The following is a 54231-nucleotide window of genomic DNA, read 5'->3' on the forward strand; positions in this document are numbered from 1 at the left end:
TGGTCACCTCGCTCGCCGGCGCGGACGGCCTGGCCGAGGTTCCGGAGGACGCCACGGAGGTCAGCGCCGGAGACCTGCTGACGATCAGGAGAGTGCGATGACCCACCCGCTGACCCACCTCGACCAGGCCGGGCACGCCCGGATGGTCGACGTGACCGAGAAGCAGCCCACCGTCCGCGCGGCGACCGCCGCGGGCCGCGTGCGCTGCTCCGCCGAGGTCGTCGCCCTGCTGCGTAACGAGGCCGTGCCGAAGGGGGACGTGCTCGCCGTCGCCCGGGTCGCCGGGATCCAGGCGGCGAAGAAGACCCCCGAGCTGCTGCCGCTGGCGCACACCATCGGCGTGCACGGCGCCGTGGTCGACCTCGAGGTCGTCGACAGCGGCGTCGAGATCACCGCGACCGTGCGCACCGCGGACCGGACGGGTGTCGAGATGGAGGCGCTGACGAGCGTGTCGGTCGCCGCGCTGGCGGTCATCGACATGGTCAAGGGCATCGACCGCGGCGCGCACATCGACGACATCCGGCTGCTGCGCAAGGAGGGCGGCCGGTCCGGCACCTGGACCAGGGACGAGAGGGAGGGCTAAGCGATGGTCACCGTGGAGTATGACCTCGTCGTCGTCGCCGGAGGGACCGGCCAGCGACTCGGCGGCACGATCAAGGCCGACCTGCAGATCGGCGGTGAGCGGCTGCTCGAGCGCACCCTCACCGCAGCCAGTGGGGCATCGACCCGGGTGGTCGTGGGCGGGGACCAGGTCGCCGTCCCCGACGGCGTCCTCCGCACGCTCGAGGACCCGCCTGCCGGTGGCCCGGCCGCCGGAACCGCGGCGGGCCTGGCAGCGATCGACGCTCCCGCGCCGTGGACCCTGCTGCTCGCGGGTGACCTCGCCGACCCTGCGGCCGGCGTCGCCGCTCTGCTCCGAGCGGCAGCAGAGGCGGACTCGCCGGGGGCACCCGGGGTGGACGAAGGCGTCGACGGCCTGTGCCTCGCCGGGGAGGCCGACCACCCGCAGTGGCTCTTCGGCATCCACCGCACGGCAGCGCTGCGCGAGGCAGTGCAGGCCCTCGGCACCGCCCGGGACCGGTCGATGAAGGCGATGCTCTCCCCCCTTCGCCTGCGGACCGTCGCCGTGGACCCCGACACCATCGCCGACATCGACACCCCGGCCGACGCCCAACGCTGGGGCGCCGCCCCGACGGGCGGCCGCGAGCCTCGGCTCACCGACGACGAGGCCACCCAGGCACGGTGGCGGGCCTGGGTCGAGCAGGCCGCGGCCGTCGTCGGGACCCGTCCCTCGGACGTCGACATCGAGTCGATCCACCGGTTGACCAAGCAGATCGCCCACGGCTACGACCGCCCGCTCGCCCCCGTCGGCGCCTACATCGTCGGTCAGGCCGTTGGCGCGGCGCGCGCTCGCGGCGAGGTACCCGACGTCGTCGAGCTGAGCCGGGCGGTGGCCGGGACGATCAGGTCCGCGCCACCGAAGGCCGCGGACGAGGCGCAACGATGAGCGGGGAGGTCACGGTGCGCTGGTTCGGCGGTGCGGCCGAGGCCGCCGGCGCCGAGGAGGAGGCCTACCCGGCCGGGACGCTGGCCGCCGTGCTCGACGCGGCGGTGACCCGCCACGGTGACCCGGTCGCGCGGGTGCTGCCGCAGTGCTCGGTGCTCGTCGATGGGCGGAATGTCACCGGCGAGCCGGTCGAGGTCTCCGCCGGCTCAGTGGTCGACGTGCTTCCCCCCTTCGCCGGGGGGTGATCTCTGTGTGCCGGTGCGGCGCCGGTCAAAGCGGCCACATAGGCATGTGTCGGCGCAGGTTCAGCCACCGGGGCTGAGCTGCCGCGGGCCCAGCGCTCCGAGCTGCTGCAGACCAGCTGCGGTGTCGACGATCTCCCACATCTCGACAATGCGGCCCTCCTCCAGTCGGACGAAGAGCGCCTGATCCACCGTGACCCGCGCACCGGTCGGGGGCACGCCGAGGAATGTCCCGGTGTGCAGCCCCGATACCTCGACCCGCACCGCAACCGTGTCGCCGCGCGTCACCATCTCCATAACTCGGTGAGACAGCTGACTCAGCCCGCCCCTGGCCGCCCTCCAGGTCGCAATCGTCGCCTCTCGTCCGGCGATGGTCACCCGCCCTGGCGCGTGCGTGACGACGTCCTTCGCGACCAGCTCGGCGAGGGTGCACTCGGCGCCCGCGTCCCCAGCGGTTAGGTAGGACCGGACGACTGTTTCGGCATCCATCGCGGCTCCCGTTCTCGGCCTGTCCGAGTCTGCACCGTGTCCCTCTCCTGCGGCCAGTCCCGGTCCGTGAGCGGTCAGCCGCCGATCGCGCTCATCGGGCGGGGCGGCTGGAGGAAGCCCGGCTCGTCGATACCGTGCCCGGGCCGCTTGCCGGCGAGGCAGGAGTGGATGAGCGCGGTGATCTCCTCCTCCGACGACCCGTCGCGAAGGGGGGTGCGCAGGTCGGTCTCGTCGCGGGCGAAGAGGCACGAGCGCAGCTGGCCGTCGGCGGTCAGGCGCAGCCGGTCGCACGCCCCGCAGAACGGCATGGTCACCGAGGCGATCACCCCGACGGTGGCCGGACCGCCGTCGACGAGGAAGCGCTCGGCCGGGGCCGCGCCGCGACCGGGGACCTCGGTCAGCTCGAAGGCCTCGCCGAGCCAGGCGAGGATCTCGGCACCGGTGATCATCTCGCTGCGCTGCCAGACGTGCCCGCCGTCGAGCGGCATCTGCTCGATGAAGCGCAGCTCGTAGCCCCGCTCGATCGCCCACCGAGTCAGGTCGACCGCCTCGTCGTCGTTGACGCCGCGCAGCAGGACGGTGTTGAGCTTGATCGGCTCGAAGCCGGCCGCCTCGGCCGCCGCGATGCCGGTCATCGTGTCCTCGAAGCGGTCCCGACGGCTCATCGCGGCGAAGCGCTCGGATCGCAGGGTGTCCAGGCTGATGTTCACCCGGGTCAGGCCGGCGTCCTTCAGCGGCTGGGCGAGCCGCGGCAGGCGCAGCGCATTGGTCGTCATCGACACCTCGACCGGTCCGCTCTCGCCGGTCATCGAGGCGATACCGCGCACGACGTCGACGATGTCGGGTCGCAGCAGCGGCTCGCCGCCGGTGAGCCGCACCTCGGTGATGCCGGCGCTCACGGCCACGTCGACGATGCGCAGCAGCTCGTCGGTCGTGAGCAGCTCGGGAGTCGGCGTCCACGGCACGCCGTCGGCCGGCATGCAGTAGGTGCACCGCAGGTTGCAGCGGTCGGTGAGGGAGACCCGCAGGTCGCGGTGCAGCCGGCCGTGGCCGTCCACGAGGGGGCCGCCGGTGTCCTGCGCCACATGCTGTGCGGAGACGGTCCGCACGCGAGGTATGCCGAGATCGGTGCTCATCGCCCACCATCTCCGACGGCCTGCTGGTCCAGACCGCTCCAGACGTGCGCGCCGTCGGCGGTGTGCTGCTTCTTCCAGATCGGGACCTCGTGCTTGACCGCCTCGACCACCCCGCGGCAGACCTCGAAGGCGAGCGCCCGGTGGGCGCTGCCGACGACGACGACGAGGGCGAGATCACCCACCTCGAGATGCCCGACGCGGTGCAGCGCGACCCCGTCGGTCTGGCCCGTGGGGTCGAGCGACTCCAGGGTCTGCGCGACGACGCGCTCGATGGTGCGACCGGCGTCAGGATGGGCGGAGTAGTCCAGCGAGACCACCTCGCCGCTCGCCTCCGGGTCGTGGTCGCGGACCTGGCCGACGAAGCTCGCGACCGCACCGTGAGCAGGCGAGGTCACCTGCGCCATCGCGGCGCCGAGATCGATCGCCTCGGTCGCGATCTGCGCGCGCCAGCGGCTCATCTGTGGCTCCCTGCGGTCGGTCCCGTCGCTGCCCTCGGGCAGCACCTCACACGGTACGTCAGCGCAGGTCAGTGGTCGCCACCGACCAGCTGGTCGAGCACGTGACCCGCGAGCGGCAGGACGACGTCGAGGCCCTCGGCGACGGCGCTCGGGCTGCCGGGAAGGTTGACCACGAGGGCGCCGCCGTGGTGCTCGCTCGCCCGGACCACGCCGACCACCCCTCGAGAGAGCACGGCAAAGGGGGTGTGCTCGGCTCCGGTGGACCGGAGCAGCTCGGCGACGCCGGGCAGCTCCGCGTCGATCACCGCCGAGGTCCCCTCCGGGGTCTCGTCCCGCGGACCGACCCCGGTGCCGCCGCTGGTCACGACGAGCCGGGCACCCGCGTCCAGGGCGTCCCGGATCGCCCCGGCGACGCTCGCCCGCCCGTCGGGCACGACGACGAGGTGCGGCTCGTACCCCTTCGCCTCGAGCATCTCCACCGCCCGTGGACCGGACCGGTCGTCCCGCTCCCCGGCTGCGCTGCGGTCCGAGACGGTGATGACGGCGGCTCTCATGCCCCAACCCTAGGACCCCGCCCCCAACCAGACCCGCCCCCAACCAGACCCGCCCCCAACCAGCGCAGGTCCCTAGGTTCCTCCTCAGACGCTCAGGAATATTCCTGAGCGTCTGAGGAGGAACCTAGGGACCTGCGGGTCGCGGGAGCCTGTGGGAGCTCTCAGAGGCCGAGGTCGCGGCCGATGAGCTCCTTCATGATCTCGTTCGTGCCGGCCCAGATCTTGTGGACGCGGGCGTCCTTCCAGGCGCGGGCGACGCGGTACTCGTTCATGAATCCGTAGCCGCCGTGCAGCTGGACGCACTCGTCGAGGACGGCGCACTGGACCTCGGCGGCCCACCACTTCGCCTTGGCGGCGTCGACCGCGGTGAGCTTGCCCTCGCCGTGCGCCACGACGCAGTCATCGACGTAGGCCTGGGTGACCTCGACCTTGGTGACGAGCTCGGCCATCTTGAACTTGTTGTGCTGGAAGGTCCCGACCGGCTGACCGAAGGCCTTGCGCTCCTTGGTGTACTCGATCGTCTCGCTGAGGATCTGGGCGGCGCCCGCGACGTTGGCGACGGCGTTGCCGAGGCGCTCCTGGGGCAGCTTCTGCATCATCGCGATGAAGCCCATGCCCTCGGGGCCGAGCAGGCGGTCGGCGGGCAGACGCACATTGTCGAAGAACAGCTCGGAGGTGTCGGACTCGGGCTGACCGACCTTGTCCAGCGGCTTGCCCTTGGTGAAGCCCTCGTCCTCCTTCTCCAGGACGAAGAGGGAGATGCCCTTGGCGCCCTTGCTCGGGTCGGTCCGGGCGGCGACGACCGCGAGGTCGCACTGGTATCCGTTGGTGATGAAGGTCTTGGAGCCATTGAGGATCCAGTCCCCGGAGCCGTCGTCGGCCTTGACCGCGGTGGACTTCAGCGCGGCGAGGTCGGAGCCGCCGGAGGGCTCGGTCATGCCGATCGACATGATCTTCTCGCCCGCCGCGACGGCCGGCAGCCAGCGCTCCTTCTGCTCCTGGGTGCCCAGCGTCACGAGGTAGGGCGCGGTGATGTCGGAGTGGATGCCGAAGCAGGACGCGGTCGCGGCGTTGAAGGCGGCGAGCTCCTCGGCGAGAACGGCGTTGAAGCGGTAGTCCTCGATTCCGGCGCCGCCGAACTCCTCGGGGATCCCGAGACCGAAGAAGCCCTGCTTGCCGGCCTCGAGCCAGACCTCCCGCGGGATCGAGTGCTGCTCGATCATCTCCTCGGTCCGCGGGACGAGGGTGCGCTCGACGAACTCCTTGACGGAGGCGCGGAAGGCCTCGTGGTCCTCGTCGTAGATGTTGCGGGGCATGCGTGACGTCCTCTCAATCCCGTGACACAGATGGTTGCTAAGCGCTTGCTTACCTTACTCGCGGCGGGCATGCTGATCAACGTGACCCCGCGCACCCTGCCCACCCCCAGCTCGGACTCCCCCGCCGTGATGCGCCTCTTCGACGCGGCCGCGGACGCCTTCGCCGCCAAGGGATTCCACGCGACGACGACCCGCGACATCGCCTCGCGCGCAGGACTGTCACCGGCCGGGGTGTACGTGCACTTCGCGAGCAAGGAGGACCTGCTTTTCCAGCTCTCCCGGGACGGGCACGTCGGCGCGCGCGATGCGATGGCAGCGGCGGCAGGCGATGCGGACTCCCCGACCGAGGCGTTGCGTCAGATGATCGGCCGCTTCGCCCGGTGGCACGCCGAGGAGCTCACCCTCGCCCGAATCGTGCAGTACGAGTTCCGCCACCTCACCGACGAGCACCGCCACGAGGTCCTCGACCTGCGTCGCGAGATCGATGCGGTGGTCCGGTCCGTCGTCGAGGCCGGGATGACCTCCGGCGAGTTCGACGTACGCGACTCCCACGCGACCACCCTGGCCCTGCTCTCCCTCGTCGTCGATGTCGCCCGGTGGTACCACCCGGGGGTGCGGCGCACCCCGGACGAGATCGAGGAGACCTACGGCGCCCTGGCACTGCGCCTCGTCGCCGCCCGCTGATCCCCCTTCGCGCCACCCCCTTCGCACCTCCCCCACCCTCCTTGGACGCCCCGAAAATGCTGCTGGCAGCACTTCGATCAGCCAGCAGCAGCTCGAGATCCGGCTGGCTCCCCGACATGCTGCTGGCAGCATGTCGACAGAGCCGACCTTGACCAGTTGATCGAACGCGTGTTCGACTATCGCCATGGCCACGGTAGACCTCGCGACGTTGAAGGAGCGGGTGCGCGTCATGGAGCGGGGCACGCAGACGCGCACCCGGCTGACCCGCTCCGATGCCGTCGACCTGCTCGTCCCGGGCGGGCTGCGCGCCGGTGGCACCTATGCCGTGCACGGCTCGCAGACCCTCGTCGCGGCCCTGCTTGCCGGCGGGTCCGCCGCGGGGCGCTGGTGCGGGGTGGTCGGGATGCCCGACCTGGGCCTGGAGGGCGCGGCCGGCCTCGGGCTGGACCTCACCCGCACCCTGTCGGTCCCCGCCCCCGGACCGGACTGGGCCGAGGCGACCGCAATCCTCGTCGAGGCGTTGCCGCTGGTCGCCGTGCGCCCCCCGGGGGCGGTGAGCCGGCACGACGCGGCCCGCCTCTCGGCCCGGCTGCGGGCCCGCTCCAGCGCACTCGTGCTGCACTCCCCCGACCCCGCGTCGGACCTGCGCTGGCCCAGCCTCGAGGCGAGCCTGCAGGTCCACGCCCAGGCGTGGAGCGGTATCGGCGACGGGCGAGGGCGTCTGCTCGCCCGCGCCCTCGACGTCACCGTCGCCCCTCGCAGGGGGCGATCGCGCACGGTGCGCCTGGCCCAGGATGCGACGGGGAGGGTCACCCCCTTCGCCACCGTCGCCGACGCCCTCACCCCGCTGGCGGACCTGCTCGACGCCCGTGATCTGCCGGCTACCCTCGCCGCGAGCTGACGGTGAGCGCTGTCCGCGCCGGCACGACCGGGCTCGCCGCCGCCGGCCGGCGGCTCGTGCTGTGGTGCCCGGACTGGCCGGTCCGGGCCGCGGTGTGGGGCAGCGGCACCGGCTTTCCGCTCCGCCTGAGCGATCCGCTGGCACTGGTGGCGAAGGGGGAGGTGCACGCCTGCTCCTCCGCGGCCCGCGCTCTTGGCGTGCGCCGCGGCCTGCGGCTGCGCGAGGCGCAGGCTCGCTGTCCCGAGCTGCTCACCCTCGCCCACGACGCCGAGCTCGACGAGCGGCTCTTCGCCGGGCTGCTGCCCGAGCTCGAGGATGTCGTCGCCGGCATCGAGGTGATCCGTCCTGGCACGGCCACCCTTGTCGTCGACGGGCCGGCCCGCTTCCACGGCAGCGAGCTCGCCGTCGGCACCCTGCTCTGCGAGCGGATGGTGCTCCACGGTGTCGACGACGTGCGGGCCGGGGTCGCCGACACCGTCTTCGCCGCCGAGCAGGTCGCTCGCACCACCGACCCGCAGGACTGCGGCCTGCTCGCGAGCGAGGCGACCGTGGGCTACCTCGCCCCCCTGCCGGTCGACGCGCTCGGTGAGCCGGCCCTGGCCGACATCTGGCGCCGGCTGGGGCTGCGCACCCTCGGCGATCTCACCCTCCTCGACGAGGGCGACGTCCGCTCCCGCTTCGGCGAGGCCGGCGTGCGCTGCCACCGGCGGGCCCGCGGACTCGAGGACGCGACCTTCCTCCCTCGGCGGCCGCCCGCCCCCTTCGACGTCACGGTCCGCTTCGATACCGCGCTGACCCGGGCCGAGCAGGTCTGCCTCGGCGTCGGTCGGATCGCCACCCAGCTCATCGCCGCCCTCACCGCCGAGCACCTCGTCCTCGTCGGGTTCTGGGTCGAGATCGTCACCGACGACGAGCACGTGATGCAGCGCCGGTGGGCGCACCCGCGCTGCTTCGACGCCGCTGCCCTGGTCGACCGCGTGCGCTGGACCCTCGACGCCGAGCATCCCGGGGCGCCGGTGACCGAGGTGCGGCTCGTCCCCGACGAGACCGCCTCGGTCACCGCCGTCGCCGACGGGCTGTGGGGCGATCCCGCGACCGAGCAGGTGAGCCAGGCAGCCGCCCGGCTGCAGTCGATGCTCGGGCACGACGCGGTCGGGTTGCCCTCCCTTGGTGGCGGGCGCGGACCCGCGCAGCGGCAGCGGCTCACGCCCTGGGGGGTCGCCGCGGCGCGTGAGCTCCAGGGCCCGTGGCCCGGCCACCTGCCCCAGCCGGCACCGGCGACGGTCTACCCCGAGCCGACCCCGGCCCAGCTCGTGGATCGCACGGGGACCGCGGTCACCCCGACCGAGCGCGGCGGGTTGAGCGCGTCCCCGGCCATGGTGGGTGTGAGCGCGGACAGCCGTGGTGAGCGCGAACGCCGGGCGGTGCAGCACTGGGCCGGCCCATGGGCCGCCGACGAGCGGTGGTGGAGCCAGGAGGCCCGGGCCACCGCCCGCCTGCAGGTCGTCGAGGTCGGAGGCGACGCCTGGCTCCTGCTGCACGCCGACGGGCGATGGTGGACCGAGGCCCGCTATGACTGAGCCGGCCGTCGCCGAGACGCGCACCGCCCGGGCACGCACGACTCGGTCGCGGGTGGATCGAGCGCCTACGGATCAGGCGGGCTGATGGGCTGGCACAACCCCAAGCAGAGCTGGGCCGACCTCGAGCGGACCCTCTCGGACCGGATCGCCTCCCGGCCCGGGCTGGCCGCTCGCGCCGGGCTGCCCGACGGCGGCGACGCTCCCGGCTGGTCACGCAAGCGGCAGGCCTACGTCGCTTCGCCCGGAGTCACCCGCCCCGAGGACGCCCGCCCCTACGCCGAGCTGCACGCCCACTCGCACTTCTCCTTCCTCGACGGGGCGAGCAGTCCGGGCGAGCTGGTCGAGGAGGCGGTCCGGCTCGGGCTGAGCGGCCTCGCGCTGACCGACCACGACGGCTTCTACGGGGCGCCACGTCTCGCCGAGGCCGCGGAGAGCCACGACCTCACGACGGTCTTCGGCGCCGAGCTCTCCCTCGGCCTGCCCGAGCCGCAGGGAGGGCAGGCCGACCCGGTCGGGCAGCACCTGCTCGTCCTCGCCCGGGGGCCCGAGGGCTACCACCGCATCTCCTCGGCGATCACCACCGCCCAGCTGGCCGGGGAGAAGGGCCGACCCGTCCACGACCCGACCCGTCTCGTCGACGACCTGGCCGGGCACGTCGTCGTCCTCACCGGCTGCCGCAAGGGCGCGGTGCGTACGGCGCTGGAGCGCCGACACGACGGCACGCCGACCGGACGATCCCCTGCGCCGCCCCCGGGGAGCGAGCTCTCCCCCTTCGGGCTGCTCGACCTCGACGCCGCCGAGCGGGCGCTACGCGAGCAGGTCGACCTCTTCGGCGCCGAGCACGTCCTCGTCGAGGTGAGCCACGCCGGGCTACCCGGGGACGACCACGTCGCCGATGCCCTCGCCGAGGTGGCCCGCCGGGTCGGGCAGCCGGTCGTCGCGACGACCGGGGCGCACGCCGCGACGCCGGAGCGCACCCGCCTGGCTCAGGCGATGGCCGCGGTCCGTGCCCGGCGCAGCCTCGACGACCTCGACGGCTGGATCGCCGGGGTCGGCACCCATCTGCGCTCCGGCGAGGAGATGCACCGACTCCTCGGGCACATCCCCGGGGCGGTCGAGCGCACCGTCGACGTAGCCCAGGAGTGCGGCTTCTCGCTGCGCAAGGCGACGCCGCGCCTGCCCCAGCAGCACGTCCCCGACGGGTGGACGCCGATGGAGTGGCTGCGCGAGCTCGTCCGCCGCGGGATGCCCCGCCGCTACCCGCATGCCACCGAGGCGCACCACGCGCGGATCGAGCGCGAGCTCGACGTCATCGAGGCCAAGGACTTCCCTGGCTACTTCATCATCGTCCACGACATCTGCGCCTTCGCTCGAGATGAGGGGATCCTCTACCAGGGGCGCGGGTCGGCGGCGAGCTCGGCGGTCTGCTACGCGCTGGGGATCACCGCGATCGACTCGATCTACTACGACCTGCCCTTCGAGCGCTTCCTCGCGACGACCCGCGACGACGAGCCGGACATCGACGTCGACATCGACTCCGATCGCCGCGAGGAGGTCATCCAGTGGGTCTACCGCCGCTACGGCCGGCTCAACGCGGCGCAGGTCGCCAACGTCATCACCTACCGGCCGCGCTCGGCCGTCCGTGACGTCGCGAAGGCCCTCGGGCACTCGACCGGTCAGCAGGACGCGTGGAGCAAGACGATCGACCGGTGGTCCGAGGTCGTCAACGGTCACCACGAGATCCCGGCGCCGGTGGTCGACCTCGCCGAGGAGCTCATGGGTGCACCGCGTCATCTCGGCATCCACTCCGGCGGGATGGTGCTCACCGAGCGACCCGTGAGCGAGGTCTGCCCCGTCGAGCCAGCCCGGATGGAGGGGCGCACCGTCCTGCAGTGGGATAAGGACGACTGCGCGTGGATGGGCTTGGTGAAGTTCGACCTGCTCGGCCTGGGGATGCTCGGCTGCATCCAGCACACCTTCGACCACCTGCGGGTCCATCTCGGCGAGGAGTGGAGCCTGGATGCGATCCCGAAGGAGGAGGCCGGCGTCTACGACATGCTCTGCCGGGCCGACTCGATCGGGGTCTTCCAGGTCGAGAGCCGGGCCCAGATCGGCACCCTGACCCGTCTGCTCCCCCGGTGCTTCTACGACCTCGTCGTCGAGATCGCCCTCATCCGCCCCGGCCCGATCCAGGGCGGGGCGATCCATCCCTACATCCGTCGGCGCACCGGCGAGGAGCCGATCACCTACTTGCACCCCTCCCTCGTCCCGGTGCTGGAGCGCACTCTGGGGGTCCCGCTCTTCCAGGAGCAGCTCATGCAGATGGCGGTCGCCGTCGGCGACTGCGACGCCGATCAGGCCGACCTGCTGCGCCGGGCGATGGGTTCCAAGCGCGGTCTGGAGAAGATCGGGGCGCTGCGCGAGCAGCTCTTCGCCGGGATGGCACGCAACGGGATCACCGGCGAGCTCGCCGAGGGCATCTACGCCAAGATCGAGGCATTCGCCAACTTCGGCTTCGCCGAGAGCCACGCCCTGTCCTTCGGCCTGCTCGTCTACGCGAGCAGCTGGCTCAAGCTGCACTACCCCGCGGCCTTCCTCGCCGGGCTGCTGCGCAGCCAGCCGATGGGCTTCTACTCCCCACAGACCCTCGTCGCCGACGCCCGCCGGCACGGCGTCGAGGTCGCCCACCCATGCATCACCCGTTCCGGCGTCCACGCCGACCTTGAGCCCCTCACGGGCCCTGAGGTGCGAGGGACGAGCCTCGAAGGGCACGCCCACATCCGGCCCACCGGACGACCCGAGTGCCTCAACCGCGACCAGCCGGCTGTCCCTCCCTTCGACCCCGACTCCCCCGAGCCGGGAGCGGAGCACCGCCGCGACGGCAACCTGCGCGTGCGCCTCGGCCTGGCCGGGGTCACCGGGATCGACGTGCCGACCGCGGAGCGAGTCGTCGCGTCCCGGGACGAAGGGGGACCGTTTGCCAGCCTCGTCGACCTCACCAGACGGGTCGAGCTGACGAGCGCGCAGGTCGAGGCGCTGGCGACGGCGGGGGCCTTCGACGAGCTCGGGCTGACCCGCCGCCAAGCCCTGTGGGGTGCGGGTGAGGCGGCCCGAGAGCGCCCTGGCCAGCTCGACGTCGTCACCCCGAGCGTGAGCCGCCCTGACCTGCCGGCGATGAGTCCGCGCGAGGAGACTCTTGCCGACCTGTGGTCGACCGGGGTGGCGACGGGCGATCACCCGATCGCGCACGAGCGCGACTTCCTCGCGAGCATGGGGGTGCTGCGGGCGGTCGACCTGCGCACCGCCGAGGACGGATCGCGGGTCACCGTCGCCGGGCTGGTCACCCACCGGCAGCGACCGGCGACGGCGCAGGGCGTGACCTTCATCAGCCTCGAGGACGAGACCGGGATGACCAACGTCATCTGCTCTGTCGGGGTCTTCCTGCGCTACCGCCCGCACTCGCGCAGCGCGTCGGCCTTGCTCATCCGCGGGAAGCTCGAGAAGCGTGGCGGTGCGATCAACATCCTCGCCGACCGGCTCGACCGGCTACCGGTGAGCTCGACGCTGCGCTCCCGCGACTTCCGCTAGCCACGACCGGGGGCGATGACGTCAAGTCCGAGTGTTGCCGCAGCCTCACCGAGGCGGCGGTCGTAGGTGAGGACAGCGTCAGCCCCGAGACGTAGCGCGGCCTCGAGGTGGAGGGCATCAAGCGTCCGCAGGTAAGGCATCGGCAGCAGCCCCGCGCTGCGGTAGACCGCCCGGTCGAGCGCGGCGTGGGTGAGTCCGTCGAGGAGCCGAGTCACATCGCCATGGTCCAGGTCCTCCCGGACAGCCAGGCGCCGCAGCTCGGTCTCGAGGAGGTCGCTCGACACGAGCTCTGCCTCGGTCTCGTCGAGCCAGGTGAGCAGGGTCTCGCTCTCAGGCTGGTCCACGAGCAGCGCACCCATGGCCGAGGTGTCGACGTAGACGACGCTCACACGCGGTCCGCTCGTAGCTCATCGATCGAGTCCTGCAACGACGGCCTCGTTGCGCGGGTCACGCCGAGCGAACTCCACCCACCCCGACGCCGAGCCGGGCGCGTGATGGCGAGCGCCGGCGGCGGGGCGTCGACCGGGACGATCCGTCCGACGACGACCCCGCCGTTGGTCAGGGTGAAGGACGCACCGGCACTCACCGCGCGAAGCACGCGACCGGACTCGTTGCGCAGCTCGCGCTGCGACAGAGATATCGCCTCGCCAGGCACCTCGCCGGAGCGATCGCTGTGCTCTTCAATCCCCATGGACAGGGAGTGTAGCGCGCGTGCTACGCACGACGTCCTAACTGACCTCGACCCCGAAGCCGTGCAGCAACCCGGCCGCACCCACAAGGTCCACCCGTAGCCCTCGCACGTCGTTGGTCGTCGGGTCGATGACATAGCCGTGGCTGGTCGTGAGGTCGACCTCGCGCAGGTCGGCACGGACGAACCGCGCGCCGGCCAGGTCGCACTGGTCGAAGGTCGCTCCGCGCAGCACCGTCTCGTCGAGGTCGGCGCCGTCGAAGGTGCACCGCTCGAACCGAGCACCGCTGAGATCACACCCGCCGAAGGCGCCAAGATCGAGCCGGCACCCAGTCCACGTGCTTGGATCGGGCGGGATGGTCGGCCTGGCCATGGTCGACCAGGCGGTGCCGAGTGCCCGGATGTCGACGAGCCGGCAGTCGTCGAGGACAGTGTCGATGAGGCGGGCGCCGGAGAGGTCGACGCCGTCCAGCGTGCACCCTTCGAGACGGCACCCGGCCAGGACAGCCGCCGTCCAGCGACCGGTGAGGGTGCACCCGACGAAGGTCACCCCTTCGAGCCGCTCCCCTTCGGCCAGGTCTCCCGTCAGCTCTTCGTCGACGACAAGATCGCGCCCGGCGACGAGATCAAGGAAGCTGCCCACAGACGTGACGCTATGTCCTCCGGCCAGCTGGGCGCCACAGGTGGTGTGGACCACGGGGGCCGACCGTTCGTCTGAGGTTCCCCGGGGATCTGCGGGCGAAGGGAGTGACCGTTCGTCTGAGGTTCCCCGGGGATCTGCGAAGGGGGGAGTCAGTCGCGGGTGAGGCGGCGGTAGGTGACGCGGTGCGGGCGGGCCGCCTCCTCGCCGAGGCGCTCGATCTTGTTCTTCTCGTAGGCCTCGAAGTTGCCCTCGAACCAGTACCACTTGGCCGGGTTCTCCTCGGTGCCCTCGTAGGCGAGGATGTGCGTCGCGACGCGGTCGAGGAACCAGCGGTCGTGGCTGATGACCACCGCGCAACCGGGGAAGTCCAGCAGCGCGTTCTCCAAGGAGCCGAGGGTCTCGACGTCGAGGTCGTTGGTCGGCTCGTCGAGGAGCAGGAGGTTGCCGCCCTGCTTGAGGGTCAGGGCGAGGTTGAGCCGGTTGCGCTCTCCACCAGAGAGCACGCCGGCCTTCTTCTGCTGGTCCGGGCCCTTGAAGCCGAACTGGCTCACGTACGCCCGGCTCGGGATCTCGACCCGACCGACCTGGATGTGGTCGAGCCCGTCCGAGACGACCTCCCAGAGCGACTTCTCCGGGTCGATACCGCCACGGCCCTGGTCGACGTAGCTGATCTGGACGGTGTCACCGACGTCGACGGTCCCGGCGTCCGGCTCCTCCAGCCCAACGATCGTCTTGAAGAGCGTGGTCTTGCCGACACCGTTGGGGCCGATGACACCGACGATGCCGTTACGCGGCAGCGTGAAGGACAGCCCGTCGATGAGCACCCGGTCCCCGAAGCCCTTCTTCAGGTCCTTGACCTCGATCACCTTGTTGCCCAGCCGCGGGCCCGGCGGGATCTGGATCTCCTCGAAGTCGAGCTTGCGGGTGCGCTCGGCCTCGGCAGCCATCTCCTCGTAGCGGGCGAGGCGGGCCTTGCTCTTGGTCTGGCGCGCCTTGCTGTTGGACCGGACCCACTCCAGCTCGGAGGCGAGGCGCTTGGCCAGCTTGGCGTCCTTCTTGCCCTGGACCTGCAGCCGCTCCTGCTTCTTCTCCAGGTAGGTCGAGTAGTTGCCCTCGTAGGGGTAGAGCCGGCCCCGGTCGACCTCGGCGATCCACTGGGCGACGTTGTCCATGAAGTACCGGTCGTGAGTGACGGCGACGACGGCACCCTCGTAAGACGCGAGGTGCTGCTCGAGCCAGAGCACCGACTCGGCGTCGAGGTGGTTGGTCGGCTCGTCGAGCAGCAGCAGGTCCGGCTTGGCGAGGAGCAGCTTGCACAGGGCCACCCGGCGACGCTCACCACCGGAGAGGACCGTGACGTCGGCCTCCGGCGGGGGGCAGCGCAGCGCGTCCATGGCCTGCTCCAGCTGGGAGTCCAGGTCCCACGCGTCGGCGTGGTCGATGTCCTCCTGGAGCGAGCCCATCTCCGCCATGAGGGAGTCGAAGTCGGCGTCCGGCTCGGTCATCTCCTCGGAGATCGCGTTGTACCGGTCGAGCTTGGCCTTGATCTCCCCCATGCCCTCCTCGACGTTGCCGAGGACGGTCTTCTCCTCGTTCAGCGGAGGCTCCTGCAGCAGGATCCCGACGGTGGCGTCCTTGGCCAGCTGGGCTTCACCGTTGCTCGGCTGGTCCAGTCCCGCCATGAGCTTCAGGATCGTGGACTTGCCGGCACCGTTGGGGCCGACCATGCCGATCTTCGCGCCGGGGTAGAACGACATCGTCACGTCGTCGAGGATGACCTTCTCGTTGTGCGCCTTGCGGGCACGGGTCATGGTGTAGATGAACTCGGGCATGGCAGCAGGCTAGCGACAGCCCGGCCGCACCCTCGCATCCACCCCGGTCCCGTGCCCGCCTGCGTCGGGCTCTCCTCGGTGGTCCGCTCAGGCGGCGTGCGCGGCGAAGCCGCCCACTCCCCCGCTCTCGTCACCACGGGGTGCGGGAGCGCCCCCTTCGCCGTCGCTGTCGTAGCTCTCGTCGTAGGACTGACGCGAGGCCTCGTCGGCCATCCGGTCCTCGGACTCGTCCCGGCCCGGACGGGTCAGCTGGGTCTGACCCCACAGCAGGTCGTGGCCGACATGCATCGCCTCGACCTCGACGGAGGTCCCGTAGCTCTCGTCGGCCCGCTGGTACTGGCGCACCCGCTGCCGGCCGGTGACCACCACCGGCTCGCCCTTGTGCAGCGACTCGCAGACGTTGACCCCGAGGGCCCGGTAGCAGGCGACGTTGTAGAACGACGTCGGACCGTCCTCGAAGGTCCCCTCCCGGGTGCGCCTCCGCTCGCTCGTCGCCAGGCGGAAGGTGGTGAATACCTGACCGGCCTTCGTCGTGCGCTTCTCGGGGTCGGCCACCAGGCGGCCGCTGATCGTCACATATGTCTCGTACATGGGCTTCCTCCTCGTCGGTTGAGACGAGATCCACCCTCGCGCGCCGCCCCACCCACCGCGCGGGTGCCAGCGACGGCTGTGGACAGCCGCCTGGCCGCAGGCGCGGCTGTGGACAGGCTCAGCGCCGCTGCGCGGCCTCGACGCCCCGGCGCGCCCGGGCGTGCCGGGTCAGCACGTCGCGCACCGGTGCGATGACGACCCGCTCGGCCACCTCCGCGATCGCCCCCTTGAGGCGCTTGTCGATCTGCGCTGCCCGCCGTCTCGACCCTGGGCCGGCCAGCAGCCGGCCGAGGGCGGCCACGAGCAGGCCGCCGACGATGCCACCGGCGAGCAGGATGAACGGGGTGGCGAAGGGACCGACATCGACCGTCGGGATCGCCGGCAGCTGCAGCCAGGCCGCGAGCGCGATGGCGACGAGCCAGAGCAGGCCGAGCACCGCGGCCACGGCCAGGAGCACCTGCAGCACGCCGAGCACCGGCCACCACAGCGGGTTGCGGGCCCGCAGCGGGGTGCGCAGCACCGCCTGGTCGAGCTCGTCGGCGAGGTGGTCGTCGTAGGGCGCGGCGGTGTCGGCGATCTCGTCGGCCCACCGGGTCGGCAGGCCCTGACCGGCGTGCTCGCCGAGCCGTCGGGCGGCCAGGTCGACCGCCGCCCGGGCCGACGGGGTGGGCGGCGGGATCGAGGAGCGGCCGAGCACGGCACGCACGTCGGCCTCGGTGACGTCGGGAGCCTCCTTGTCCAGGCGCAGCCGCTTCAGCGGCGCCGGCCGCAGCGCCTTGGCCCACCGCGTGAACGGCCAGCCGGTGCGCGCAACGGTCTCCATGACGAAGTCGCGGCGCACTGCGTCGACGACCGTGGGCACACCGGCGGCTCGGGCGAGGGCGTCGACGAGCTCGCCGGAGCCGAGCTGGTCGACGTCCGGCTCGTCCTCGGCGACCGAGGGCGCCAGCCCCTTGGCCGCGGTCGCGACATCGGCACCGAGGCGGTGCCGGGCCGCGTCGGCAGAGGCGACGGCGGTGTGCAGGCGCTCGGTGAGCCGCTCCAGGCCCAGACCGGTCTTGCTGGAGGTGGCCACCACCTCCGAGTCGCTCAGCCCGTCGCGCTCGAGCAGCCGCGAGAGGTCCCCGGTCACCGTGTCGACCGCGGCCTCGTCGGGGAGCCGGTCGGCCTGGTTGAGCACCGCCACGGTCACCGCGCCGTACTCCTTGAGCACGGACACGTACTCGTCGTGCAGTACCGCGTCGGCGTACTTCTGCGGGTCGGTGACCCAGACGAAGACGTCGGCGAGCTCGAGCACCCGCCGCGCCTCCTCCCGGTTGGCCGCCTCCCGGCTGTCGAAGTCGGGCAGGTCGAGCAGCACGAGGGAGTCGAGCGAGTCCTCACCCTCGACGGTGTGACGTCGGCCGACGCCGAGCCAGTCGAGCAGGTCACCGACCGGCTCCTCGCCCCACACCGCGGCGGTCGGGGTCGAGGTCGTCGGCCGCCGCACGCCGACCTGGGCGACATCGGCTCCGACGAGGGCGTTGAAGAGCGAGGACTTGCCCGACCCGGTCGCCCCGGCCAGCGCCACAACGGTGTGGCCGCCGACGAGTGAGGTCCGCTCCCGCACCTTCTCGACGACCTCCGCGGCCCGCCGCGCGGGCTCCGGCTCGAGCTGGTCGCCCCCTTCGGTCAGGGCCTCGGCCAGGCTGTCGGAGCGCGAGAGCAGCTCCTCGACCGACAGGGCCGACACCTTCGCCTCACCCCGGAAGATCGGGCTCATCGGGTCGACCTCGCGGCCTGCACGGCCTCGGCCGCCTGGGTGAGGCGACGGACCTGCCCTTCGCTCACCTGGACGGTCCCGAGCACGGACTCGTAGCGACGCCGCTCTTCGTCGTAGAGGTCGGTGACCCGCTCGAGGAGGAGGGACCTCGCCTTCGCCGCCATCTCCCGGACCGCCTGGTCGCCGAAGATCGCCTCGAGGACCTTCTGCGCGAGCGCGGTGGTGCCGCCGGCGATGGCGACCTCGGGGGCGACGAGCACGCCACCGGTGTGGGCGAAGCTCACGAGCATGAGGAAGAGACCGATGCCGTTGACGCCGTACGCGGCGATCCGGGCGTTGGTGCGCCGGTTGCCGCCCTCGGCCCGGACGATGTCGAGGACGTCGCCCTGCCAGTCGCGCACGGTGCGCTCGACGGTCTCGCGCAGCGCCTCGGACGAGCGGGTCAGCTCGGGGTGCTCCTCGAGCAGCTCGGGGCCGGCCTCGGTGGAGCGCCACCGGCGGGCGGTCGTCGCCGCCGCGGCGTCGCCCTCGGCGATGACGAGGGCGGCCACCCCGTCGTGGAGGGCCTCGTCCAACGGCTTCGAAGGGGGCGGTGCCCCCTTGATCGCGTTGGTCACCCGGTCCCGCAGCCGGGAGACGCCCTCTTCGACGCGCTTGAAGAACTCGCCGGTGCCGACGAACTCCTGCCACCGGGCGAGGACCTCGCCGCGCAGCAGCTGGCCGTCGCTGATGCCGTCGCGGACCTGGTCCTCGGCGGTGTCGTAGGCGTCGTAGGCGACCTTCTCGAGCTCCTTGACCATCGCCTGCTGGGTCGTGGCGGCGGCGACGAGCTCGTCGGTGCGCTCGTCGAGGGAGCGCAGCGCGCCGGAGAGCGTCTGCTGGATGACGATGCCGCGGGCGCGCTGGTCGCCGGCGAGCGCGGTGAGCCAGGAGCGCAGCCGCGAGATGTCACCCTCGGGGATGAGGCCGCGCTCGTCGAGCGTGGTCTCGGGCACGGTGAAGACCGGGGAGGTCTCGAGCCCTTGCTCCCGGAGCATCTCGACGAGGTCGGAGCGCACGTCGTCCATCGCGTCAGGGTCGACGCGGTCGAGGATGATCGCGACCGCGGTGCCCCGGTCGGAGGCCTGCTTGAGCAGCCGCCACGGGACGGCGTCGGCGTAGCGGGCGGCGGTGGTGACGAAGAGCCAGAGGTCGGCGGCGGCGAGCAGCTGGGTCGCCAGGCCGCGGTTGGCGGAGACGACCGAGTCGATGTCGGGGGCGTCGAGCATGGCCAGGCCGGGCTGCAGCGCCTCGGACGCGGCGAGGCGCACCGTCCCGGGCTGCGGCTCGGCGCTCTCGCCGGTGACCCGGGAGAGCGAAGGGAGCACCCGCCCGTCGCGGAACCACCGGACGTCGTCGGGGTGGTGGATGAGGACCGGGCTGGTCGTCGTCGGGCGCAGCACCCCGGCCTCACTGACCTTGCGGCCGAGGACGGAGTTGACCAGCGTCGACTTGCCCGCCCCGGTCGACCCGCCGACGACGGCCAGCAGGGGCGCGTCGATCGAGCTGAGCCGCGGGATGACGTAGTCGTCGAGCTGCCCGAGCAGGGCGGCGCGGTTCTCCTTGGCCTGACGGGTCGACGGAAGGTCGAGCGGCAGCTCGGAGCGCTCCACCTCGTCGCGTAGCGCGATCACCCTGGCGAGCAGCTCCTCGCTGTCGACCGGCGCTCCGGGTGGTGTGGCGGACATGGTGCACAGGCTAACCCGGGTGTCCCCGCCCACCACGTCCGGCGAAGGGGGTCCCGTCGCCGGTCTCGATAGGGGCGCCCCCGGTTGGATTCGAACCAACGACCTCGGGATTAGAAGGCCCTTGCTCTGTCCAGCTGAGCTACGGGGGCTCGCGGGCTCGGGCCCGCGGTCGCTCAGTCTACGGAGACCGACCTGACATGATGAACCGCATGGCACTTCGGGTGGGCCTCGCCGAGGCGGTCGTCGCCGACGAGCCCTCCCTGCGCGACCTGCTCGACGACACCGAGCTGGCCCGGGCGGACCGCAAGCGCGACCCTGCCCCCTTCGTCAGCGCCCACGCCCTGGCCCGGCGGACTCTGGCCCGGGTCCTGCACGTCGACCCGGCCGATCTCGCCTTCGAGCGGCGCTGCCCCACCTGCGGGAGCGAGCGGCACGGCAAGCCGAGCATCGTCGCCCGCCCGGACTGGTCCTTCTCCCTCTCCTACACCGACACCCTCGCCGTCATCGCGGTGGCGCAGGGGCCGAGCGTCGGGATCGACGTCGAGCACGTCGAGGAGGCCGACTTCGACAGCTTCGACCGCCTGACCCTCGCCGAGGAGGAGGGCGCCGCCTTCGCGCAGGTGCACGGCCGGGACCTGCTCGCCGCTCGGGCCCAGGTGTGGGCGCGCAAGGAGGCGATCCTCAAGGCGACCGGTCACGGCCTGGTCGTCGATCCGACCGAGGTCGTCGTCACCGGGCCGGAGTCACCGGCGGCGCTCGTCGACTGGCGCGCCGAGGAGTCCAGGCCGGAGGCGGTCTCGCTCGCCGACGCTGACCTGCGCACCCCCGACCACCGGTGCGCGGTCGCGGTCCTCGCCGAGGACGCCCTCGAGGTCCACCGGATCGACTGAGGGCTCGCTCAGCGGCCGGGGTACCCGACGAACTCGCGCCGCCGGGCGGTCATCGAGTCCAGGAGCACCCGCTCGCTCGCGATCGCCTGCTGGTCGACCCGGTGGTGGTACATCCGGGCGCGCAGGAGGGCCAGCTCGGAGGCGGTGTCCTGGAAGGCGCGCATCGCGTCCACACCACGCGCCCCGGTCCGCGCCCTGGCCCAGCTGCGGGCCTCTCGACGCTGGCTCATCGAGGACAGCATCGAGACCTCGCCGGGGGCGAGCCAGCCGGTCTGGACGTAGGGCACGAGGAACTGGCCGATGATCCGACCCTCGCGGGCGCGGGCCCAGATGATGAACCCGATGAAGGCGAAGAAGAGGAGCATGCCGACGCCGTAGGCGAGAAGGAAGCTGTACGGCCCGCTGACGGCCGAGAGGTTCCACAGCGCATGGAGGAGGACCGCGGCGCACCATCCGACGAAGGGGGCGACCACCTTGACCCCGGTGCTCCGGCTGGACGCGGCCATCCCCACCCCGATGCCGGTCATCGCGGTAAACATCGGGTGGCAGAACGGGGAGATGATCCCGCGCAGGACGAAGGTCGCGACGAAGGCGTCGCTGCCGATCTCGGTGTACGCCCGGGCGAGGTAGAGGATGTTCTCGGTGAAGGCGAAGCCGGCCGCGCAGATGCCCGCATAGGTCACCCCGTCGGCCAGCCCGTTGAACTCGTGACGCCGGAACCAGAGCATCACGAGGAGGAAGAGCCCCTTGAAGGTCTCCTCGACGACGGGTGCCACGACGACGGCGCTGAAGGCCTCCGCGCTCGTCGCGTCGACCGAGGAGGAGACGATGACCATCGCCGCGGTGTTGAAGACCAGCGAGGGCAGGGTGGCGGCGAGCGCTCCCCAGAGGAAGGCGGTGAGCAGGTAGCGCCACGGCTCGGCCTCGAAGCGATCGAGCCAGACGAAGATCGGCACGACGATGCCGACGGGGATCAGCGCGAAGACCAGCCCGAGCAGGGTGGCGATGATCCCGAAGCTCAGCGAGAAGAAGAGCGCGAACGCGAGCGCGAAGAGGGCGAAGACCGTCGCGATGACGCCGGCCACCACCCAGCGGCGCATCCCGGGTCGGGGCGTGGGGTTCGGCCGGGCCAGCGCGGGGACGTACCGGGCGTCGTAGGGCTGCACCGTCTGCCAGCCGGGGCCCGGGTGGGGGTGCTGCCGAGGGGGCGGCGTCTGCGGGGGCCAGGTCATGACCGGGAGGGTATCCGGGGCCCCTGACCAGGCACGTGACGAGGACCGCGCAGCTTCGCCGGCGCGGGCGGGGACCGTCCTCGCACTGGTCGGCGTCGTACAGTCGAACGCGTGACACCGACAGCGAACGGACCGGACCGCGCCCACAACGACCGCATCGTGTGGATCGACTGCGAGATGACCGGGCTCTCGTTGGAGCAGGACGCGCTGGTCGAGATCGCCGCACTCGTCACCGACTACGAGCTGACCGTGCTCGGCGAGGGGGTCGACATCGTCATCCGCCCCCCCGAGGCCGCCCTCGCGCAGATGGGCGACTTCGTCCGCGACATGCACACCTCCTCGGGCCTCCTCGACGCCCTCGAGTCGGGCGTCTCGCTCGAGGAGGCCGAGGCCCAGGTCCTGGCTTACGTCACGCAGCATGCACCCGACCCGGGCAAGTCACCGCTGGCGGGCAACACCATCGCCACCGACCGCGCCTTCCTCACCCGGGACATGCCGGCGCTCGACGCCCACCTGCACTACCGGATGATCGACGTCTCCTCGATCAAGGAGCTCTCCCGCCGGTGGTACCCGCGGGCCTACTTCGCCGCCCCGGAGAAGAACGGCGGCCACCGCGCACTTGCTGACATCACCGAGTCGATCGCCGAGCTGCGCTACTACCGCGAGGCGGTCTTCCGCGACCCGCCGGGTCTGGGGTCCCCGCAGCTGAAGGAGATCTCGGCCCGTCACGTCGTGACTGCCGCGGGGGCGGGCGAAGGGGGATCCGCCAGCTGACTTGGCGCGGGCCCCGGCCGAGAACGACCGGGGCCCGTACCTGTTGGGGTGAGCGACGGGACTTGAACCCGCGACCCTCGCGACCACAACGCGATGCTCTACCAGCTGAGCTACGCCCACCATGGCTGGCGCTCTCGCACCAGACCGGCGTCAATCGTACCTGCTCCGTTGCGGTGCTCCGACCACCCCTTCGAGAACCCGCGGCCACCCCTTCGCCACGCCGCCGGCGGACCTCCCAGCCCCGCGTCAGGCGGGTGCGGCACCATGGCTCCCGTGAGCACTCACCGCCCGCCCTCCCCCGCCGTCGCCGCCCTGCGCGAGCCGGCGCTCTCCCTTCGCCTGCTGCTCGTCGCGGCCCTCGCCTGCGCCCTCACGCTGCTCGGCGGATCCCCGGCCCAGGCCCACGCCCAGCTCGTCCGGTCCAGCCCGGACGACGGGGCGACCCTCGCCGCGGTACCGCCGGAGGTGGCGCTGACCTTCAACGAGGAGGTCAACCCCGACTTCGTCACGGTGACCGTCTCGGGTGATACGGGCCAGGCCAGCACCGGTGAGCCCGAGGTCGACGGCGACACCGTCTACCAGGGGCTCGACCCGCGGATGGAGCAGGGCGACTACACGATCGCCTACAAGGTGACCAGCGCCGACGGGCACCCGGTCTCGGGGACCCTGTCCTTCACCTACGCCTCCAGCGGCGAGGAGCGCGACGCGGGTGCGCCCGCCGCGACAAGCAGCGACGCCTCGGGCGAGGATGGCGAGAGCGAGCCCTCGCAGGACGGTTCCGCGAGCGAGGGTGACGGCGAGACGTCCGGGTCCGCGGAGGCCACCGGCGAGGAGCCGTCGGACCCGTCCGAGACGTCGGCGACATCGGAGTCGCCTGAGTCGTCGGAGTCCTCGGAGTCCTCGACGTCGTCCGAGGACAGCTCGGACGAGCCGAGCACCAGCGCCACGAGCACCGACTCGGCGGAGGCGACAGAGACCGCCGACGACGCCGCGCCGTGGTGGCTGTGGCTGCTCGTCGCCCTCGGCGCGCTGGCCCTCATCGGTGGGCTCATCACCTACCTCGCCCGCCGCGGCGACCGTGACGCGGACTACGACCTGCGCTCCGATCGCTACGACGACGGCGAGCCCGACGTGCGCCGACTGCGCGACGACGACCCGCGCTGACCCCCTTCGGCACCGGTGGGCCGCAGCCGATTTCAGCGCCGCTGCCCACCGGTGCTAAGGTCTCTCCTCGCGCGCCAATAGCTCAATTGGCAGAGCAGCTGACTCTTAATCAGCGGGTTCGGGGTTCGAGTCCCTGTTGGCGCACCACACGACGAAGGGCCCCGGCCAGCTGGCCGGGGCCCTTCGTCATCGTCCCTCGCGGTGTCCTCGTCGGCCGAGGGTCACCACCGCTTCTTGCGGCGGCTCGCGACGACCTTGAGCAGCACGACGCCGGCGACGACGGCGGCCGCGATCGCGACCCGGTCCATGCGCAGGTCGCCGGACTCGGTGTAGGTCGCGTTGTGCAGTGACGCCCGCGCCTTTGCCTTCTCGCGCGCCACGACGTTCTTCGGTGCGGCGCGCTCGGTCAGCTCGTCGATGGTCTCGGCGAGGCGGTCGCGCAGCTCGGCGATGTCCTTCTCGAGCGAGCTCTCGCTGGGGGTGGCGTTGCTCATCGTGATGTGTCCGTCCTTCTCGTGTCTCTTGGTCGCGTCGTGCTGGTGTCTAGTCTGCGACAGATCAGGCCGTCTGCAGCCCTAGGTCACGCTGGATCTTCGCCACATGACCGGTGGCCTTGACGTTGTACATCGCATGGGTGACCTGGCCGTCCTCGTCCACGACGATGGTCGAGCGGATCACCCCTTGCACCACCTTGCCGTACAGCTTCTTCTCGCCGAACGCGCCATAGGCCGTCATGACCTCCTTGTCGGGGTCGGAGAGGAGGGTGATGGTCAGGCCGTCCTTCTCACGGAATGCCGCGAGCTTCTCCGGGCTGTCCGGGGAGATCCCGACCACCGTGTAGCCCTGCGCCTGGAGGACGTCGAGCCGCTCGGAGAAGTCGCAGGCCTGCTTCGTGCAGCCGGGCGTCATCGCCGCCGGGTAGAAGTAGACGATGACCTTCTGCCCGCGCAGGTCGGCCAGGGCCACCTGGTCCCCGGTGTCGGAGGTGAGGGTGAAGTCCGGAGCGGTGTCCCCCGGGGTGAGCGTGTCGGCCACCGGCCGACCTCCCTTCGCTTGATGCAAACTCTCTGCAATAGTTGGTCGGTCTGAGCACCAACGTACCCAAGGAGGTCGGCATGCACGTCCCCGACGGATTCCTCGACATCCCGACCTCGGTCGCCACCGCTGCTGTGGCGGGCGTCGGGGTCGCGGCCGCGCTGCGGCAGTCCCGTCGCGACTCGACGACCGGCTGGCGCCCCTCGCGGGGCTCGTGGCCGTCTTCGTCTTCGCCGCTCAGATGCTCAACTTCCCCGTCGGCGTCGGGGTGAGCGGACACCTGCTCGGCGGTGCGCTCGCGGCGGTTCTCGCCGGCCCGTGGGTGGCCACCCTCGCGGTGACGGTCGTCCTCATCGTCCAGGCGCTCGTCTTCGCCGACGGCGGCCTCACCGCGCTCGGCACCAACGTCCTGCTCATGGCGGTCGTCGGGGTCTGGGTCGGCTGGGCCGTCTTCGTCGCCGTGCGGGCGCTGCTCCCCCGCACGACGGCCATGGTCCCGGTCGCGGCGGCGGTTGCCGCGCTGGTGTCCGTCCCGGCGACCGCGGCGGTCTTCACCGGGCTATTCGCCATCGGGGGTGAGGCGCCGGTCGATCTCGGCACGATGCTCTCGCTCATGCTCGGCTGGCACGCCGTCATCGGGATCGGCGAGGCGATCATCACCTTCCTCGCCGTCTCCGCCGTCATCGCCACCCGTCCCGACCTCGTCCGCGGCGCCGCGCCCGCGCTCGACCGGGCCCGCGAGGAGCGCCTCGCCGCGGCCTGCACCACCGCCTCCGAGGGAGTCGCCTGATGCGCACCCGTGCCGTCGTGATCGCCGGCGTGGTCCTCTGCCTCCTGCTGGCCGGCGTCGTCTCCGGCTTCGCCTCGGCCAGCCCCGACGGCCTGGAGCACGTCGCCGAGCAGGTCGGGTTCATCGACGCCGCCGAGGACAGCGCAGCGGCGGACTCCCCGCTGGCCGACTACGGCGTCCGCGGGCTCGACGGCCCGCTCTCCGGTGGCCTCGCCGGGGTCATCGGCGTCGCACTCACCGCCGCCCTGATGTTCGGCCTGGTCCGCCTGCTCGGTCGGCGCCGCGACGCCGGCCACGATTCGCGCGACTAGGTGAGCGGACCGCACGGCCACTCCCTGCACTTCCACGGCCACTCCCCGATCCACCGCCTCCCCCCGGAGGTCAAGATCGCCGCCGCCCTCACCTTCGTCGCTGCGGTCGTGGCCACCCCCCGCGAGGCGGTCTGGGCCTTCGGGCTGCACCTGCTCGCCCTCGTCGTCGTGATCGCCGTCGCTCAGGTCCCGGCCGGCTTCCTCGCCCGGCGGATGGTGATCGAGGTCCCCTTCGTCGTCCTCGCGGTGACGATGCCGTTCATCTCAACGGGACCGACCCGGCCGCTCGGGCCGTTCGAGGTCTCCGTCGCCGGCCTGTGGGCCGGGTGGGCGCTCTTCGCCAAGGGCTCCCTCGGAGCGCTCACCGCCCTCGCCCTCGCCGCGACCACGGAGGCTCCCGACGTGGTCCGCGGGCTGGCCCGGCTGCGCCTGCCGGCCCAGATCGTGCTCATCATGTCCTTCATGATCCGCTACCTCGACGTCGTGAGCACCGAGCTGCGGCGCATGCGGATCGCCCGGGAGTCCAGAGGCCACGCAGTCCGTGGCATCCGGGCCTGGCCGGTCCTCGCGAGCACGGCCGGGGCGCTCTTCGTGCGCAGCTACGAGCGCGGCGAGCGGGTCCACCTCGCGATGCTCTCGCGCGGGTTCCAGGGCCGGGTCGACCTCGGCGAAGGGGGGTCCGCCGGCGGCCGCGACTGGCTGGCCGCCGCACTCCCGCTGACGGGAGCGGCGATCGCCGCTACGGCCTGGTTGAGCGGGGCGGGGAGATGAGCGCGCCGGTCCTCGAGCTCGCCGGGGTGCACCACGCCTACCCCGACGGCCACCCGACCCTGCGCGGTGTCGACCTGCACGTCCACCGGGGCGAGCGGGTCGCGCTGCTCGGGCCGAACGGCGCGGGCAAGACGACCCTCGTACTGCACCTCAACGGCATCCTGCGGCCCGAGGCCGGCCAGGTGAGCGTCGCCGGGCTGCCGGTCGACGAGGAGCACCTGCTCGAGGTGCGCCGGCGGGTCGGGGTGGTCTTCCAGGACCCCGACGACCAGCTCTTCATGCCGACCGTCGGCCAGGACGTGGCCTTCGGCCCCCGCAACCTCGGGCTGCGTGGTGACGAGCTGCGCGCGCGGGTCGAGCACGCCCTCGACGCGGTGGGCATGGGCGAGCACGCCGACCGGGCGCCGCACCACCTCTCCTTCGGGCAGCGGCGCCGGGTCGCCGTGGCGACGGTCCTCGCGATGCAGCCCGACGTGCTCGTGCTCGACGAGCCGAGCAGCAACCTCGACCCCGCGTCCCGCCGCGAGCTGGCCGACATCCTCGACCGGCTCGACGTTACGGTCCTCATGGTCACCCACGACCTGCCCTACGTCCTCCAGCTCTGCGAGCGCTCGGTCGTCCTCTCCGAGGGTCGGGTCGTCGGCGACGGCCCGACCGGCGAGGTGCTCGCCGACGAGGCGCTCATGGCGGCGCACCGGCTCGAGCTGCCCTACGGCTTCGATCCACGATCCGTTCCCCCCAGGACGCGCGCTACCACGCAGTAGTGGTCGTGATCGCAGCCAGTACTGCGTGGTAGCGGGCGCCGAGGGAGCCGTAGACTCGCGGCCGCGCCGAAGTGGTGGAACTGGCAGACACGCACGGTTTAGGTCCGTGTGCCCTCGGGTGTGCGGGTTCGAGTCCCGCCTTCGGCACGCAACTGCTGCATGCAGCACTTCGACGACGGTGCAGCAGATGCAGGTGCTGCACCGCCAAGAAACTGCTGCATGCAGCAGTTTCGGGTCAGGCCAGGTGCTCGCGCAGGCGGGGGGCCATCTTGCGGAAGGCCTCGCCGCGGTGGCTGATCGCGTTCTTCTCCTCGTCGGAGTACTGGGCGAGGGTGCGGGTGTCGCCGTCAGGCCGGAAGATCGGGTCATACCCGAAGCCGTTGTCCCCTAACGGCTCCCGGACGATGACGCCGGTCACCCTCCCTTCGGTCGCGACGGTCTCCCCACCAGGCAGGGCGAGCACGGCCGCGCACCGGAAGGCGGCAGCGCGGTGCTCGTCGGGCACGTCGGCGATCTGGTCGAGAAGCAGCCGGAGGTTGCGCCGGTCCTTCTCGGCGCGCGCGAGCTCCTCGCCCTCGTGCAGCCCGGACCACCGGGCCGAGAAGATCCCCGGCATCCCGCCGAGGACGTCCACGCTCAACCCGGAGTCGTCGGCGAGCGAAGGGAGACCCGTCGCCGCCGCGACAGCCCGCGCCTTAACGGTGGCGTTGCCGACGAAGCTCACCTCGGTCTCGGGGACCACACCGACCTCGGGGTAGGCGGCCATCGAGACGACCTCGAGGTCGAGGTCGGTCGCGGTCGCAGCGAGGATCTGGGCGAGCTCGTGCACCTTGTGCTCGTTGTGGGTGGCGAGCACCACCCGCCGCGACCCCTCGCTCACAGCTCGCGCTCCCGGGCGGGTCCCTCGAGGGCCTCCTGCTGCTTCACGGTCAGCGCGGCGCAGCCGGCGGTGGCGAGGTCGAGCAGCTGGTCGAGCAGCCCCCGGTCGAAGGCTTCGCCCTCGGCAGTGCCCTGCACCTCGACGAAGGCACCCTCGCCGGTCATCACGACGTTCATGTCGGTCTGTGCGGTCGAGTCCTCGGGGTAGTCCAGGTCGCACACTGCCCGTCCGTCGACGACGCCGACCGACACGGCGGCGATCGAGCCGGTGAGGGGCTTCGCACCCTGGGCGATCAGGCCCCGCGTCCGCGCGTCGGCGATGGCGTCGGCGAGCGCGACGTAGGCCCCGGTGATCGCGGCCGTGCGGGTGCCGCCGTCGGCCTGGAGGACGTCACAGTCCAGGACGATCGTGTTCTCGCCGAGCGCCTTGGTGTCGACGATCGCCCGCAGGCTTCGCCCGATGAGCCGGCTGATCTCGTGGGTGCGCCCACCGACCTTGCCCTTGCGCGACTCGCGATCGCCGCGGGTGTTCGTGGCGCGCGGGAGCATCTCGTACTCGCCCGTGACCCACCCGGTGCCCTTGCCCTTGAGCCACCGCGGCACGCCCTCGGTGAAGCTGGCGGCGCACAGCACCCGGGTGCGCCCGAACTCGACGAGCACCGAGCCCTCGGCGTGGTCGAGCCAGTTGCGGGTGATCCGGACCTCGCGGAGGTCTGCGGGCTGGCGCCCGTCATGGCGAAGGGGGGTGGCCTGCTCAGTCATGGTCGCCAGGCTAACGAGGTCTCGGCCACCGTCACGAACCCGCAGGTGACCCGGCGGTAACCTCGCCCTGCGGGGCTGGCAGGATGACGAGCGTGACGACCACGAGCACCGCGATCGACCTGAGCTACGGACGCACGGCGATCACCGTTCGTGACGCGGGGCCGGGGACCCCGGTGGCGGTGATCCTGCCGGCGATGGGCGTCGCCGCGGGGTACTACTCCCCCTTCGCCGAGGCTCTCCTCGCTCGGGGCGTCAGCGTCGTCAGCCCCGACTACCCCGGCCACGGCGAGAGCACCCCGGCGCTGAGCCGGTCGGTGAACTACGGCTACCACGCGCTCGCCGACGAGTGGCTCACCGGCGTGCTCGATGCCACCGGCGCGCAGCTGCCCGGGCGGCCGGTCGTCCTGCTCGGGCACTCCCTCGGCGGGCATGTGGCGCTGGCTCACCTCTCTGGGCACCGGCACGCGAGCGTGACGGCGCTGGTCACCGTCGGATCGGCCTCGCCGTACTGGCGCATCTACGACCGCCCAGGGTCACTCCTGCTCAAGACCCAGTTCGTCGCCCTGGTGAGCACCATCTGGCGGCTGTGGCCGGGGCACGCCCTCGGCTTCGGCGGACGGCAGCCACGTCGGCTCATGCGCGAGTGGGCCGGGTTCGCCCGCACCGGCAGGTTGCGTCCGCGAGGGCAGGAGGACTACGAGAGCGGGATGGCTGCGGTCGACCTTCCGGCGCTCGCCATCGACCTCGCCAACGACGAGCTCGCCCCGCCGCGGGCGGTGGACCACTTCGCCGGCAAGCTGGCCGGGGCACGAGTCGAGCGGCTCCACTTCGACAAGCCCGCGGGTGCGCCAGGTCGGGCCGTGGACCACTTCTCCTTCGCCCGCAGCCCGGAGCTGATCGACGAGGTCGTCTCGTCGTGGATCCTCGAGCACACCGGCGAGGCGCCTCAGCCCAGCGGAACCATCGACTGAGCGATCGACGCCTCGCCGCCGTCGACGATGACCTCCGCCCTTGCGCCGTTGACGAGCGGCAGCTGCGGCTGCTGGTGGCCGATGTCGGCGTCGAGCACGACGGGCACGTCGAGGTCGCGCAGGGCGTCAGCGACCGCGTCGTGCTGGGTCCAGCTCTCGGCATCCGGAGCCGGGGTGCGGCCGACGAGCACGCCGCTCGCCCGGTCGAACCAGCCCGCGAGCCTCAGGCCGTGCACCGCCCGCGCGACCTCGTAGGGCCCGGCCTCGGCCACCTCGAGGTAGACGACGAGTTCCTCCTCCGGCGCGAAGCCGGGGACGTCGGCGTACCGCGTCCCGGCGAGCGGCGAGAGCACCTCCACGCACCCGCCGACGAGCCGGCCGGAGAACCTGGCGGACCCCCCTTCGCCCCCCATCAGCCGCCACGCGGTGGGTTCGGCGAGGGTCATCGTCGCGACCTCCGGGTCGGCCGCGTAGTCGTCCCAGCCGGCGGCGCGATGGTGGCTCGCGGCCCGCTGGACGAAGGGGGTGCCCTGCCCGCCGCCGTGGCCGCTGTGCGTCGCCACGTCGAGCCAGTGGAGGTGCCCGTCGGCGGGTGCGTACGGCGTGTCCATGAGGTTGCCGCCGTGCAGGGTGGCCCAGCCCGCGACGAGGGTGAGCGGCAGCATCGTCGTCACCGTGTCGGAGAAGCCGACGTACCAGCACGGCTCGCTCGCTGCCAGCAGGTCGAGGTCGAGCAGCGGGAGCAGGTCGATCCCGGTCTCGCCGCCCCACGGCGGGACGACGGCGGCAACCTCCGGGTCGACGAGGAGGGCCATGAGCTCGTCGGCGCGCGCCTCCCGGCTCGCACTCACGTGCCCCGACCCGTCGCGCAGGCAGGTCCCCTCGACGACCTCGTACCCGCGCCGCCTCAGACCTCGTAGGTCGCGCCCGGCTCGGCGAGCTCGACCTCGCGACCCTCGCCGCGCCACACCGACGCCGCCTGCTCGCGGCACACCTGAGGGTCGTTCCACGGCGGGATGTGGGTGAGCATGAGCCGCCGGACGCCCCCGGCCTCGACCGCCACCTGCGCGGCACGTGAGCCGGACATGTGGATGTCGCGGATGTCGTCGCGTCCGTCGACGAAGGCTGAGTCGACGAGCGCGAGATCGGCGCCGGTGAGCAGAGGGCCCAGGGCCGGGCAGCTGTCGGTGTCACCGCTGTACGAGAGCACCCGCCCGTCGCACTCGACCCGGAAGCCGAACGCCTCGACCGGGTGGTTGACGCGGTGGGGCACGACGCGGAACGGACCGAGGTGGACCGGCACACCATCCAGGAGGCGGCGGAAGTCGAGCTCGCGCGACATACCCGCCTCGTCGATCCCCTCGTAGGCCGCCGCGAGCCGCTCGGCCGACCCGGCCGGTCCGTACACGGGCAGGCGCTGCGGCAGCGGACCTTCCGGACGGTACTTGCGGGTCACGTAGAGCCCGGTGAGGTCGATGCAGTGGTCGGGGTGCAGGTGGCTCACGAGCACCGCGTCGAGGTCCTCGAGCTCGGCGTGCCGCTGCAGCCCGCCGAGCGCGCCGTTGCCCAGGTCGAGCACGATCCGCCAGGTCCGCCCATCGGCCTCGGCGGTGACGAGGTAGCACGACGCCGGCGACTCCGGGCCGGCGAAGGACCCCGAGCACCCGACGATGGTCAAGCGCATCGTCACCCTCCTACGTTGCCGAAGACGTCGCCGACAGCCGGCCCGAGGAAGCGGCGCGCCAGCAGGCGGAACTCCTCGGCGTCGCCCGTCGTGGTGAAGCCGTGCTCCGGCGGCGGGCCGTCGTCGGGTCGGAGCAGGTCGCGGTCGGCGAGCACGCGGTAGACGTCCTTGGCCGTCTCCTCCGCCGAGGAGACCAGGGTCACCCCTTCGCCCATGACGTAGCTGATCACCCCGGTGAGCAGCGGATAGTGGGTGCAGCCGAGCACCACCGTGTCGACACCGGCCCGGCGCAGCGGCTCGAGGTACTCACGAGCGACGTCGAGCAGCTTCGGCCCGCTCGTCACGCCGGACTCGACGAACTCGACGAACCGAGGGCACGGCTGGGAGCGCACGTCCAGGTGCGGTGCGGCCGTGAAGGCGTCGAGGTAGGCACCGGACTGGTGGGTGCCGCTGGTCGAGATGACCCCCACCTTGTCGTTCCGGGTCGCGAGGACGGCCCGGCGCACCGCGGGCCGGATCACCTCGACGACCGGGACGTCGTAGCGCTCGCGGGCGTCGTGCAGGACCGCGGCCGAGGCGGTGTTGCACGCGATGACGAGGGCCTTGACGCCATGGTCGACGAGCCGGTCCAGGCACTCGATCGCGTACTCCCGGGTCTGGGCGATCGGCCGGGGGCCGTAGGGCGCCCTCGCCGTGTCACCGAAGTAGGCCGTCGCCTCGTGCGGCAGCTGGTCGAGCACCGACCGCATCACGGTCAGACCACCGAAGCCGGAGTCAAAGATCCCGATCGGCGCGTCCACGGCGACCACCCTACGTCGCTCAGAAGTCACCGGAGAGCGCCCGCCCGAGGGACTCCTGCAGCCAGGTGAGGAAGTCGTAGAGCATCACCGCGAAGGCGGCCGGGTCCTCGCCGTCGAGGTCAGCAGCGACCCGGTCGAGCCGCTCGGCGTCCTCGTCGGTACGCAGCCCGAGCCGCTCCCCCATGACGAGGCGGATGTCGGTGAGGCCGACAAGGACGGCAATCGCCTCCCCTTCGTCCAGGCTCAGCCGATCAGGGTCGGCCGGGTTGCCCGAGCCGCGCTCCATCACCTGCACCACCGTCCGCAGGTTGGCCGCCTTCCGGCTGCGCAGACCGGGCTCGGTGAGCCGGCGGAACTCCCGGGCCGCCTCCGGGTCCTCCCGATGGCCCGCCGGGAAGAGCCGGTCCAGCGCCGGGTCGCGGTCCTCCTCGAGCCCGGTGGAGCGCTCCGGCGCCGGCTCCCCGACGTCGGTGCTCAGCTGGCCGATCCCGGCGACGATGGCGTCGAAGCCGTCCTCGCTCCCTTCGGCGACCCCTTCGCGCGGGGTCGGCGCCCCTGCGGCGGGCTCGATCAGCTCGAGCACCTGCTCGGCGAGCTGGCCGACGACGGCCCGCTCGGATCGGTCCAGGTGGGCGACGAGCCGGCCCCGTCGGCGGCTGAAGGCGCGGGCCACTAATCGTCCTTCTGGAAGGTCGCCCAGAGCCCGTAGCCCTGCATCGCCTCGGTGTCGAGCTCCATCTGCTCCTTCGGGCCGGTGGAGACCACCGCCCGCCCCTTCTCGTGGACGTCCATCATGAGCCGGGTCGCCTTCTCCTTGTCGTAGCCGAAGTGGGTCCGGAAGACCCAGGTGACGTAGGACATGAGGTTGACCGGGTCGTTCCACACGAGGGTGATCCACGGCACGTCCGGGTCGACCTGGAGGTCTGACTCGGTCTGTTCCTGCTCCACGGGCGCGACGGACACGACGACAACCATAGGGTGGCAACCGTGAGCACTGCGAGTACAGGCACCGACCGACGGCGCAGCACCGCCCTGCTGACCGACCACTACGAGCTGACGATGCTCCAGGCCGCGCTGCGTGCCGGCACGGCCGGGCGACGGTGCGTCTTCGAGGTCTTCGCCCGGCGCGTGCCGGACGGCCGTCGCTACGGCGTCGTGGCCGGCACCGGCCGGGTGCTCGAGGCGATCGAGAGCTTCCGCTTCGGCGAGGACGAGATCGCCGACCTGCGCGAGCGCGGCGTCGTCGACGAGCGCACGCTGGAGTTCCTCGCCGACTACCGCTTCGACGGCGACGTGTGGGCCTACGCCGAGGGCGACGCCTACTTCCCGTACAGCCCGCTGCTCGTGGTCGAGTCCGACTTCGCGCACGGGGTGATCCTCGAGACGGTGATCCTCTCGATCCTCAACCATGACAGCGCGGTCGCCTCGGCGGCGTCCCGGATGACCGGTGCGGCGGGGACCCGGCCGTGCATCGAGATGGGGTCGCGGCGCACCCACGACGAGGCGGCGGTCGCGGCGGCTCGGGCGGCCTACATCGCCGGCTTCGCCTCGACGTCGAACCTCGAGGCCGGGCGCCGGCACGGCGTGCCGACGGTCGGCACCTCGGCGCACGCCTTCACCCTGCTGCACGACAGCGAGCGCGAGGCCTTCGCGGCCCAGGTCGACGCGCTCGGGACCGGCACGACCCTCCTCGTCGACACCTACGACGTGAGCGAAGGGGTGGCCACGGCCGTCGAGGTCGCCGGCACCGAGCTCGGCGGGGTCAGGTTGGACTCCGGTGACCTCGTGGAGCAGGCGCGTGAGGTCAGGGACCAGCTCGACGGGCTGGGCGCGACCGGCACCCGGATCACCGTGACCTCCGACCTGGACGAGTACGCGATCGCGGCGCTGGCTGCCGCGCCGGTGGACGGCTACGGGGTCGGGACGCGTGTGGTCACCGGGTCCGGCCACCCGACGGCGTCGATGGTCTACAAGCTCGTGGCCCGCGAGGACGCCGACGGGCAGATGATCGGCGTGGTGAAGAAGAGCAAGGACAAGAAGTCGGTCGGCGGGCGCAAGTACGCCCTGCGCCGGCTCGACGCCAACGGCGTCGCCCGCGCCGAGCTGATCGGCATCGGCGAGCTGCCCGAGGACGACGGCGAAGGGGTGAGCGACCGCGAGCTGCTCGTCCCCCTGATCCGTGGCGGCGAGGTGGTCGGCCGGGAGCACTGCACGGTCGAGGCGGCGCGGGAGCGCCACGAGGCCTCGATGGCCGAGCTGCCCCGCTCCGCGCACCAGCTGAGCCAGGGCCAGCCCGCCGTCGAGACGGTCTTCGTCACCGAGACCCCATAGCGTCACCGAGAGCCCGCAGCGTCACCGACCACCCCCCAAGCCCGTGGCACGGATGGCCGCGCAGAGGTATGCCCTCACGGGCGAATAGCACTCATCGGATATATCGACATGCACGTGGTGTATGCCCTATGCCCGATCAGTACTTTCCGCCCACAACGGGTGCTGTCACGGGCGCTCGCGGGGCTGCTCTCTCGCGCCCATCGGCTCGACGCGCGGGTCGGTACTGTGGGCCGCATGAGCCGCGCGCTGGTCCTCGTCGACATCCAGAACGACTTCTGCGAAGGGGGATCCCTGGCCGTCACCGGTGGTGCTGAGGTCGCCCGCCGCGCTGCGGAGAAGGTCGAGGCCGAGCGGGACGACTACGCCACCGTCGTCGCCACCCAGGACTGGCACATCGACCCCGGCTCGCACTGGGCGCCCGCTGGCACCGAGCCGGACTTCGTGGACACCTGGCCGGTGCACTGCGAGGTCGGCACCGCGGGCTCGGACTTCCACCCGAACCTGCGTCCCTCGCTGCACCACGTCGAGGAGATCTTCCGCAAGGGCGAGTACGAGGCCGCCTACAGCGGCTTCGAGGGGACGAACCAGGACGGCACCGGCCTGGCCGCGTGGCTCAGGGCGAAGGGGGTGACCCAGCTGGACGTGTGCGGCATCGCCACCGACTACTGCGTGCGCGCCACCGTGCTCGACGGGATCAAGCACGGCTTCGAGGTCACCCTGCTCACCGACCTCGTCGCCGGCGTCGCCCCGGAGAGCACCGAGAAGGCGCTCGAGGAGATGACCGGCGCCGGGGCCCGCACCGACGACCAGGCCGGCTGACTCCCCCTTCGCCGCTGTCGTCCGTCGTTCAACGTCCTCCGGTCCAGCTCCAGGCGTACTTGCCGTCGTCGCAGGCCAGACCGCCCTCGCCGATGTCCAGCGGGCGGAAGGTGTCGACCATGACGGCGGTCTCGTCGAAGTACTCGATGCCGATCGACTTCTCGTAGGCACCCGGCTGCGGCCCGTGCGCGTGCCCGCCCGGGTGCAGGCTGATCGAGCCGCGCGAGATGCCCGAGCCCTTGCGCGCCTCGTAGTCCCCGTCGACGTAGAACATCACCTCGTCGCTGTCGACGTTGGAGTGGTAGTAGGGCACGGGGATCGACAGCGGGTGGTAGTCGACCTTGCGCGGCACGAAGTTGCACACGACGAAGTTCCACCCCTCGAAGACCTGGTGCGCCGGCGGGGGCTGGTGCACCCGTCCGGTGATCGGCTCGAAGTCGCTGATGTGGAAGCGGTAGGGGTAGAGGCAGCCGTCCCAGCCGACCACGTCGAGCGGATGGAAGGGGTAGGCGAAGCGGGTGCCGACGATGCCGCCGGGCCCGTGGCCGCGGTGCTTGACCAGCACCTCGGTCTCGTCCTCGCGCGAGGCCCCGATGTCCTCGGCGAGGAGCGGGCCGGCCGGTCCGTGGATGTCACGCTCGCAGTACGGGGCATGCTCGAGCAGCTGGCCGTACTTGCTCAGGTAGCGCTTCGGCGGCGAGATGTGGCTGCTGGCCTCGGTGCAGTAGAGCCGCAGCACCGACCCATCCGCTGCCTCGCCCGACGGGGCGGGCAGCCACCGGTGGGTGGTGGCGCGCGGGATGAGCAGGTAGTCGCCGTGCGCGACGTCGAAGGAGCCGAAGACGGTCTCGACCCGGCCCGCGCCCCGCTCGACGTAGACCAGCTCGTCGCCGACGGCGTTGCGGTACCAGGGGCTGACCGTGCCGGTGGCCACGTAGCTCAGGCGCACGTCGCCGTTGCCGAGCAGCAGCCGGCGGCCGGTCACGGCATCGATGTCGGCGACCGATGCGTCGTCGTCGCCGAAGAGGGTGTGCGGCTGCAGGTGCAGCGGCTTGAGCGGGTGGTTGGCGGTCAGCGTCTGGTCCGGCAGCTCCCACACCTCGCTCGCGGTGATCTCGCTGGGGATCTCGCGGTGGTAGAGCAGGGAGCTGTCCGAGGAGAAGCCCTCCTCGCCCATGAGCTCCTCGTAGTACAGGCCACCATCGGGCGCCGGGTGCTGCGTGTGCCGCTTGGGCGGGATGTTCCCCATCGCGCGGTAATGGGCCATGATCTGTCCACCTCGTCGTGGGTTCGGCTGACGATCTGCACGATAGAGGATGTGATCGCGGCCACGCACCCAGTAGGCTCGAGGTCATGCCTGCTCCCCCTCCCCTGGTGACCGGGCTGATCCACGACGCGGCGGTCTTCCCTCCCGGCAACGCCCCGCTGGACCGCGCCCTGGCCGAGCACGGCGAGCATCGCCGCGCCTGGTACGCCGACCTGGTCGGGCCGCTCCTGGTCCCTGCGTCAGGGGTGGCCGAGCTGGTCGACCTCGTCGGCGAAGGGGGTGAGCTCGCCGTCGTCGTGGTGGCGCGCCCGGGCGTGCCGCCCGAGGAGATCACTGCGGCCCTGCGGGCCGCGGACGGCTCCACCGTCACGGTGCACGGGGTCGAGGCCGGCTGGAGCGAGGACTGGCGCGACCACCCCTTCGCCTCTGTGCCACTGGTCCTCGAGATCCCCCGAGGGCCGGACCGGGACCGGGCCATGACCGACGTGCGCGACGGGCGCGCCGAGGGCTACGACGTGCAGGCCAAGTTCCGCACCGGTGCGACGCCGACCTGGCCGTGGCCGAACGAGGACGAGCTGGCCCGGTTCATCACCGACGCGGTCCAGCTCGGCATCCCCTTCAAGCTGACCGGCGGCCTGCACCACCTCGTGCGCGCCGACCACGCAGGCTCCGATGGCACCCCCGACCCGCAGCACGGGCTGCTCGAGGTGCTCGTCGCCGTCGACACCGCGCTGAGCGACACCCTCGGGGTCTCACCGGAGGACCTCGCCGCGATCCTGGCCGACCGCGACGGCGAGCGCCTGGCCAAGGTGGTCGCCGGCTGGGACGACGGGCGCGCCGACCGGGTGCGCGCGACCTTCACGGCCTACGGCTGCTGCGGGGTCACCGACCCCATCGACGAGATGATCGACCACGACCTCCTGGAAGGACACGGACAGAGCGCATGAGCAAGCATCCCTGGCTGACCATCGGCACCGACCACCCCTTCGGGCCGCACCACCTGCCGTACGGCAGCTTCGCCCACGGCTCCGGTGAGCCCCGGCTCGGCGTGCGGATCGGTGACCACGTCCTCGACGTCGAGGCCGCCGCGGCCGCCTGCCACCGCGACACCCGCCCGTACCAGGGCGGCAACCTCGACCCGCTGCTCGCCGCCGGGCCCCAGGAGTGGGCGCAGACCCGCGAGTGGCTGGCCGACCTGCTCGGCGACGAGGACCGGGCCGACGTCCTTGCCCCGCACGTGCACCCGGTCGACGACGTCGTGATGCACCTGCCCTTCACCGTCGCCGACTACGTCGACTTCTACGCCAGCGAGCACCACGCGAGCAACGTCGGGCGGATCTTCCGACCCGACAGCGAGCCGCTCACCCCGAACTGGAAGCACCTGCCGATCGGCTACCACGGCCGCTCCTCGACGGTCGTCGTCTCCGGCACCGAGATCACCCGCCCGTCGGGGCAGCGCAAGGCCCCGACCGACGAGACGCCCACCTTCGGGCCGAGCGTCAAGCTCGACATCGAGGCCGAGCTCGGCTTCGTCGTCGGCGGGCGGACCCGGCTGGGCGAGCCGGTGCCGGTCGAGTCGGCCCGCGACCACCTCTTCGGGGTCGTCCTGCTCAACGACTGGTCCGCGCGCGACCTGCAGGCCTGGGAGTACGTGCCGCTCGGCCCCTTCCTCGGCAAGTCCTTCGCGACGACGATCGCCGCCTGGGTGACGCCGATGGCTGCGCTTGGCCCGGCACGGGTCGACCTGCCCACCCAGGACCCCCAGCCGATGGACTACCTGCGGGGCGAGGCCGCGCAGGGCCTGGACATCACCTACGAGGTCGACTGGAACGGCACCGTCGTCTCCCGCCCGCCCTACGCGACGATGTACTGGTCGCCGGAGCAGATGATCGCGCACATGACCGTCAACGGCGCGACCCTGAGCGACGGCGACCTCTTCGGGTCCGGGACGGTGTCCGGGCCGGAGCCGGCCACCCGCGGATCCTTCCTCGAGCTGTCGTGGAACGGCTCGGAGCCGGTCGAGCTGGAGGACGGGTCGAGCCGGACCTTCCTCGAGGACGGCGACACCGTGACCTTCCGGGCCACCGCGCCGGGCGAAGGGGGTCCGCTGCACCTCGGAGAGTGCACCGGCACCATCTGCCCCGCCCGCTGACCCTCCCTCCTCATCCCCCTTCGCCCCGCCCCTGCGCCCGTCCATCCAAAATGTAAGGCGAGGTGGTGGGCCAGCGCTCTCGGCGCGTGGTTGGGGAAGGGTGAAGGGGGGATGAGCGGCTCGGTCAGGCGCGGACGACCTCGGTCCCGCCGACCTTGTCGTGCCAGGTCTGCCGGAGCGGGTCCCGCACGGCCCACACATGGTCGACGAGGAGCAGCGGCATCGCGATCCAGCTGAGGATCGGCACGTACCCGAGCAGCCAGAGCGCGACGCCGAATCCGGCTCGGCGCAGCGCCATGCCCGCCGTCACGGGCCCGTCGGCTCCCTGGGGGCGCACCCTGATCCCCGCGGCGAGCTTGCCGAGCGTCGCGGACCACCGGGTGAGCATCAGCACCTGGTAGGCGAGCACGGTGAGGGCAACCAGCGCCACGGCGACGGCCAGCCAGGCCCAGTCCATGAAGGCCATGAGGTCGGTCGGGGTGAGCTCGGAGACGGCGGTGGGGTCGTCGGCGTTGTCGAAGACGAAGCGCACGTAGTCGCGCATCCCGAGCGCCCAGGCCCAGCCGGAGGTGATCGCGCAGAGCACGCCGATGACGAGGGCATCGAGGAGCCAGGCTGCGGCGCGAGCGCCGAGCCCGGCCAACGGTCGACCGTCGCGCGCGACCGCACCCGTGCCAGGCGCCGGGCGCTGAGGGTGCTGCGCGGCGGGCTGCTGCCACCCGCCCCCAGGGCGGGGCTGATCGGCCTGGCCAGGCTGGCCCAGCTGACCAGGCTGGCCGGGCGCTCCGACCGGCGCGGGCGGTGCGCCCTGGGGCGCCCCCGTCATCTCCTCGACGGCAGCCTGCGGCCTGGCCGGCGCCTGCTTGGGGACACGGTGCTGCGACCAGACGATCCCGTCGAAGTAGCGCAGCTGCTCGGGGTCCTCCGGGTCGTCGTACCAGCCGGCCCGCTCGGGTGTGTGCATGGCCGCAAGGATGCCAGCACCACCCGGCGCGACCGGCACGGGCCGCGCCGCGTGGCCCTGCTGCGCCCGGGCCGCCACGTCAGGCACGATGCGGGGATGCAGACGCGGCGCCCCTTCGCCCCCGACGAGTACGAGCGTCGGCTCGAGGCGGTCCAGCGGGAGATGTCCTCGCGCTCCATGGCCGCCCTCGTCGTCGTCGACCCGGCGAGCATCAACTACCTGTGCGGCTACGACGCCTGGTCCTTCTACATGCCGCAGTGCCTCGTCGTGCCCAGCGCCGGTCTCCCCCACTTCTTCACCCGCGCCATGGACGTCAGTGGGGGCGCCATCACCGCCGATCTGCCCGACGACCGGGTCCACGGCTACCCCGAGACCCTCGTGCACCGCCCCGACGTCCACCCCTTCACGTGGATGACGGAGCGGGCCGTCGAGCTCGGCCTCATGCCCAGGTCGGGTGACGCCGAGGTGGGGGTCGACCTGGACGCCCACTTCTTCTCCGCCCGTGGCCACGCCTGCCTTGCCGAGGGCCTCGCCCCCACCCGGGTCGTCGACAGCCACCAGCTGGTCAGCTGGGTGCGCGTGGTCAAGTCCTTCGCCGAGCAGGACCTCATGCGGGCCGCGGGCAGGATCGCCTCACGTGCGATGAGCTCGGCGCTTGAGACGGCCGCCCCTGGCGTCCGGCAGTGCGACGTCGTCGCCGCCATCCAGCGGGCCCAGGCCGAGGGTGCGGGCGACGCCGGCGGCGACTACCCGGCGATCGTGCCGATGCTCCCGACCGGCAAGACCGCCGGCACCCCGCACCTGACCTGGTCGGACCGGCCGCTGCAGTTCGGCGAGGCGACGACGATCGAGCTCGCGGGGGTGCACCGCCGCTACCACGCCCCCCTGGCCCGCACCATCTCCCTCGGCAAGCCCCCGCGCCGCCTGATGCACACCGCGGGGGCGGTCGACGAGGGCCTGCACGCGGCGCTGGAGGCGATGGTCCCCGGCAACGCGGTCCGCGACGTCCACGAGGCGTTCTCCTCGACGATCGCCCACCACGGCCTGTACAAGGAGTCCCGCATCGGCTACTCCATCGGCATCGGCTACCCGCCGGACTGGGGCGAGCGCACGATCAGCCTGCGCTCGGAGGAGACCGCCGTCCTGCAGGCCGGCATGGCCTTCCACATGATCCTCGGCATGTGGGAGGACGACTGGGGCTACGAGACCTCGGAGTCCCTCCTCGTCCAGCCGCTCGGCCCCGAGCGCCTCACCGACGTCCCGCAGGGCCTCTACATCCGGGACTGACCCGGCTCTCCCCCTTCGCCGCTCGGGTGCCACGATGACGCCATGAGCGACCCGATGCACCTCTGGCTACGGCACGAGACCCGAGCGACCGAGCGGCGCGCGCCGCTCACCCCGGCCGACGCCGCCGCGGTGATCTCCGCCGGGCACCGGCTCACCGTCGAGTCTTCGCCGCAGCGGATCTTCGGCGACGACGAGTACGCGCAGATCGGCGCCGAGGTCGCGCCCGCCCTGTCCTGGACCGAGGCGCCCGAGAACACCGTCGTCCTCGGGCTCAAGGAGCTGCCCGACGCCCCCGCGGAGCTGGCCCACCGGCACGTCTTCTTCGGCCACGCCTACAAGGGGCAGAGCGGCGCGACCGCGCTCCTCGAGCGGTTCCGGCGGGGCGGTGGGACCCTGCTCGACGTCGAGTACCTGACGAAGGGGGGCCGTCGGGTCGTCGCCTTCGGCTACTGGGCGGGGTATGTCGGCGCCTCGCTGGCGATGCTGCACACCCGCGGCGCGCTGACCGGAGCGGTGCAGCCGATGGAGCGGGCCGAGCTCGACGAGCGGCTGCGCGGCAGCGCCGCCGACACCGGGGAGGACGAGCGCTACCTCGTCACCGGCTCGCGGGGACGCAGCGGCTCCGGCGCCCTCGACGCCATCGCCGTCGGCGGCGGGACCAGCACCGGGTGGGACCGCGAGGAGACCGCCGCCCTGGACAAGGACGCCCTCCTGGCCCACGACGTGCTCGTGAACTGCGTCGGGGTGAGCGAACCCGCTCCCCCCTTCGTCACCGCCGAGGACCTCGATCGCCCGGACCGCCGGCTGCGCACCCTCTCCGACGTCACCGCCGACTTCACCAGCGACCTCAACCTGCTGCCGGTCAACGACCGCGAGACCACGTGGGCCGAGCCGGTCCGACGCCTGCACGACGGCGCGCACGGGACGCCGCCGGTCGACATCGTCGCGATCGACAACCTCCCGTCGCTGCTCCCGCGAGAGGCCTCGACCACCTTCTCCGCCGACCTGCTCCCCCACCTGCTCGACCTGCCCCGCGGCACCGAGCCGTGGCGGGCCAGCCGGGAGGTCTTCGAGGAGAACCTCGCCCGGCTCGGCTGACCGGCGCCGCAGACAGGCGAAGGGGGTGCCCGCCGACCTCGTCGGTGGGCACCCCCCTTCGCGTGCGCGGGTCGGTCAGAGGTTGCCGCGCTTGTCCTGCTCGCGCTCGATCGACTCGAAGAGCGCCTTGAAGTTGCCTATGCCGAAGCCCAGCGAGCCGTGCCGCTCGATGATCTCGAAGAACACGGTGGGCCGGTCGCCGAGGGGGCGGGTGAAGATCTGCAGCAGGTAGCCGTCCTCGTCCCGGTCGACGAGGATGCCGCGCTTCTGCAGCTCCTCGATCGGCACGCGAACCTCGCCGATGCGGGCGCGCAGCTCGGGGTCCTCGTAGTAGCTGTCCGGGGTCGAGAGGAACTCCACGCCCTCCTTGCGCAGCTCGTCGACCGTGCGCAGGATGTCGCCGGTCGCGAGCGCCAGGTGCTGGGCACCCGGGCCCTGGTAGAAGTCGAGGTACTCGTCGATCTGGCTGCGCTTCTTGGCGATCGCCGGCTCGTTGAGCGGGAACTTCACCCGGTGGTTGCCGTTGGCGACGACCTTGCTCATGAGCGCGGAGTACTCGGTCGCGATGTCCTCGCCGACAAACTCCGCCATGTTCACAAAGCCCATGACCCGGTTGTAGAAGCCGACCCACTGATCCATCTTGCCGAGCTCGACGTTGCCGACGATGTGGTCGAGCGCCTGGAAGAGACGCTTGGGCGCGCCCTCACGCTTGACGAAGCCGGACTCGCGCGGGACGTACCCGGGCAGGTACGGGCCGTCGTAGGTCGCGCCGTCGACGGTGCGCTGCACGAGGGTGTGCCGGGTCTCGCCGTAGGTGACGATCGCGGCGATGCGCACGGTGCCGTGCTCGTCGGTGACGTTCTCCGGCTCCTGGACCACGGTCGCGCCGGCCCGCCGGGCCTGCTCGATGCACTTGTCGACGTCGGGCACCTCGAGGGAGATGTCCACGACACCGTCGCCGTGCTTGGCGTGGTGCTCGATGAGGGGGCTGTCGGGGGCGACCGCACCCTTGACGACGAAGCGGATCGAGCCGGACTTCAGCACGAAGGCCTTGTGGTCGCGGTTGCCGTGCTCGGGGCCGGAGTAGGCGATGAGCTCCATGCCCCACGCCGACTGGTAGTAGTGGGCGGTCTGGGTCGCGTTGCCGACGACGAAGACGATGGCGTCCCACCCGGTGACCGGGAAGGGGTCCTTGCTCTCGTCGTACTCGACGAGACCCACCAGCTGCTTGAGCTGGGCCATGTCGAGGTCTTCGGCGCGCTCCTGCTCGGTCAGCTCGGGGGTGCCCGCCGCGGCCGACGTCGTTGTCGTATCAGTCATGTCGGCACTGTCCCGTGACCGGTCACAGTGCGCAACTAGCGTCGCGCTCGATAGGCATCCTGTGCAGGCTCTTGCCCGCCTTGGCGGTCACTGCGCACAATGTGCCCATGGGCAGACCGGAGGGTATCGACGACCTCGACGCGCGGATCATCGCGTTGCTCACCGAACGACCGCAGATCGGGGTGCTCGGGGCCTCCCGTGAGCTCTCCGTCGCGCGCGGCACGGTCCAGGCCCGGCTGGACCGGCTGCAGCGCAGCGGGGTCATCGCCTCGCTGGCCCCGCAGGTCGACCCCGAGGCGTTGGGATTCCCGGTCACCGCTTTCTGCACGTTGGAGATCAACCAGCGTCAGGGGCACGCGCCGGTCGTCGCCCACCTCTCCGCGATCCCCCAGGTGCTGGAGATCCACAGCACGACCGGGCGCAGCGACCTCATCGTCCGGGTGGCGGCGCGCGACAACGCCGACCTCGGGGACGTCATCGACGAGATCATCGACGACGTCCACGTGCTCCGGGCAAGCACCTCGATCGCCCTGGTCACCCACCTCGCGATGCGCACCGGCCCGCTCGTGCGCAAGGCCGCCGACGACGCAGGCCGAGGCTGACGGCTTGGCGGCTCCTGCGTCGCATCTCGGCCGGCGTCCCTCCCTCAGTTCCTGAGGCACGCCCAGCTCAGCGGCGCCCGACGAACCAGCGGCGGATCGTCGTGATCCGCTCCCCCACCTGCTCGCTCGTCGCGGTCGCCAGCTCGGGGCCACCGCAGGCCCGCCGCAGGTCCATGTGCACGGTCGCGTGCGGCAGCGACCGCTTCTGCGCGTAGGCCGAGACGAGCTTGTTCAGCTCCCTGCGCTGGGCGGCGAGCGCCCGGTGCGCCGACACCGGCTGGGCCGGCCCCTTGCCCCGGCCACCCGACTTCTTGGTCTGCCTGGTCTGCCGCTCCGAGAGCAGCGCCTGCACCTGGTCGTGCTCGAGCAGCCCGGGCAGACCGAGGTAGTCCTGCTCGTCCTCGGAGCCGACGTCGGCGTGGGCGCCCCACTGCTTGCTGTCGTAGAGCACGTGATCGAAGTGGGCGTCGGACTCCAGCGCCTCGAAGGAGCCGAGCAGGTCATCGCTCGCGCCCTCGTCGCGGTTGGCGGCCGCGAGCAGTCCCTCTTCCTCGGACCACATCGGCGCCTCACCCTCGTCGCCGCCGGGCCGGTCCAGCGCGTGGTCGCGCTCGACCTCCATCGACCCGGCGTGGGCGAGGATCACCGGCACGCTCGGCAGGAAGACCGACGCGGTCTCCCCGCGCCGGCGCGCCCGGACGAAGCGGCCGACGGCCTGGGCGAAGTACAGCGGCGTCGAGGCCGAGGTCGCGTAGACGCCCACGCACAACCGGGGCACGTCCACCCCTTCGGACACCATCCGCACCGCGACCATCCAGCGCGAGGTGGCCCCCGCGAACTCCTCGATCCGCGCCGAGCTGCCCGGGTCGTCGGAGAGGACGACCGTCGGCTTCTCCCCGCTGATCTCGTGCAGGATCCGGGCGTAGGCCCGCGCCTGGGTCTGGTTGCTCGCGATGACGAGCCCGCCGGCGTCCTCGACGTGTCGGCGGACCTCGGTCAGCCGGCGGTCGGCGGCCGCGAGCACGGAGGGGACCCACTCCCCCTTCGGGTCCAGCGCAGTCCGCCAGGCCTGCGCCGCGACGTCCTTGGTCATCGGCTCACCCAGCCGCGCGGCCACCTCGTCGCCGGCGCGGGTGCGCCAGCGCATCCCCCCGCCGTAGGCCATGAAGAGCACCGGACGCACGACGTGGTCGGCGAGCGCCTGCGCGTAGCCGTAGGTGTAGTCGGCGCTGGAGCGCAGGATCCCGTCGTCGCCGTACTCGTAGGTGACGAAGGGGATGGGGTTGGTGTCGGAGCGGAACGGCGTGCCGGTCAGCGCGAGCCGACGCACCGCCGGGTCGAACGCCTGACGGATCGCGCTCCCCCAGGACTTGTTGTCGCCGCCGTGGTGGATCTCGTCGAGGATGACCAGGGTGCGCTCCCCCTTCGTCCGCTGCTCGTGGATCGAAGGGCGCGAGGCGACCTGGGCGTAGGTGAGCGCGACTCCGTCGTAATCGCTGGCGGTGTCGGCGACGCTGTTGGAGAACTTCGGGTCGAGGTGGATCCCCACCCGGGCCGCGGCGTCGGCCCACTGCGTCTTGAGGTGCTCGGTGGGGGCGACGACGGTGACGCCGGTGACCTCTCCCTTCGCCAGCAGCTCGGCGGCGACCCGCAGGGCGAAGGTGGTCTTGCCGGCTCCGGGGGTCGCGACGGCGAGGAAGTCGCGGGCGCCGGAGTCGAGGTACTGGTGCAGCGCCTCGGCCTGCCAGGCCCGCAGCGCCCCGGCGGTACCCCAGGCCGCCCGCTCCGGGAAGGCGGGTGGCAGGTGCTCGGCGGCGTGCTGACTCATACGGCGTCCAGGGTAAGCGCCCCCGCCGACGATCCCGAACCACCGTCCACAGCCCCCCTCGCCCGCCCCGCCCAGCCGGCCTCACGAAACCCAGCCGGCTGGGTTTCGATGAGCTGGCTGGGTTTCGAGACCCAGCCAGGTCCACAAAACCCAGCTGGCTGGGTTTTGTAGGCAGCCGACCGGTCAGCGGTGGGCTACCGGCGAAGGGGGACGAGCCCCCTTCGTCGTCCGGCTGTGCTCAGTCCTCGCCGTCCTGGGGGTCGCGCAGACCCTCCCAGATCTCCTTGCACTCCGGGCAGGTGGGGAACTTCTCCGGGTCGCGGCCCGGGATCCACTTCTTGCCGCAGAGGGCGATGACCGGCTCACCGGTCATCGCCGACTCGAGGATCTTCTCCTTGCGGACGTAGTGGGCGAAGCGCTCGTGGTCGCCCGGCTCCTGCAGCTGGGGGTCGACGTCGGTCTCGGGGCGCTCCAGCAGCGTCGTCCCGCCCGACTCGCCCGGAGATCCCGGGGCACCAGGGGCTTGGTCCGGACCGGTGGGGGGCAGCGGCTCGCTCATGGAGCCAGGATAGGCGGTGGTCAGTTGTGGCTGGGGTCCTGCGGATAGGTCGACAGCCAGGCCATCACCCCGCGCTGGCGTCGCAGCACCCGCCGCCACAGCGTGTCGGGGTCGGAGTCGAAGACGTCGCCGATCTCGGAGTCGACGACGAACCACCCGCCCTGGGCGATCTCGCCCTCGAGCTGGCTGGCCTCCCACCCGGCGTACCCGGCGAAGATCCGCAGCTCGCTGATCTCGGGCCAGATCAGCTCCTGCGGGGCGTCGAGGTCGACCAGCCCGATCGCGCCGAAGAGCCGCTTGATCCCCGGCGCCGGGTCGTCGTCGCCCGGGACCCCGACGAGCCCCACGGCGGAGTCGGTCTGCACCGGCCCACCCTGGAAGACCATCTGCGGACGGCTGGCGTTCTCCTGCCACCCGGGCAGGACCGTGTCGATCGGCGCCTGCACAGGCTTGTTGAGCACGACCCCCTGTGCGCCGCTCTCGTCGTCATGGGCGAGGACGAGCACGACGCTGCGCTCGAAGACCCCGTCGCTGATCTGCGGGGTGCTCACGAGGAGCCGGCCGGCACAGCTGTCCATGGCGCCCATTCTCTCCCGTCGGACGGCGAAGGGGGGTCAGCCGCGCTCTCGTCGAGGAGGGCGCTGCCCGCCCTGCCCGTCGCGACCACCCCGGCCGCCGTGGTCCCCGGGACGGCCACCGGGCCGCCCACCAGAGCGTCCACCCGGCCGGCCCCCGCGCCCGCCGTGGCTTCCGCGCGGCCCGCGGGTCCCGCCGTGCTTGCGGGCCGGCCGCGGGTCGAGCAGGGCCTTGAACTCCGCCTCGTCGATCGGCTCGCCCGAGACGGGGGTCGCGCCCGCCGCGGTGAGCACCTCGTCGCCCGGCGCCGCCTTGACCGGCCGCGCGTCCAGCCCGGCGTCCTGAGCCATCCGCTCCATCGTCTTGCGCTGGTGCGGCAGGGCCAAGGTGACCACGGTGCCCCGCTCGCCGGCGCGCGCGGTGCGGCCCGCCCGGTGCAGGTAGTCCTTGTGGTCGGCGGGCGGGTCGGCCTGGAGGACGACGGAGACGTCGTCGACGTGGATCCCGCGGGCGGCGACGTCGGTGGCGACGAGCACCGGGACGGTCCCGGTGCGGAAGGCGCCGAGCACCTTGTTGCGTGCGCCCTGGGTCAGCCCGCCGTGCAGGGCGGCGGCGCGCACGCCGGACTCGCGCAGCTGACGCGCGACCCGGTCGGCGCCGAGCTTGGTGCGGCAGAAGACGACGGTGCGCCCCTCGCGGTTGGCCATCTCGGCGGTGATCGCCTTCTTGTCGTGCGGGGAGATGAGCAGGATGTGGTGCTCCATCGTGTCCACGCTCGCCGTGGCGTCCTGGGTGGAGTGGGTGACCGGGTCGACGAGGTAGCGCTGCACGAGCCCGTCGACTCCCTTGTCCAGGGTGGCGGAGAAGAGCAGCCGCTGACCGCCCTCGGGCATGGCGTCGAGGATCGCGGTGACGGCCGGGACGAAGCCCATGTCGGCCATGTGGTCGGCCTCGTCGAGGATCGCGACCTCGACGGCGTCCATGGCCACCGCGTCGCGCTCCATGAGGTCGACGAGCCGGCCCGGGGTGGCGATGAGGATGTCGACGCCCTTGTTCAGCGCCGCGATCTGCCCGGTGTAGGACAGTCCGCCGGCGACGAGCTTGTGCCGCAGCCCGGTGACGTGCACGAGCGGCTCGAGGGAGTCGCTGACCTGCATCGCGAGCTCGCGGGTGGGCACGAGCACGACGGCGCGCGGGCGGCGCGGCGCGGAGCGCTCACCGCTGAGCCGGGCGATCGTCGGCAGCCCGAAGGCGAGGGTCTTGCCCGACCCGGTCTGGCCCCGGCCGAGGACGTCGCGCCCGGCGAGGGCGTCGGGGATCGCCGCGGCCTGGATGGCGAAGGGGGTGGTGATGCCGTCGCGGGCGAGCCGCTCGACGAGCCGGTCGGGCAGCCCGAGCGCGGCGAAGCCGTTGTCCTCGGCGACCTCGACGTGGCCGGCCTGGCTCTGGCGGGCCGCGGAGACCCAGGTGTCGGCCTCCATGCGCTCGGCCTCGGGGTCGATCTCGGGGCGGCTGTCCCGGCGGTCGTCGCGCCGGTCGTAGCGTCCGTCCTGGCGTCGGTCCTGGCGACGTCGGTCGCCGGGTCCGCGGCGCTCCTCGCGCCAGTCGTCGCGGCGCCCGCCCCGCTGGTCGCGCTCGTCCCGACGCTGGCCGCCGCGCTCGTCCCGAAGGTGGCCGCCGCGCTCATCGCGACGCTCCCCCCTGCGCTCGTCGGGCCGGTCGAAGCGGGGACGGTACCCGCGACGCTCGCCGTCACCGTGCTCGCCACCGTGGCCCAGCCGAGCGGGGCGACGGTCCTCCCCCTTCGCCGGGCGCGGGCGGCGGGGCCGCTCGCGCTCCCCCTTCGCCGTCTGCGTGGGGCGGGAGTCCGGGCCCTGCCCGCGGTGGTGCGGCTTCTTCGGCGGCTTGTTCTGCGCCGGCTTCTTGCCGGCCTTGCGAGCTGCCTTCTCGGCGGCGGTCCAGCGGGCCTTCTTCTTCGGGTTCTTCGCGGGCATGGTCGTTCTCACCTTCGTCAGGTCTCGCAGACTCGTCTGCGGCCGGCTCGAAGGCTCGACGTCAGGTAGACGGGTCCATCTGCGTCATGGTCGACGCGTCGGTCCGGGCGGCAGGTCGTCACGCCCGGGACGTCACGGGAGAGGGGTCAGCGGCTCGTGCTTGGGCCGTCGGGGCGCATCAGCGCGCCTGCCGTGACGATGAGCCCCCAACGATACCAGCGCGGCGGCGGGCGGCGGTCACCAGCAGCGCCGCGGCGCACCCTCCCGCGACCCCGACGAGGTCGGCGACGACGTCCCACGGGTCGCCGCTGCGGGCGGGCAGCAGGGCTCCCTGCACCAGCTCGCTGAGCGGGGCATGCACCGCCAGCAGCACCGCGAGCGCGCCCCAGCGCCAGCGCGCTACCGCGGCGCTCACGACCGGCGCAGCGAAGATCACGGCGTGCACGACCTTATCGCTCACCGGCACGCCACCCGACCCCGCTGACGGGGCGTAGAGCGCGACGAGCTGCATGAGGAGGAGCACCATCGTGAGTCCGGCCGCCCACGTGCGACGCCGGGCTGCTGCGAGGGTGGACACCGCACCAGGAGAGCACACCGCGGCCTCGAAACCGCAGGTGGATCGCCCTACGCTGGGACGATGAGCACTCCGATCGATCTGGACCTCGAGACCTTCCGCAGCACGGTGAGCGAGGGCGGGACCGTCCTCGTCGACTTCTGGGCGACGTGGTGCGGCCCGTGCGTGCGGTTCGCCCCGATCTTCGAGGACGCCGCCGGCCGGCACGAGGAGATCACCTTCGCCAAGGTCGACATCGACGCCAACCCCGAGCTGGCCTCGATGGCGCAGGTGACGTCGGTGCCGACGCTCATGGCCTTCCGCGAGGGGATCCTCCTCCACCAGTCCGCCGGTGCCCTGCCCAAGGCTCAGCTCGAGGAGCTCATCACCGCCGTGGCGGCTGTCGACATCGAGGAGGTCAAGGCCGAGATCGCGCAGCGGGATGCCGACGGGTCCGGCGCCGCCGACTGACGCCGCCGCCGACACACCACGGCCCGCCTCCCGAGGTCTCGGGGGCGGGCCGTGGCGCTGACGTGCTGCGTGGTGGTGGAGGTGGCGGGAATCGAACCCGCGTCCACTGACGGAGCAAAAGGGCTTCTCCGGGCGCAGTGCGCTATGGATTTTCTCGGCCTCAGGGCTCGCACGCACACGTTCCCTGACAGGCCCAGTCGGGTAGAAGTCCCACGCAGCGCCCCGACGACGCTGCGCAGCAAGATCTCTAGCTGACGCTGGGATCTAGGCCGAGATCAAGCCTAGGCCAACGGACTTCGGGCTCGCTCAGGCGGCGAGGGCGAAGTCGGTGCGCTTGGAGTTGGCACCTATTGGGTTTGCACGGGGCGTTCTCGAGATGACCGTGCATCCTCGGCCCGCTTCCCCTGATGAACCGGTCAGTGTCGAAACCGATCACCCCCATGGGGCAGCACGTCACGCTGTGGAGTTGTGTCGAAGGATCAGTATCCCCCTCAACGTCCCTCTCGCCAAGCGCATTCCAGCCCCCCGCTAACGGCCGGTGCCCAGCGGATGCGACCTATGCTCGCAGGACTACCCCACCTCAAGGAGGACCACATGGGCTTCTCGGACAAGATGGACAACGCCAAGGACCAGGCGAGCGGCAAGGCCAAGGAGGCCTACGGCGACGCCACCGACAACGAGCAGATGCAGGCCGAGGGCTCCGCGCAGGAGACCAAGGGCGACCTGAAGTCGGCCGGCGAGAAGGTCAAGGACGCCTTCAAGGAGTGACCTGACCCAAGCGAAGGGGGTGTGCCGGCTTGTCGCCGGCACACCCCCTTCGCCGTTGGTCCAGGGCGAGGCCCGGTCAGCGGCGGTGGCGTCCGAAGACGGCCCGCTCGGCCTCGCGGCGGTCCTGCTGCTCCTTGAGCGCGTGCCGCTTGTCGTACTGCTTCTTGCCGGTGGCGATGGCGATCTCGACCTTGACCCGGCCGTCGACGAAGTACAGGGACAGCGGCACGATGGTCCGCCCGCTTGCCTGGGTCTTGGCGTGGATCTTGTCGAGCTGGTGACGGTGCAGCAGCAGCTTGCGGCGTCGGCGCGGGGTGTGGTTGGTCCACGTGCCGTTGACGTACTCGGGGATGTGCGCTCCCTCGAGGTAGAGCTCGTCGCCGTAGAAGACCGCGAAGCCGTCGGTGAGGTTGGCCCGGCCCATCCGCAACGCCTTGACCTCGGTGCCCATGAGCGCGATGCCGGCCTCGAAGGTGTCCTCGATGAGGTAGTCGTGACGGGCCTTGCGGTTGCTCGCGATGACCTTGGTGCCGTCCTGCTTCTTGTCGCCCGCCATCAGAGGTATCGCCGGGGGTCGACCGCGGTGCCGTTCTGGTGGGTCTCGAAGTGCAGGTGGCAGCCGGTCGAGGTGCCGGTGGTGCCGATGTAGCCGATGACCTGCCCGCGGCTGACCGAGCCGGAGGTCCGGGCGAAGCTCGAGAGGTGGTTGTAGCTCGTCGAGAGCAGGCTCCCGCCGATCACGCCGTGCGAGACGACGATCTGGTTGCCGTAGCCGCCAGCGCTCCCGGCGCGCAGGATGCTCCCGTCCGCCGCGGCGTAGACAGGGGTGCCGCAGGCGGCGCCGTAGTCCCGGCCGGCGTGCAGCCGGGAGTAGGCCAGGACCGGGTGGAAGCGCATGCCGAACTCGGAGGTGACCGGGCCGTTGACCGGGCGGGCGAGCACGCTCGAGCGCGACGGGGCCGGGGGCGGTGCCGGCTGGGAGCTGGTCGTCGGTGCTGATCCGCTCGAGGACCCGCCCGAGGAGCGGGAGGAGTCGTCCGACGTCGAGGCGCGGGAGCGGGCTGCGGCGTCGGCCTGCGCCTGAGCCTCGGCCTCGCGGCGCGCCTCCTCCTGGCGCTTGGCCTCGGCCTCGCGCGCCTGGCGGATCTGCTCCTCGCGGATCTTCTTCTTCCGGGCTTCCTCCTCGAGCAGCTCGCGCAGCTCGTCGGACTCGGCCTCGAGGGCCCGGAGACGCTTCTTCTCCTTGTCCCGCTCGGTCTCGAGGGCCTTGGCCTGCTCCTCCTGCTGGCCCTGCAGCCCCTCGAGCTCGTCCTGGGCGGAGTCCGCGGCCGCCTTGGCGCTCTCTGCCTCGCTCAGGGCGGCAGCGGCGACGTCGCGAGCCTCCTCGGTCTTGACCTTGAGCGCCTTGAGGTGGTCCTCCTGGGCGACGAGGTCGGCGTGCGAGGTGCTCAGGTCGGTGAGCGACTGCGACTGCGCGCCACCGGCGGAGCTGGCGAGCACCATCTGGTCGACGATCTCGGTCGGGGTCTGCGCGCCGAGCGCGACGGCGAGATCGCCGACGCCCTGCCGCTGGTACACCTCTCCGGCGAAGGCGGCGACGTCCTCGCGGGCCTGCTCGATGCGCTCCCGGGTAGAGGCGATGTCCTGACGGGCCCTCTCCTCGTCCGCCTGGGCGACCTCGAGCGCAGCGGCGGCGTCGTCGTAGCCGGACTGGGCGGCCACCTGGGCGGCGGCGGCCTCCTCGGCCTTCTTGCGAGCAGCGGGCAGCTTGGCCTTGGTCGCCTCAAGCTGGCCGTAGGCGTCGCTCAGCTCGTTCGAGACCTCGTTCAGGTCCTGCTCGGTCTGCTCGATCTCGGAGTCGACCCGGTCCTTGCGGTCCTGCGGGTCGGCAGCGTTGGCGCCTGCGGCGAGGCCGACCGCCAGGCACAGCGCAGCGGCCGAGCTGATCCCAGCTCGGCCACGCCGGACCCGGCGACGGCTTGAAGAAGTCATCGGGAGCACCATAGCCAAGAAGACATGGCCGGCGCAGCCGTGTATCGACTCCCGCGTGTCTTGCCCGTCAGACGCGCAGGTACCGCCACAGGGTGACCGTCGAGGTGGCGATCGCGAGGAGCGCGACAAGCCCGAGGAGGAACGGCGCGACGACGAAGGTCTCGTCGCTGCTGACCAGCGCGGTGCCGGTCGTCTCCTGGATGAGGTACTTGTCGAACAACGCCCAGGCGGAGAACCACAGCAGCCCGACGGCGCAGAGCGTGCCGACGATCCCGGCGACGAGGGTCTCGATGATGAAGGGGGTGCGGATCGTGCCGTTGCTCGCTCCGACGAGCTTCATGATCGCGATCTCGCGGCGCCGGGTGAAGGCCGCCTGGCGGATGGTCGTGGCCATGAGCAGGACCGCGCTGACGAGGGTGAGCAGCGAGAGACCCACCATGACCGCCGAGGCGATGTTGATCGCCTGGAAGAGCTTGCTGAAGACCGATCGCAGGTCGGGCACGCTCGCCACACCGGGTGCGTTCTCGAAGGCGGACGCGATCGTCTCGTACTGCTCGGGCTCGCTCAGCTGGACGCGGTAGCTCGGCGGGATGTCACCGACCTCGATGTTCTTGCTCAGCGGCGAGTTCTCGTAGTCCTCCTTGAAGCGGTCGAAGGCCTCCTGCTCGGACTCGTAGTAGACGTTCTCCACCAGGGGCCGGGACTCCTCGAGCTGGGCCTCGATGGTCTCCTTCTGCTCGTCGGTCGCCGCGCCCTCGGAGCAGTTGGGCTGGCTGGAGGTGTCGGTGCACAGGTAGATCGAGACCTGCACCCGGTCGTACCAGTAGCCCTTCATCACCGCGACCTGCCGCTGGGCCAGCACGCCCACACCGAGCAGGTACATCGAGATCATCGTCACGAGCACGACCGAGATGGCGATCGACTTGTTGCGAGCCAGTCCCTGCCAGGCGTCGGCGAGCACGTTCCCGGCCCTCATCGCTCGACCTCCTCCTCGTCCCAGTCGTCCCAGTCGTCGGCGGTCACCGCCAGCGGCTCGCGAGCCTCCTCGTCGGCGATCCGCTCGGCCTCGGCGCGCTCGGCCTCGGGGTCGCGGTCCTCGTCGGCGACCGGGGCCGGCTCTGCCGT

At 72.0% G+C, this 54231-nt stretch carries 60 protein-coding genes, 4 tRNA genes and 1 other RNA gene (2 of these 65 running past the window's edge); 28 read left to right on the forward strand and 37 right to left on the reverse strand.

The features are described from left to right. The 4 genes in view from FB557_RS11810 to FB557_RS11825 are tightly spaced (at most 3 nt apart) and all read left to right on the forward strand, a layout consistent with a single transcriptional unit that may run on beyond the window. Positions 1-101, forward strand: partial view of a molybdopterin molybdotransferase MoeA gene (locus FB557_RS11810; RefSeq protein WP_144857821.1) — the 3' end only. Its footprint begins 1135 nt before the window's first position; the window shows 101 of its 1236 coding nt (coding positions 1136-1236); its start codon lies beyond the left edge, outside the window; the stop codon is at positions 99-101. Beyond that, positions 98-583, forward strand: a complete 486-nt coding sequence (gene moaC, locus FB557_RS11815; protein ID WP_144857822.1) for a cyclic pyranopterin monophosphate synthase MoaC — start codon at positions 98-100, stop codon at positions 581-583. Before FB557_RS11810 ends, moaC begins: the two co-directional genes overlap by 4 nt. A 3-nt stretch (positions 584-586) precedes the next feature. Continuing rightward, positions 587-1507 carry an NTP transferase domain-containing protein gene (locus tag FB557_RS11820; RefSeq protein WP_144857823.1) on the forward strand — a complete coding sequence of 307 codons (921 nt, stop codon included), beginning with the start codon at positions 587-589 and terminating at the stop codon, positions 1505-1507. Continuing rightward, on the forward strand, positions 1504-1752 hold the full coding sequence (locus tag FB557_RS11825; protein WP_144857824.1) for a MoaD/ThiS family protein: 249 nt from the start codon (positions 1504-1506) through the stop codon (positions 1750-1752). The genes FB557_RS11820 and FB557_RS11825 overlap by 4 nt, the downstream gene beginning before the upstream one ends. 60 nt (positions 1753-1812) lie before the next feature. On the opposite strand, the gene FB557_RS11830 is transcribed toward FB557_RS11825, so the two are convergent. From FB557_RS11830 to FB557_RS11850, 5 genes are all read right to left on the reverse strand, one after another. After that, the gene (locus FB557_RS11830) at positions 1813-2238 is read right to left on the reverse strand and encodes an ester cyclase (RefSeq protein WP_144857825.1); all 426 of its coding nucleotides are present in this window, start codon (positions 2236-2238) and stop codon (positions 1813-1815) included. A 74-nt stretch (positions 2239-2312) separates the two neighbouring features. After that, a complete protein-coding gene (gene moaA, locus FB557_RS11835; protein WP_144857826.1) occupies positions 2313-3374 on the reverse strand; it encodes a GTP 3',8-cyclase MoaA in 1062 nt (353 codons plus the stop codon). Next, the gene (locus FB557_RS11840) at positions 3371-3832 is read right to left on the reverse strand and encodes a molybdenum cofactor biosynthesis protein MoaE (RefSeq protein WP_144857827.1); all 462 of its coding nucleotides are present in this window, start codon (positions 3830-3832) and stop codon (positions 3371-3373) included. The genes moaA and FB557_RS11840 overlap by 4 nt, the downstream gene beginning before the upstream one ends. Before the next feature lie 68 nt (positions 3833-3900). Then, the gene (locus tag FB557_RS11845) at positions 3901-4386 is read right to left on the reverse strand and encodes a MogA/MoaB family molybdenum cofactor biosynthesis protein (RefSeq protein WP_144857828.1); all 486 of its coding nucleotides are present in this window, start codon (positions 4384-4386) and stop codon (positions 3901-3903) included. Positions 4387-4547: 161 nt separating this feature from the next. Next, positions 4548-5702, reverse strand: coding sequence for an acyl-CoA dehydrogenase family protein (locus tag FB557_RS11850; RefSeq protein WP_144857829.1), 1155 nt, complete (start codon positions 5700-5702; stop codon positions 4548-4550). 81 nt (positions 5703-5783) lie between these two features. On the opposite strand from FB557_RS11850, the gene FB557_RS11855 reads away from it, so the two are divergent. From FB557_RS11855 to FB557_RS11870, 4 genes are all read left to right on the forward strand, one after another. Beyond that, positions 5784-6386, forward strand: coding sequence for a TetR/AcrR family transcriptional regulator (locus tag FB557_RS11855; protein ID WP_246074756.1), 603 nt, complete (start codon positions 5784-5786; stop codon positions 6384-6386). Positions 6387-6570: 184 nt separating this feature from the next. Further along, a complete protein-coding gene (locus tag FB557_RS11860; RefSeq protein ID WP_144857830.1) occupies positions 6571-7287 on the forward strand; it encodes a hypothetical protein in 717 nt (238 codons plus the stop codon). A gap of 2 nt (positions 7288-7289) precedes the next feature. After that, positions 7290-8867, forward strand: a complete 1578-nt coding sequence (locus tag FB557_RS11865; RefSeq protein ID WP_144857831.1) for a DNA polymerase Y family protein — start codon at positions 7290-7292, stop codon at positions 8865-8867. An 84-nt stretch (positions 8868-8951) separates the two neighbouring features. Next, entirely contained in the window at positions 8952-12455 is a 3504-nt protein-coding gene (locus FB557_RS11870) for an error-prone DNA polymerase (protein WP_144857832.1), read from the forward strand. Here FB557_RS11870 and FB557_RS11875 read toward each other — a convergent pair. From FB557_RS11875 to FB557_RS11910, 8 genes are all read right to left on the reverse strand, one after another. Continuing rightward, on the reverse strand, positions 12452-12844 hold the full coding sequence (locus tag FB557_RS11875; RefSeq protein WP_246074758.1) for a type II toxin-antitoxin system VapC family toxin: 393 nt from the start codon (positions 12842-12844) through the stop codon (positions 12452-12454). The genes FB557_RS11870 and FB557_RS11875 overlap by 4 nt on opposite strands. Further along, on the reverse strand, positions 12841-13146 hold the full coding sequence (locus FB557_RS11880) for a type II toxin-antitoxin system Phd/YefM family antitoxin (protein ID WP_144857833.1): 306 nt from the start codon (positions 13144-13146) through the stop codon (positions 12841-12843). Before FB557_RS11880 ends, FB557_RS11875 begins: the two co-directional genes overlap by 4 nt. A gap of 37 nt (positions 13147-13183) precedes the next feature. Beyond that, a complete protein-coding gene (locus FB557_RS11885) occupies positions 13184-13786 on the reverse strand; it encodes a pentapeptide repeat-containing protein (protein WP_144857834.1) in 603 nt (200 codons plus the stop codon). Positions 13787-13935: 149 nt separating this feature from the next. Beyond that, the gene (ettA, locus tag FB557_RS11890) at positions 13936-15618 is read right to left on the reverse strand and encodes an energy-dependent translational throttle protein EttA (protein ID WP_144857835.1); all 1683 of its coding nucleotides are present in this window, start codon (positions 15616-15618) and stop codon (positions 13936-13938) included. An 87-nt stretch (positions 15619-15705) separates the two neighbouring features. After that, on the reverse strand, positions 15706-16209 hold the full coding sequence (locus tag FB557_RS11895; RefSeq protein WP_144857836.1) for a single-stranded DNA-binding protein: 504 nt from the start codon (positions 16207-16209) through the stop codon (positions 15706-15708). Positions 16210-16327: 118 nt separating this feature from the next. Further along, complete coding sequence (locus FB557_RS11900; RefSeq protein WP_144857837.1) at positions 16328-17971, reverse strand: GTPase; 1644 nt, start codon at positions 17969-17971, stop codon at positions 16328-16330. Then, positions 17968-19698: a dynamin family protein gene (locus FB557_RS11905; protein ID WP_144857838.1), complete on the reverse strand. Its 1731-nt coding sequence runs from the start codon at positions 19696-19698 to the stop codon at positions 17968-17970. The genes FB557_RS11900 and FB557_RS11905 overlap by 4 nt, the downstream gene beginning before the upstream one ends. A 75-nt stretch (positions 19699-19773) precedes the next feature. After that, a tRNA-Arg gene (locus tag FB557_RS11910) sits at positions 19774-19847 on the reverse strand. Positions 19848-19907: 60 nt separating this feature from the next. Here FB557_RS11910 and FB557_RS11915 point away from each other — a divergent pair. Further along, positions 19908-20588: a 4'-phosphopantetheinyl transferase family protein gene (locus FB557_RS11915; protein WP_170236287.1), complete on the forward strand. Its 681-nt coding sequence runs from the start codon at positions 19908-19910 to the stop codon at positions 20586-20588. A gap of 8 nt (positions 20589-20596) precedes the next feature. Here FB557_RS11915 and FB557_RS11920 read toward each other — a convergent pair whose 3' ends face one another. Further along, positions 20597-21820 carry a PrsW family intramembrane metalloprotease gene (locus FB557_RS11920; protein ID WP_246074760.1) on the reverse strand — a complete coding sequence of 408 codons (1224 nt, stop codon included), beginning with the start codon at positions 21818-21820 and terminating at the stop codon, positions 20597-20599. Between the two features lie 111 nt (positions 21821-21931). Here FB557_RS11920 and orn point away from each other — a divergent pair, with 111 nt between their 5' ends. After that, positions 21932-22594, forward strand: coding sequence for an oligoribonuclease (gene orn / locus FB557_RS11925; protein ID WP_281290068.1), 663 nt, complete (start codon positions 21932-21934; stop codon positions 22592-22594). A gap of 44 nt (positions 22595-22638) precedes the next feature. Here the strand turns inward: orn and FB557_RS11930 are convergent. Beyond that, positions 22639-22714: transfer RNA gene (locus FB557_RS11930), tRNA-His, on the reverse strand. A gap of 153 nt (positions 22715-22867) precedes the next feature. On the opposite strand from FB557_RS11930, the gene FB557_RS11935 reads away from it, so the two are divergent. Next, positions 22868-23758, forward strand: coding sequence for a copper resistance CopC family protein (locus FB557_RS11935; RefSeq protein ID WP_170236288.1), 891 nt, complete (start codon positions 22868-22870; stop codon positions 23756-23758). A gap of 71 nt (positions 23759-23829) precedes the next feature. Next, positions 23830-23905, forward strand: a tRNA-Lys gene (locus FB557_RS11940). A gap of 74 nt (positions 23906-23979) precedes the next feature. Here FB557_RS11940 and FB557_RS11945 read toward each other — a convergent pair. Together FB557_RS11945 and bcp are read right to left on the reverse strand one after the other, a co-directional pair. Then, positions 23980-24252 carry a DUF3618 domain-containing protein gene (locus FB557_RS11945; RefSeq protein ID WP_144857841.1) on the reverse strand — a complete coding sequence of 91 codons (273 nt, stop codon included), beginning with the start codon at positions 24250-24252 and terminating at the stop codon, positions 23980-23982. A gap of 64 nt (positions 24253-24316) precedes the next feature. Next, positions 24317-24793 carry a thioredoxin-dependent thiol peroxidase gene (bcp, locus tag FB557_RS11950; RefSeq protein ID WP_144857842.1) on the reverse strand — a complete coding sequence of 159 codons (477 nt, stop codon included), beginning with the start codon at positions 24791-24793 and terminating at the stop codon, positions 24317-24319. Positions 24794-24873: 80 nt separating this feature from the next. Between bcp and FB557_RS14825 the strand changes: the two genes are divergently transcribed. From FB557_RS14825 to FB557_RS11975, 6 genes are all read left to right on the forward strand, one after another. Then, positions 24874-25065, forward strand: coding sequence for an energy-coupling factor ABC transporter permease (locus tag FB557_RS14825; protein WP_342778937.1), 192 nt, complete (start codon positions 24874-24876; stop codon positions 25063-25065). Continuing rightward, positions 25008-25583 carry an energy-coupling factor ABC transporter permease gene (locus tag FB557_RS11955; RefSeq protein ID WP_246074762.1) on the forward strand — a complete coding sequence of 192 codons (576 nt, stop codon included), beginning with the start codon at positions 25008-25010 and terminating at the stop codon, positions 25581-25583. The genes FB557_RS14825 and FB557_RS11955 overlap by 58 nt, the downstream gene beginning before the upstream one ends. Beyond that, positions 25583-25894 (forward strand): PDGLE domain-containing protein, encoded by a 312-nt coding sequence (locus tag FB557_RS11960; protein ID WP_144857843.1) that lies wholly within the window; start codon positions 25583-25585, stop codon positions 25892-25894. Before FB557_RS11955 ends, FB557_RS11960 begins: the two co-directional genes overlap by 1 nt. After that, positions 25895-26665: a cobalt ECF transporter T component CbiQ gene (gene cbiQ, locus FB557_RS11965; protein WP_144857844.1), complete on the forward strand. Its 771-nt coding sequence runs from the start codon at positions 25895-25897 to the stop codon at positions 26663-26665. Next, complete coding sequence (locus FB557_RS11970; RefSeq protein WP_144857845.1) at positions 26662-27429, forward strand: energy-coupling factor ABC transporter ATP-binding protein; 768 nt, start codon at positions 26662-26664, stop codon at positions 27427-27429. The genes cbiQ and FB557_RS11970 overlap by 4 nt, the downstream gene beginning before the upstream one ends. A 65-nt stretch (positions 27430-27494) precedes the next feature. Then, positions 27495-27576: transfer RNA gene (locus tag FB557_RS11975), tRNA-Leu, on the forward strand. 88 nt (positions 27577-27664) lie between these two features. On the opposite strand, the gene rdgB is transcribed toward FB557_RS11975, so the two are convergent. Both rdgB and rph read right to left on the reverse strand, forming a co-directional pair. After that, positions 27665-28309 carry an RdgB/HAM1 family non-canonical purine NTP pyrophosphatase gene (rdgB, locus tag FB557_RS11980; protein ID WP_144857846.1) on the reverse strand — a complete coding sequence of 215 codons (645 nt, stop codon included), beginning with the start codon at positions 28307-28309 and terminating at the stop codon, positions 27665-27667. Further along, positions 28306-29070: a ribonuclease PH gene (gene rph / locus FB557_RS11985; protein WP_144857847.1), complete on the reverse strand. Its 765-nt coding sequence runs from the start codon at positions 29068-29070 to the stop codon at positions 28306-28308. Before rph ends, rdgB begins: the two co-directional genes overlap by 4 nt. 92 nt (positions 29071-29162) lie before the next feature. Here rph and FB557_RS11990 point away from each other — a divergent pair, with 92 nt between their 5' ends. Beyond that, positions 29163-30041: an alpha/beta hydrolase family protein gene (locus FB557_RS11990; protein ID WP_170236289.1), complete on the forward strand. Its 879-nt coding sequence runs from the start codon at positions 29163-29165 to the stop codon at positions 30039-30041. Here the strand turns inward: FB557_RS11990 and FB557_RS11995 are convergent. The 5 genes from FB557_RS11995 to clpS are packed head-to-tail and all read right to left on the reverse strand — an operon-like array spanning position 30017 to position 33488. Next, complete coding sequence (locus FB557_RS11995; RefSeq protein WP_144857849.1) at positions 30017-31051, reverse strand: LD-carboxypeptidase; 1035 nt, start codon at positions 31049-31051, stop codon at positions 30017-30019. The two genes, FB557_RS11990 and FB557_RS11995, sit on opposite strands and share 25 nt — an antisense overlap. Beyond that, complete coding sequence (locus FB557_RS12000; RefSeq protein WP_144858007.1) at positions 30949-31725, reverse strand: MBL fold metallo-hydrolase; 777 nt, start codon at positions 31723-31725, stop codon at positions 30949-30951. The genes FB557_RS11995 and FB557_RS12000 overlap by 103 nt, the downstream gene beginning before the upstream one ends. A gap of 2 nt (positions 31726-31727) precedes the next feature. Then, positions 31728-32555, reverse strand: coding sequence for a glutamate racemase (murI, locus tag FB557_RS12005; RefSeq protein ID WP_170236290.1), 828 nt, complete (start codon positions 32553-32555; stop codon positions 31728-31730). Next, positions 32545-33198 carry a DUF2017 domain-containing protein gene (locus FB557_RS12010; protein ID WP_144857851.1) on the reverse strand — a complete coding sequence of 218 codons (654 nt, stop codon included), beginning with the start codon at positions 33196-33198 and terminating at the stop codon, positions 32545-32547. Before FB557_RS12010 ends, murI begins: the two co-directional genes overlap by 11 nt. Continuing rightward, a complete protein-coding gene (clpS, locus tag FB557_RS12015) occupies positions 33198-33488 on the reverse strand; it encodes an ATP-dependent Clp protease adapter ClpS (RefSeq protein ID WP_246074764.1) in 291 nt (96 codons plus the stop codon). Before clpS ends, FB557_RS12010 begins: the two co-directional genes overlap by 1 nt. 24 nt (positions 33489-33512) lie before the next feature. Between clpS and FB557_RS12020 the strand changes: the two genes are divergently transcribed. Both FB557_RS12020 and FB557_RS12025 read left to right on the forward strand, forming a co-directional pair. Then, positions 33513-34856 (forward strand): nicotinate phosphoribosyltransferase, encoded by a 1344-nt coding sequence (locus tag FB557_RS12020; RefSeq protein WP_144857853.1) that lies wholly within the window; start codon positions 33513-33515, stop codon positions 34854-34856. Between the two features lie 234 nt (positions 34857-35090). Further along, on the forward strand, positions 35091-35675 hold the full coding sequence (locus FB557_RS12025; protein WP_144857854.1) for a nicotinamidase: 585 nt from the start codon (positions 35091-35093) through the stop codon (positions 35673-35675). A gap of 28 nt (positions 35676-35703) precedes the next feature. Here FB557_RS12025 and FB557_RS12030 read toward each other — a convergent pair whose 3' ends face one another. Beyond that, on the reverse strand, positions 35704-36942 hold the full coding sequence (locus FB557_RS12030) for a homogentisate 1,2-dioxygenase (RefSeq protein ID WP_144857855.1): 1239 nt from the start codon (positions 36940-36942) through the stop codon (positions 35704-35706). An 86-nt stretch (positions 36943-37028) separates the two neighbouring features. On the opposite strand from FB557_RS12030, the gene FB557_RS12035 reads away from it, so the two are divergent. Next, positions 37029-37889, forward strand: a complete 861-nt coding sequence (locus FB557_RS12035) for a hypothetical protein (RefSeq protein WP_144857856.1) — start codon at positions 37029-37031, stop codon at positions 37887-37889. Beyond that, positions 37886-39094, forward strand: a complete 1209-nt coding sequence (gene fahA, locus FB557_RS12040) for a fumarylacetoacetase (protein ID WP_144857857.1) — start codon at positions 37886-37888, stop codon at positions 39092-39094. The genes FB557_RS12035 and fahA overlap by 4 nt, the downstream gene beginning before the upstream one ends. Positions 39095-39218: 124 nt before the next feature. Here the strand turns inward: fahA and FB557_RS12045 are convergent, their stop codons facing one another. After that, a complete protein-coding gene (locus tag FB557_RS12045; protein WP_144857858.1) occupies positions 39219-40058 on the reverse strand; it encodes an RDD family protein in 840 nt (279 codons plus the stop codon). A gap of 96 nt (positions 40059-40154) precedes the next feature. Between FB557_RS12045 and FB557_RS12050 the strand changes: the two genes are divergently transcribed. Further along, on the forward strand, positions 40155-41345 hold the full coding sequence (locus tag FB557_RS12050; protein ID WP_144857859.1) for a M24 family metallopeptidase: 1191 nt from the start codon (positions 40155-40157) through the stop codon (positions 41343-41345). Between the two features lie 42 nt (positions 41346-41387). Further along, a complete protein-coding gene (locus tag FB557_RS12055; protein WP_144857860.1) occupies positions 41388-42443 on the forward strand; it encodes a saccharopine dehydrogenase in 1056 nt (351 codons plus the stop codon). 75 nt (positions 42444-42518) lie between these two features. Here FB557_RS12055 and hppD read toward each other — a convergent pair whose 3' ends face one another. Continuing rightward, positions 42519-43763, reverse strand: coding sequence for a 4-hydroxyphenylpyruvate dioxygenase (gene hppD, locus FB557_RS12060; RefSeq protein ID WP_144857861.1), 1245 nt, complete (start codon positions 43761-43763; stop codon positions 42519-42521). Positions 43764-43870: 107 nt separating this feature from the next. Here hppD and FB557_RS12065 point away from each other — a divergent pair, with 107 nt between their 5' ends. Beyond that, a complete protein-coding gene (locus FB557_RS12065) occupies positions 43871-44365 on the forward strand; it encodes an Lrp/AsnC family transcriptional regulator (protein ID WP_144857862.1) in 495 nt (164 codons plus the stop codon). A gap of 67 nt (positions 44366-44432) precedes the next feature. Here the strand turns inward: FB557_RS12065 and FB557_RS12070 are convergent, their stop codons facing one another. The 5 genes from FB557_RS12070 to FB557_RS12090 all read right to left on the reverse strand — a co-directional run bounded on the left by FB557_RS12070 (position 44433) and on the right by FB557_RS12090 (position 49899). After that, positions 44433-46193, reverse strand: a complete 1761-nt coding sequence (locus tag FB557_RS12070; RefSeq protein ID WP_144857863.1) for a DEAD/DEAH box helicase — start codon at positions 46191-46193, stop codon at positions 44433-44435. A gap of 238 nt (positions 46194-46431) precedes the next feature. Then, on the reverse strand, positions 46432-46752 hold the full coding sequence (locus FB557_RS12075) for a DUF3039 domain-containing protein (protein WP_144857864.1): 321 nt from the start codon (positions 46750-46752) through the stop codon (positions 46432-46434). 20 nt (positions 46753-46772) lie between these two features. After that, the gene (locus FB557_RS12080) at positions 46773-47330 is read right to left on the reverse strand and encodes a YqgE/AlgH family protein (RefSeq protein WP_144857865.1); all 558 of its coding nucleotides are present in this window, start codon (positions 47328-47330) and stop codon (positions 46773-46775) included. 36 nt (positions 47331-47366) lie between these two features. Next, positions 47367-49322: a DEAD/DEAH box helicase gene (locus FB557_RS12085; RefSeq protein ID WP_144857866.1), complete on the reverse strand. Its 1956-nt coding sequence runs from the start codon at positions 49320-49322 to the stop codon at positions 47367-47369. 178 nt (positions 49323-49500) lie between these two features. Further along, the gene (locus FB557_RS12090) at positions 49501-49899 is read right to left on the reverse strand and encodes a VanZ family protein (protein ID WP_246074766.1); all 399 of its coding nucleotides are present in this window, start codon (positions 49897-49899) and stop codon (positions 49501-49503) included. Positions 49900-49959: 60 nt separating this feature from the next. Here FB557_RS12090 and trxA point away from each other — a divergent pair, with 60 nt between their 5' ends. Next, positions 49960-50346 (forward strand): thioredoxin, encoded by a 387-nt coding sequence (gene trxA, locus FB557_RS12095; protein ID WP_144857867.1) that lies wholly within the window; start codon positions 49960-49962, stop codon positions 50344-50346. Between the two features lie 73 nt (positions 50347-50419). Here trxA and ssrA read toward each other — a convergent pair. Beyond that, positions 50420-50786, reverse strand: a transfer-messenger RNA (tmRNA) gene (ssrA, locus tag FB557_RS12100). A gap of 154 nt (positions 50787-50940) precedes the next feature. On the opposite strand from ssrA, the gene FB557_RS12105 reads away from it, so the two are divergent. Continuing rightward, positions 50941-51114, forward strand: a complete 174-nt coding sequence (locus FB557_RS12105) for a CsbD family protein (protein WP_144857868.1) — start codon at positions 50941-50943, stop codon at positions 51112-51114. A 76-nt stretch (positions 51115-51190) separates the two neighbouring features. Here FB557_RS12105 and smpB read toward each other — a convergent pair whose 3' ends face one another. The 4 genes from smpB to ftsE all read right to left on the reverse strand — a co-directional run. After that, positions 51191-51670: an SsrA-binding protein SmpB gene (smpB, locus tag FB557_RS12110; RefSeq protein WP_144857869.1), complete on the reverse strand. Its 480-nt coding sequence runs from the start codon at positions 51668-51670 to the stop codon at positions 51191-51193. Then, the gene (locus FB557_RS12115) at positions 51670-53106 is read right to left on the reverse strand and encodes a M23 family metallopeptidase (protein ID WP_170236291.1); all 1437 of its coding nucleotides are present in this window, start codon (positions 53104-53106) and stop codon (positions 51670-51672) included. Before FB557_RS12115 ends, smpB begins: the two co-directional genes overlap by 1 nt. 67 nt (positions 53107-53173) lie before the next feature. Then, complete coding sequence (gene ftsX, locus FB557_RS12120; RefSeq protein WP_144857871.1) at positions 53174-54082, reverse strand: permease-like cell division protein FtsX; 909 nt, start codon at positions 54080-54082, stop codon at positions 53174-53176. Continuing rightward, positions 54079-54231, reverse strand: partial view of a cell division ATP-binding protein FtsE gene (gene ftsE, locus FB557_RS12125; RefSeq protein WP_144857872.1) — the final stretch only. Its footprint extends 834 nt past the window's final position; 153 of the gene's 987 nt are visible here — the last part of the coding sequence; its start codon lies beyond the right edge, outside the window; the stop codon is at positions 54079-54081. The genes ftsX and ftsE overlap by 4 nt, the downstream gene beginning before the upstream one ends.

Source organism: Marihabitans asiaticum (assembly GCF_007828725.1).
In the GTDB taxonomy this organism is placed as follows: Bacteria; Actinomycetota; Actinomycetes; order Actinomycetales; family Dermatophilaceae; genus Marihabitans; species Marihabitans asiaticum.

Excerpts from the sequence above, each read along its gene's own strand:
- moaC (WP_144857822.1), top strand. The coding sequence starts at position 98 with ATGACCCACCCGCTGACCCACCTCGACCAGGCCGGGCACGCCCGGATG.
- FB557_RS11820 (WP_144857823.1), top strand. The coding sequence starts at position 587 with ATGGTCACCGTGGAGTATGACCTCGTCGTCGTCGCCGGAGGGACCGGC.
- FB557_RS11825 (WP_144857824.1), top strand. The coding sequence starts at position 1,504 with ATGAGCGGGGAGGTCACGGTGCGCTGGTTCGGCGGTGCGGCCGAGGCC.
- FB557_RS11830 (WP_144857825.1), bottom strand. The coding sequence starts at position 2,238 with ATGGATGCCGAAACAGTCGTCCGGTCCTACCTAACCGCTGGGGACGCG.
- moaA (WP_144857826.1), bottom strand. The coding sequence starts at position 3,374 with ATGAGCACCGATCTCGGCATACCTCGCGTGCGGACCGTCTCCGCACAG.
- FB557_RS11840 (WP_144857827.1), bottom strand. The coding sequence starts at position 3,832 with ATGAGCCGCTGGCGCGCGCAGATCGCGACCGAGGCGATCGATCTCGGC.
- FB557_RS11845 (WP_144857828.1), bottom strand. The coding sequence starts at position 4,386 with ATGAGAGCCGCCGTCATCACCGTCTCGGACCGCAGCGCAGCCGGGGAG.
- FB557_RS11850 (WP_144857829.1), bottom strand. The coding sequence starts at position 5,702 with ATGCCCCGCAACATCTACGACGAGGACCACGAGGCCTTCCGCGCCTCC.
- FB557_RS11860 (WP_144857830.1), top strand. The coding sequence starts at position 6,571 with ATGGCCACGGTAGACCTCGCGACGTTGAAGGAGCGGGTGCGCGTCATG.
- FB557_RS11870 (WP_144857832.1), top strand. The coding sequence starts at position 8,952 with ATGGGCTGGCACAACCCCAAGCAGAGCTGGGCCGACCTCGAGCGGACC.
- FB557_RS11880 (WP_144857833.1), bottom strand. The coding sequence starts at position 13,146 with ATGGGGATTGAAGAGCACAGCGATCGCTCCGGCGAGGTGCCTGGCGAG.
- ettA (WP_144857835.1), bottom strand. The coding sequence starts at position 15,618 with ATGCCCGAGTTCATCTACACCATGACCCGTGCCCGCAAGGCGCACAAC.
- FB557_RS11895 (WP_144857836.1), bottom strand. The coding sequence starts at position 16,209 with ATGTACGAGACATATGTGACGATCAGCGGCCGCCTGGTGGCCGACCCC.
- FB557_RS11900 (WP_144857837.1), bottom strand. The coding sequence starts at position 17,971 with ATGAGCCCGATCTTCCGGGGTGAGGCGAAGGTGTCGGCCCTGTCGGTC.
- FB557_RS11905 (WP_144857838.1), bottom strand. The coding sequence starts at position 19,698 with ATGTCCGCCACACCACCCGGAGCGCCGGTCGACAGCGAGGAGCTGCTC.
- FB557_RS11915 (WP_170236287.1), top strand. The coding sequence starts at position 19,908 with ATGGCACTTCGGGTGGGCCTCGCCGAGGCGGTCGTCGCCGACGAGCCC.
- FB557_RS11920 (WP_246074760.1), bottom strand. The coding sequence starts at position 21,820 with ATGACCTGGCCCCCGCAGACGCCGCCCCCTCGGCAGCACCCCCACCCG.
- FB557_RS11945 (WP_144857841.1), bottom strand. The coding sequence starts at position 24,252 with ATGAGCAACGCCACCCCCAGCGAGAGCTCGCTCGAGAAGGACATCGCC.
- FB557_RS14825 (WP_342778937.1), top strand. The coding sequence starts at position 24,874 with ATGCACGTCCCCGACGGATTCCTCGACATCCCGACCTCGGTCGCCACC.
- FB557_RS11960 (WP_144857843.1), top strand. The coding sequence starts at position 25,583 with ATGCGCACCCGTGCCGTCGTGATCGCCGGCGTGGTCCTCTGCCTCCTG.
- FB557_RS11970 (WP_144857845.1), top strand. The coding sequence starts at position 26,662 with ATGAGCGCGCCGGTCCTCGAGCTCGCCGGGGTGCACCACGCCTACCCC.
- rph (WP_144857847.1), bottom strand. The coding sequence starts at position 29,070 with ATGACTGAGCAGGCCACCCCCCTTCGCCATGACGGGCGCCAGCCCGCA.
- FB557_RS12000 (WP_144858007.1), bottom strand. The coding sequence starts at position 31,725 with ATGCGCTTGACCATCGTCGGGTGCTCGGGGTCCTTCGCCGGCCCGGAG.
- FB557_RS12025 (WP_144857854.1), top strand. The coding sequence starts at position 35,091 with ATGAGCCGCGCGCTGGTCCTCGTCGACATCCAGAACGACTTCTGCGAA.
- FB557_RS12030 (WP_144857855.1), bottom strand. The coding sequence starts at position 36,942 with ATGGCCCATTACCGCGCGATGGGGAACATCCCGCCCAAGCGGCACACG.
- FB557_RS12035 (WP_144857856.1), top strand. The coding sequence starts at position 37,029 with ATGCCTGCTCCCCCTCCCCTGGTGACCGGGCTGATCCACGACGCGGCG.
- fahA (WP_144857857.1), top strand. The coding sequence starts at position 37,886 with ATGAGCAAGCATCCCTGGCTGACCATCGGCACCGACCACCCCTTCGGG.
- FB557_RS12045 (WP_144857858.1), bottom strand. The coding sequence starts at position 40,058 with ATGCACACACCCGAGCGGGCCGGCTGGTACGACGACCCGGAGGACCCC.
- FB557_RS12050 (WP_144857859.1), top strand. The coding sequence starts at position 40,155 with ATGCAGACGCGGCGCCCCTTCGCCCCCGACGAGTACGAGCGTCGGCTC.
- FB557_RS12055 (WP_144857860.1), top strand. The coding sequence starts at position 41,388 with ATGAGCGACCCGATGCACCTCTGGCTACGGCACGAGACCCGAGCGACC.
- hppD (WP_144857861.1), bottom strand. The coding sequence starts at position 43,763 with ATGACTGATACGACAACGACGTCGGCCGCGGCGGGCACCCCCGAGCTG.
- FB557_RS12065 (WP_144857862.1), top strand. The coding sequence starts at position 43,871 with ATGGGCAGACCGGAGGGTATCGACGACCTCGACGCGCGGATCATCGCG.
- FB557_RS12070 (WP_144857863.1), bottom strand. The coding sequence starts at position 46,193 with ATGAGTCAGCACGCCGCCGAGCACCTGCCACCCGCCTTCCCGGAGCGG.
- FB557_RS12075 (WP_144857864.1), bottom strand. The coding sequence starts at position 46,752 with ATGAGCGAGCCGCTGCCCCCCACCGGTCCGGACCAAGCCCCTGGTGCC.
- FB557_RS12080 (WP_144857865.1), bottom strand. The coding sequence starts at position 47,330 with ATGGACAGCTGTGCCGGCCGGCTCCTCGTGAGCACCCCGCAGATCAGC.
- FB557_RS12085 (WP_144857866.1), bottom strand. The coding sequence starts at position 49,322 with ATGCCCGCGAAGAACCCGAAGAAGAAGGCCCGCTGGACCGCCGCCGAG.
- trxA (WP_144857867.1), top strand. The coding sequence starts at position 49,960 with ATGAGCACTCCGATCGATCTGGACCTCGAGACCTTCCGCAGCACGGTG.
- FB557_RS12105 (WP_144857868.1), top strand. The coding sequence starts at position 50,941 with ATGGGCTTCTCGGACAAGATGGACAACGCCAAGGACCAGGCGAGCGGC.
- smpB (WP_144857869.1), bottom strand. The coding sequence starts at position 51,670 with ATGGCGGGCGACAAGAAGCAGGACGGCACCAAGGTCATCGCGAGCAAC.
- FB557_RS12115 (WP_170236291.1), bottom strand. The coding sequence starts at position 53,106 with ATGACTTCTTCAAGCCGTCGCCGGGTCCGGCGTGGCCGAGCTGGGATC.
- ftsX (WP_144857871.1), bottom strand. The coding sequence starts at position 54,082 with ATGAGGGCCGGGAACGTGCTCGCCGACGCCTGGCAGGGACTGGCTCGC.